Here is a 57671-nt window from a genome sequence, read left to right as displayed (position 1 = left end):
TGTTTACCCCTAATTTTCTAACCGTAATAGGTTGAATAATGCCTAATTCTTTTATAGAAGAAGCCAATTCACGTAACGATTCTTCGCTGAAATTAGTACGAGGTTGAAACGGATTAACCTCAATAAAATCTATATCTAACTCAACAATATTCCCAATAACTTTATCCGCATTTTTATCTTGTACCGATTGAATGTCGTTACTAGGGTCGTTTAATAATGCTGATAAACCTCTACCTAAAGCCTGTTTTTTAGTTGCCTTAGCCATAATTTAGGAGTTTTTATTGATAATTTCTTTTGCCAAACTTAAGTAATTGTTTGCACCTTTACTACTGGCGTCGTAATTAATTATGCTCTCGCCGTAACTAGGTGCTTCACTTAAACGTACATTACGTTGGATAATTGTTTGAAAAACCATATCGTTAAAGTGCTTTTGAACTTCTTCCACTACTTGGTTAGATAGTCGTAAACGCGAATCATACATGGTTAGTAATAAACCTTCAATATCTAACGCTGGATTGTGTATTTTTTGTACACTTTTAATTGTATTTAATAGTTTTCCTAAGCCTTCAAGGGCGAAATACTCACATTGAATAGGTATCATTACAGCATCAGCGGCAGTTAACGCATTTAAAGTTAAAAGCCCCAATGAAGGAGCGCAATCTATTAAAATATAATCGTAATCATTCTTAATTTCTTGCAGTGCCTTTTTTAGCATGTACTCCCGTTCATCTTTATCAACAAGCTCTATTTCAATAGCCACTAAATCAATATGAGCAGGAATAATATCCAAGTTAGGAGTTTCGGTGCTTATGATGGCTTCTCTTGCGGAATTAGAATGTTCCAAAAGTTGATAAGTTCCTATTTCTACAGATTCCACATCAATTCCAATTCCAGAAGTTGCATTTGCCTGAGGGTCAGCATCTATAAGTAACACTTTTTTTTCTAGAACACCCAACGAAGCAGCTAAATTTATGGAGGTTGTGGTTTTCCCAACACCGCCTTTTTGATTAGCAATTGCAATAATTTTACCCATTAATGATTTGGTTTAATAAGCGGTAAAAATACAATTATTTATGAGGAATAAAAATGCAACTTGTTAACAAATCGGTAAACGGAAAGCAATCAATCAAAGTAAAGTAAAATTGATACGATTATATTTAATTATTAGAATAAAGTTAACATTTTTTTCAATTTGAAGTTATATATTTAGCGTTCAGAAAAAAACTATATATAATGAAAAAAATCAAACAATTTCTTACAATTTTTTTAATCACAGTCACACTCGGTTTTACTGCTGAGGCGCAAATAAAACAAACGGCCCAAGTTGAAGGTATTACTGAGTATATGCTTGATAATGGATTAAAAGTGTTGTTGTTTCCAGATAATTCTGCGCAAACCATAACAGTAAACATTACCTATTTAGTAGGTTCCAGACATGAGGGTTATGGCGAAAAAGGAATGGCTCACTTATTAGAACACTTAGTGTTTAAGGGAACGCCAAACCACCCAGATATTCCAAAAGAATTAACTGAGCGTGGAGCAAGACCAAACGGAACTACCTGGTATGATAGAACCAATTATTTTGAAACGTTTAATGCTACAGATGACAATTTAGAATGGGCATTGGATTTAGAAGCCGATAGAATGGTTAACTCTTACATAGCTAAAAAAGATTTAGATTCTGAATTTTCAGTAGTTAGAAATGAATTTGAAAGCGGTGAGAATTCACCAACAGGAGTTTTAATGGAAAAAGTAATTAGTGCTGCGTATTTATGGCATAATTATGGAAAATCTACCATTGGTAATCGGTCGGATATCGAGCGAGTACCTATTGAAAACCTTAAAGCTTTTTACAAAAAATATTACAGACCAGACAATGCTGTACTAATGGTAACTGGAAAGTTTGATACTAATAAAACTTTAGAGTTAATTGTGAAGAAGTTTGGGGTTATAAAAAATCCAGACACACCATTACGTGATATACCAACTGTTGAGCCAGCACAAGATGGAGAGAAACGTGTTACCTTAAGTCGTGTTGGAGATTTACAACTTGTATCAGCTTTATACCATATACCTGCAGGTTCGCATGAAGATTTTGCTGCTATGTCTGTTGCTGAACAAATTTTAACAGATAACCCGTCAGGAAGACTTTATAAAGCTTTAGTTGACGGGAAAAAAGCATCAAGTATTTGGTCTTTTTCTCCATTTACCAAAGAGCCATCATTTATGTACATAAACGTTAATGTACCTTCAGATAAATCTCTAGCAGAAGCTGAAAGTACTATGTTAACCCTTTTAGATGATTTAAAAAATAACCCTGTTACTGAAGAAGAGGTAAATAGAGCTAAGGCTAATTTGTTAAAACGATTTGATCAAATTAGTAGAAATTCAGCTTTTTTAGGAACTTATATGAGTGAATTTATTGGTGCAGGCGATTGGAGATTATCTCTAATTCAAAGAGATAGAGTGGAAAGCATGACTCCTGAAAAAGTTAATGCAGCTATTCAACGCTATTTAATCAATACTAATAGAACAGTTGGAAACTTTATTCCAGCAGAAAAGCCTATTCGTGTTGAAATTGAATATACAGAAGGTTTAAACGAATTAGTGAATTCTTATAAAGGAAAAGAAGGGTTAAACGCAGGTGAAGCTTTTGATGTGTCTTATGAAAATATTCAAAACAGACTAGATTCTGGAGAACTTCAAAAAACACCAATTGAATATGGTTTTATTAAGAAAGATAATCGTGGTGAGACCGTGACGCTTACATTCACTATTAGAAATGGTAATGTAAACGATTTTATGAACAAAGGGCGTTTAGCTAGTTATACAGCTAGAATGTTGGATAAAGGCACTAAAAATAATTCAAGACAAGATATTGAAGATAAGCTAAGTGCGATCAAATCTTCCATCCGTTTTTCTGGTTCAAACGGTCGAGTAAGTGCCAATATAAATACGACCGAAGAACATCTTATGGAAGCTTTGGCATTAATGACGGATATGCTTAAAAATCCAAGTTTTGATAAAGAAGAATTGGAAAAACTTAAAACACAAGATTTAGCAAGTATAGAACAAAACAAAACGGAGCCTAATTATTTAGCGAGTAAACAATTAGGGATTTTAAATAATAAATTTGAAAAAGGGCATCCGTTACATGCTACTACTATTCAAGAAGATATTGAGGAAATAAATGCAGCTACTGTAGAAGCAATTCAAGCTTACTATAATGAGTTTTATGGTATTTCAGATAATGCAACTTTAGTAGCAATTGGTAATATAGATGAGCAAAAATTAAAAGATTATTTTGAAACTAATTTTGCTGATTTTAAATCGGATAAACCTTACCAGCCAATTGCTGATGGTTATGCTCCTAACAATGCGACAAACGAAAAAATAAAAACTCCAGACAAGAAAAATGCTATTAGTATAGGTATGATGTCTTTTGAAGGCAGTCAAGTAGATGACGACTATGCAGCGTTACAAGTAGCTAGTTCTATATTTGGTGGCGGTGTATTAAGCTCAAGAATTACAACCCGTTTAAGACAAAAAGATGGCGTTAGTTATGGTGCTGGAGGACAAGTAAGTGTTGACTCCAATCCAAAAGATAAAAAATCTTCTATTTTGGTATATGCCATTTATGCGCCTGAAAACGCAAGTAAAGTTCAAAAAGGATTTAGTGAAGAAATTGAGCGTTTTATTAAAGATGGTATTACTGAGGAAGAACTTAAAGTAGCTGTGAATAGTTGGGTGCAAGGTCAAAATGTGTCAAGAGCAAAAGATAATGAGCTAGCCAATACAATTAACAACAACTTATATTATGATAGAGATATGATGTTCTACAAAAATGTTGAAGATAAAGTAACGAGTTTAACCGTTGAGGATGTTAATAAAGTAATTAAAAAATACTTTAAAACATTTGATAATTGGACCGTTATTAATGCAGGAGATTTTGTTGAATATGAAATTAAAAATGAAGACAAGAAAGTAGATTAGACAAATAATTCTTAATAAAAAAAACCTGCTATTTTTAATGGCAGGTTTTTTTATACAATAGTATTTTTAAACCTAGCGACTTAGTTGATAGGCTTATTAGTAGATGTAACACACTCAATTTTCCATTCTCCGTTTTCTTTTCTGTAAATAGCAGTCCATGCGAAAAGCGTTTTTCCTTCTACAGAACTCCCACTACTATCTTTATAGGTTATAATAACTTCTTTTTCTACCACGGTATAAGCCATACTACTATCATTTGAAAATTTAATAATAGGTTCAGATAGGTCGTCCCATTTTATAAATTCGACAGAAGAGAAATAGCGATTATACCGAGCAAGTGTTTCGTCTTTTTTAGGAAAAGTAATTTCACCTTTATTAACTGAAATAAAATTATTTGAAAGTTGGTTTGCAAAAGCAATAGAGTCTTTATTAAAATGATAATCTCTTTGTAAATGATGAAGTTTTAGTATTTTATCTTTTTCATGGAGTTTTGATTCTTTTTTAACCTGATTACAAGCAAATAGAATTATCGCAAAAGCGAAATAAATGCCTAAGTTTTTATAAAACATTATTTAAAAGTTAATTTGTTAAATCAATCAATCAAAATCTCTAAAATTTTAATCGCTGCATCACTAATTTTTGTTCCCGGACCAAATACAGCCACAGCACCAGCATCAAATAAAAATTGATAATCTTGTTTGGGTATTACACCACCCACAATTACCACGATATCATCTCTACCGTATTTTTTTAACTCCTCAATTACCTGTGGTACTAAGGTTTTATGTCCAGCAGCAAGTGATGATACGCCTAAAATATGAACGTCGTTTTCCACCGCTTGTTTTGCGGCTTCTTGTGGTGTTTGAAATAAAGGACCAATATCTACATCAAAACCAACATCGGCATAACCAGTTGCAACAACTTTGGCACCTCGATCATGACCATCTTGCCCCATTTTAGCAATCATAATACGTGGTCTTCTACCATCTTGTTCCGCAAACTTATCGGCTAATTCTTGTGCCTTTTTAAAAGACACATCGTTTTTTATTTCTTTACTATACACACCAGAAAATGATTTTATTTGAGCCTTATAACGTCCGAATGCAACTTCTAAAGCATCACTTATTTCACCAAGCGTAGCACGCTCGCGAGCTGCATCAACAGCTAAAGCTAATAAATTTTCTTGTCCTGTTCGTGCTACTTCGGTTAATTTTGATAGTGTTTCTTTTACTTTTTCAGAATTTCTTGAAGCTTTTAATTGATTTAATCGTTCTATTTGAGAATTTCTAACCGTTTGATTATCGACTTCTAAAGTGGAGATAGGATCTTCCTCATCCAGTCTAAATTTATTTACACCTACAATAATATCTTGCCCAGAATCAATCCGTGCTTGTTTTTTTGCAGCAGCTTCTTCAATTCTAATTTTAGGAATACCGGCCTCAATAGCTTTAGTCATTCCACCCAAAGTTTCCACTTCTTCAATTAGTTCCCAAGCTTTTTGAGCAATATCGTGTGTTAGTTTTTCAACGTAATAACTGCCCGCCCAAGGGTCTACTGTTTTGGTGATTTTTGTTTCTTCTTGTAAATATATCTGGGTGTTACGTGCTATACGTGCTGAAAAATCGGTAGGTAAAGCAATAGCTTCGTCTAGTGCATTTGTATGTAAACTTTGTGTGCCGCCAAAGGCAGCCGCGGCCGCTTCAATAGTAGTTCTGGCTACATTGTTAAATGGGTCTTGCTCGGTTAAGCTCCAACCAGAGGTTTGACAATGGGTACGTAAAGCGAGTGATTTCTCATCTTTAGGGTTAAATTGTTTTACTAATTTTGCCCACAACATACGCGCGGCACGCATTTTAGCAATTTCCATAAAGTGGTTCATGCCAATAGCCCAGAAAAACGAAAGGCGAGGAGCAAAGGTGTCGATATTCATGCCAGCGTCTAATCCTTTTCTAATGTATTCTAAACCATCGGCAAGTGTGTAAGCTAGCTCAATATCGCAGGTAGCTCCAGCTTCTTGCATGTGGTAGCCAGAAATACTTATACTGTTGAATTTAGGCATATTTTTGCTGGTATATTCAAAAATATCAGAAATGATTTTCATGGATGGCGTAGGTGGATAGATGTATGTATTTCGCACCATAAATTCTTTGAGAATATCGTTTTGAATTGTGCCAGCTAAATGTTCGGGTTTTACACCTTGTTCTTCTGCAGCTACAATATAAAATGCCATAATTGGTAGAACAGCACCATTCATAGTCATGGAAACCGACATTTTATCTAAAGGAATCTGGTCAAAAAGTAGCTTCATATCCTCAACCGAATCAATCGCAACACCTGCTTTACCAACATCGCCGACCACACGTTCATGGTCTGAATCATACCCACGATGTGTAGCTAAATCAAATGCGACAGAGAGTCCTTTTTGACCTGCAGCTAAATTGCGCCTGTAAAAAGCATTGCTTTCTTCAGCTGTTGAAAATCCAGCATACTGCCTAATAGTCCAAGGCCTACGAACATACATTGTTGAATAAGGGCCTCGTAAATTTGGTGTAATTCCAGCAACAAAATTTAAATGCTCTAAATCTTTAATGTCGTTTTTTGAATAGACAGACTTAATCTCTATGCCTTCAGCTGTATTAAAGATTTTCTTTTCAGGCTTTAAACTTGAAGTTTCTGATTTAATACTAATATGTTGAATTTTTTTTCTCAAATCAATTTGAATTAGTATTTGATTTTTGTGGAATCACATTAAAATCTAGGGTAGGTTCGGGTTTATCAAAATCAATTTGCGAAATATCTATATCGAATAACTTTGCATAAAATAAATCGAGTGCTATATAAGTGGCTAAATATTTATCGTTAAGTGCATTTCTGTACTTTGGCATTAATGGCGAGCCAAATAATTTTGGAGACATGCTGTTTGTTGATATAAGCGCATTAAAAGTAGTTTTAAGCGCAGTATCTTGTATGTTATTTGAAACGCAGTTTAAGATTTTACTGTTGTAGTTTAAATGACTTTTTGTATTTCCTGCATCCCATAAATCAGCTTCATTTTTTAACGCTTCAAACACTTTAGCCGTATGTGATGATATGATATCTTGATAATTTAAGCTGCCATAAATAGCGGTTCTTATAAATTTATTGTAGGATTGAAGTAAAGATTCGTTTGGGTTAGTTTTTTTATAGAAGTTTAAAATATCATCTTCAAAAGCATAAAGAGCTTCCTTGTATAATTCTGAATCTATAGTTTCACAATTTAAAACATCTGGCTTATCTGCATATTTATAATCCGTAAAAGTATTTTCTTTTTTACAACCAAAAAAAGTGAATGCTAAGAAGAAGGTAAAAAGGGTAGTTTTTAAGTTTATTTTAAGTTTCATTTTTTAATCGTTTTTGTTCTAATTTCTCTGCTAATCGTTTATCTATTATAGGTTCAATTAATGTTTTTCTCTGGTTTGTTTTTACAAAAGGATAAATCTCTAAATCGTTTTTCATCCTGTCATTAGTATTAGGGTGTTTGTTTGTGCCTAATAAAACCTCGTCACCAGTATCAAACTGCTGCTGTTCTTTATTAGCACTTTCTTTTATCTTTCTTTGAATGGTGCCTTCTTTTAATTGCTTTAAAAACCCACCATTTGTTTCAATATTTTTAAATAAATCAAGAGTTTTTTCGGTAAGTTGATTGGTTAAACTTTCTATATAATAAGTTCCATCGGCAGGATTGTCAACTTGGTTAAAATAGCTTTCGTGTTTTAAAATTAACAACTGATTTCTAGCAATACGTTCGCCAAATTCATTCGTTTTATGATAAATAGCGTCATAGGCTAAATTGCAAATAGTATTGGCTCCTCCAAGAATAGCACTCATACATTCCGTAGTCGTGCGTAACATATTGGTATTGTAATCATAAATAGTTTTGTTGCGTTTTGTAGGAGTTGCTACAATATTGCAAAATGAGTTTATTCCATATTCTGAGGCTAAAGCACTCCAGAGTTTACGTAGCGCTCTTAATTTTGCGATTTCGAAAAAGTAATTACTACCTACTGAAACTTTAAAAATAATGGTGGACTTCTCGATACTCTTATCATCGAAAATCACTCGAAGTGACGGATTCTCATATATATAGTTTAAATACTCGTTGGCATGTGCCAAAGCATATGCAAGTTGTTGTACCATTGTTGCTCCTGCATTTTGGTATAACGAAACATCAATGGTGAAGGATTTGTTAGATTTTGCAATGGTTTCAAACTTTTTAAAATCGTCATTTAAATTGTTAAACCAATTACCAGATTTGGCTAGATGATTTATAATATCTGTATGGACTCTGATTCCTGCCTTTGAAGGTATATTTGCTATTTTTTTTACAAAAGTGTCTGATAAAAATTGCGGTTCAAAGTGAATGATGATATTATCTAAATCAATATTTTTAAGTAAATCTTCAATTGAGATATCCTCATTTGGAAGGGTGAATAGGATACTTTCCGCACCGCGTTCAATCGCGTCAATCGCGTTTAAGTTCGATTTTTCAACGTGTGCAACAAATATAGATTGACAAATTTTCCATTGCGATGCTTTAGTATTTGAAACAGGTGGTAATTCATTAAACTCATCGGCATGATAAAAAGGCTTTACAGCAATATCTTCATTGGTGTTCCATATAAGTGTTTCATTATAATCGGCTCCTTTTAAATCAAACTGTATTTTTTGTTTCCATTGTTTTGATGAAACTGGTTGAAAATCACTAAACAATTTTTTACCCATAATTATTTAGTTTTTAAGCTGTCTTCATATTCAATAATATAAATCTCCTCATTTTCTCGCTTCATATAATATTCTTCTCTGGCAAATTTTTCTAGTCCTTCTTCAGTACTTAATTCTTTTATCGCTTTATTATCCTTCTCAATCTCCTTTTTGTAATATTCTTTCTCGTTTTCCAAATCTTCGATTTCAGAATTTAATTCATGATGTATAAGCCATGAATTAGCATCAAAAAATAACATCCAAACGGCAAAAATTACTAAAATTAGTACGAACCAATTTTTGAAGGGTTTTAGGTATTTACTTTTACTAATAGCCATTATAATTTATCGTTAATGATGGTTTTTACAATATCGATTGCAACCGTATTATAGTGATTGTTTGGAATGATAATATCCGCATACTCTTTCATAGGTTCTATAAACTGATTGTGCATAGGTTTTAATGTTGTTTGGTATCTTGCAAGCACTTCATCTAAATCCCTTCCACGTTCTTGAATATCACGTTTTAAACGCCTGATTAAACGTTCGTCACTATCGGCATGCACAAATATTTTTATGTCGAACATCTCCCTAAGTTCAGGGTTAGTAAGTATCAAAATACCTTCAACAATTATTACTTTTCTCGGGTGCGTTAAAATGGTATCACCTGTTCTATTATGTTTAACGAAAGAATACACAGGTTGGTGTATAGGATTGCCTTTTTTTAATTCCTTTAGGTGTTCTTCTAATAAATCAAAATCAATAGACCTTGGATGATCAAAATTGATTTTAACACGTTCGTCATAAGACAAATGAGTGGTGTCTTTGTAATAAGAATCTTGTGAAATAATACCAACTTCGCCTTCAGGCAATTCATTTAATATTTGATTTACAACGGTTGTTTTACCACAACCAGTACCACCAGCTATTCCTATAATAAGCATGAAAAAAGTTTTATGAACTTCACAAAGTTAGTTAATTGTTCAACCTATTTAAAACGGAATTAGCTTTATTTTTTAATCTTCGAAACTTCTTCCTCCGTAATTATTTTATCTTCTTGATTACCCCAACTGTTTGTAATGTAATTCATCACATCAGCTACTTCATCATCGCTCAAACCCATGGGTGCCATAAAGCTATTGTAAGTTTTCCCATTGACTACAATTTCTCCTTTTTGACCATATTTAATTCCTAAAATACTCGCTTCGCGATTGTTTTTTAGATAATCGGACTGCGCTAAAGGAGGATATACATTTTTTACACCTTCCCCATTAGGCAAATGGCAAGTAACACAAAAATCTGTATAAATATCTTTACCACGTTCTATACTAGATTTTAATTCAGCTGTTTGCGAATTACAATTAAGTAGAATTGCACAAAACATGAACAAACTTAAAAAAGGAGATTTCATAATAATGGATTAATTCTTAGGAACGATTTTAAAAATACCTTTGCCTTCAACAGCTACATAAATGTAACCATCTGGTGCTTGAACCACATGTCTTACACGACCTATGCCTTCTAATAGTTTTTCGCGTTTTACAACCTTATTGTTTTTAAGAACCAATCGTTCCAAATATTCAAATTTTAACGAACCAACTAAGACGTTGCCTTTCCAATCAGGATATATATCCGAAGAAACAAAATCCATTCCGCTAGGAGCAATAGATGGCACCCAATAAAAAAGCGGTTGTTCCATACCTTCTTTTTCGGTAATATCAGTAAAGGTAGTTCCGCTATAATTTATACCATATGAGATTACTGGCCAACCGTAGTTTTTTCCTTTTTCAATCACGTTAATTTCATCACCACCTCGCGGACCATGCTCATTTACCCAAATGGCTCTGGTAAAAGGGTTTTTCGCCATACCTTGTGGGTTTCTATGTCCGTAACTAAAAATGGCAGTTTTGGCATTTTCGGTTTTTACAAAAGGATTGTCTTCAGGAATACTGCCATCATCATTCAAGCGGTAAATTTTGCCACAATCTCTAGTAATATCTTGTGGGTTTACATCACGATCGCCTCTATCTCCAATTGAGAAATATAAAAAGCCTTCATCATCAAATTCAATTCTAGATCCGAAATGTTGCCCTCTTTTTGAGTTAGGGCTAGCTTTGTACAATACTTTGTTTTCAACCAATGTATTGCCATTTAGTTTTGCTCTTAAAATAGCCGTATTTCCACCATCACCTTCACCTTCCGAAGAAGCAAATGAAAAGTAAATCCATCCATTGTCTTTGTAGTTAGGGTGCAGCTTTACATCCATAAAACCACCTTGGCCTCTAACATATACATCTGGAACACCTTCAATTAAATTTTTTTCACCGTTTTTAAAATGAATTAATTCCCCTGATTTTTCAGTTATTAAGATACTTCCGTCAGGTAAAAAAGCCATTCCCCATGGGATGTTTAAGTCTAGAACGACTAATTCTGAAGTATAATTTACATTTGTTGGAGATTCCGCTTTAACCTCTGAGTCTTTTTGTTGTGCGCAAGCGCTAAAAACGATAAAGGTTATTGCTAATAATGAATGAATTTGTTTCATGTTATTTTTTGGTTATAATTTACATTAAAAATTATAGTTTACGTTAATTCCAGTATAATAATTTATAGGATTACCTGGATAATAATAACGAGGAGCGCTTCCGCCAAATCCTGTAGCATTTATCAAAATTTGAGAAGCATAATGTTCATCAAAGATATTATTTAAGCCATAAAATGCATTTAACTTTAGCTTTTTATTAAGGTTTGCTTTATATCCAATTTTAAGGTTTGATAAATTGTAACTAGCGGAAAATAAATTGTTTTCATCCGTAATAGGCATGCTTCCAACGTATTGATAATTAATGTTTCCGTAAAGACCCATTGATAAATCAAAACTAACACCTAAGTTAAAAACATCGGATGGGACTCCTGTTAATTTATTCCCTGAATAATCATTAGAATCATCAACAAAAGTTTTAAAAATAAAATGGTTTAGAGTGTAGTTGGTAAACAATCTCATAGTCATTTTTTCATTTGTTAATAGCTTATAGTTTAAATCAACCTCTAAACCTTGATGCTGCGTACTGCCAGCATTAATACCAATAAATTGGTCTTGAGCTGTTTGCCTTGAAACAAGCAGATTTTCAATGTTTAGTTGATAAATGGATGTGTTAAAGTGTAAACGATTGTTGAGTAATGAACCACGAGTTCCAACTTCAAAATTCCAACCAGTTTCAGGCTTTAAGTTGGTATTTATTTGGCCATCAGGTAAAAGTGTTTCCTGTAGAGAAAGCGGAGAAAATCCATGACTTACGTTGGAGAAAACATTAATGCGTTCTGAAAAGGCATGAGATAATCCAAACTTAGGCGAAATAATACCTTTATACTTGAAACGTCCTGTTTGATCAGGATTTGAATCTGAAACAGGGAAGTTGTCGTGCAACTTATAAGTGGTTTCGTTTAAATTAAATCCAATAGAAAGTGTTGTTTTGTCTGAAATCTCATAATTGGTTTCGGCAAAAAGATTATAGTAAGTTCGATTTTCTTTAAAATCTGATAATTGATCTCCTTGAACACTGCCAGTACCTTCTGGAAAATTGTCGTATAAATTTTCAAAAGTTTCATAGTTATAAGTGTCTTTAAATAGCTCTCCACCAAACGTCCAATTCAAGTTTCTGTTAAAAAGCTTTAGTGTTCCTAGTAACCTGCTTCTTATGCCATAAGCCAAGGTGTTCTCTTTTAGGATATTGAAAGGACGTGGTTCATAAGCGTCTCTAAAAGAGGTGAAAATACTTGTAATCTGTTTTATATTATTTGAATAATAATGATTCCATGATAAGCCGAAAATACCACGTTTTGAATCTTCAAAACCTTTAGATTGTTTCCATGTGAATGCTGCAGACTTTGGATTGTTTAAAAACGCATCTTCATTAATAGAACTTGGTATAAAAGCGTTTAAATCGACGTAGCTTACCAAAAATGACAACTCATCTTTATTGCTTAAAAAATGATTGGAGGTTAAGGTATATGTTTGTCTATTATATTCATTGTTTTCACGATAGCCATCACTATGTGTGTTGCTGTAAACAGTTCTAAAACTATGTTTAGAATTACCATAATTCGCGTTCAAAATACTTTTAATCAATCCGAAGGACCCAATAGAAAATTCAGCATTCGATGATATTTGATTTAAATATCCATTTTGAGGTATTAAGTGAATAGTACCGCCTAAACCAGCACCATAAATGCTGGATGCAGAACCCTTTGTAATTTCAAGTTGAGCGATTGCAGCAAGTTCAAAATCTTCAATTGTAGTTTCCCCGCTTCCATTTGTTAATGGGATATCTTTAAAATATGCTCTGATTTTTGAGGTTCCAAAAAGATTTCTTGAACCAATACCTCTAATAGTTATTCTGTTTGTGTTTAGAGCACCATTTTGCATAAAAACACCTGTGGCTCTGTTTAAAATTGGAGCAAAATCTGTATTATTTGCAAGTTGAATGTCTTCTGAAGAAATTACGCTTATAGCAGTTGAAGATGTTTTAAGTTTTTTAGGAATTTGATTTGAATTTATTACAACTTCATTTAATTCAAAAGGATCAATATCAAGTTGAATGATATAATATCTATCATCTTTAAGCTCAATTATTTTTTTTATATAACCTTTTTTTTTAAAGGTATAGGTTCCAACTTTATTTAACTCAAATAAACCATTAACATCCGAAATTATTGAATCTTTGTTCGCTGTATTTGTTATATGTGTAAAAGCCAATGGGAAGCTATTGTTGTTATCAACAATTTTCCCCTTAATTTGTCCAAAACTAAAGTAGGTGGTGTATAAAAATATAAAAGAAAAAAAACTTTTTTTCACAACAGGCGTTGGGTTTATTCTAAAATTTATGATGCTAAATTATCACTTTTATACTTTAAATATTTTTTAATTTTTTTTAATTATGAAATGAATAAAAAAAGTATATTTGCATCCCGTTACAGATAACCAAAATCGGGGTGTAGCGTAGCCCGGTTATCGCGCCGCGTTTGGGACGCGGAGGTCGCAGGTTCGAATCCTGCCACCCCGACAAAATAAATCCACTTTTAATATTGTATTATGAGTGGATTTTTTATTTGTAAAATAAAGCTATCTCGATTTATAAAACCGTATCACTATAAGGAATAACAGTGTTATAACCCTTTTTAACGAAATAGTTAGTTGGGTTTCCTTGCGATGTAACTAATATAAAATCACCACCCCAAGCACCAAGACTTTTAATGCTTCCTTCATAATCTGAAAAAAGTAAATCTTTAGCAGTTGTTTGTTTCGTTATTTTGGAAATGATAGTTTCATGACTATTTATTAAGTTTTCAAAATCTCGTAAAGAATTAGAAGTTAGAATTTTGAGTGTGATGCCACTTATTTCCTTAATTGCAGATTCTAAGTTTTCACTGCTGTCGCGGTAATGTTTTATACCGTCACGACTATTTTGCTTTTTGTTTAAATGAACAAAATATAGGTGTTCTTTAAAATCAGGATTAAAGTCCACCGCTTTAGCTAACGGATTGTCATTTTGTAATTGATACGTAATTGGAGTATTATTTTGTGCACAAGCAATATCATAACCACTACCACCAAAACTGTTTTTTAAAAGTTGATAAGCATCAACATTTGCCCATTGCGCTATATTGTTTATTAATGTTGAGGAGGTTCCAAGTCCCCAATCTCTCGGGAAATCTAATTTAGTAGTAACTTTCACACCCTTTTCTGGGTTTAAAAAAATAGGATTTAATGTTTTGGCAATATTTAAAATTTCATTTAACCTTTTAGAAATGGTATTATTGTTAGTTGATTTTAATACCTCATTATTATTTAAGATAAATTCATCTTCAAACCAAATATTTCCTTCATCATTTAAACTTGTCCAACTAATTTTTGGTTCATCAATTTCTTCCACAATTAAAGATTGTCCGTATTTTGTTGGAATGGCTAACGAAAATGCCCCATCAAGTACAACATACTCACCAGTTAATAATAATTTACCGTTGCTGTAAAAAGTTTTCACTATTAATTTTTTATTCTTAATTCATTAATAGCCTCGGTTACTGCACTATGAGTTACAGTGTGGTTTTTAAAATATTCTGTCAAAGTTTCCTTTTCAAATTCGTTAGCCTCAAACTGATTTAAAATATTCATTAAATGCATTTTCATGTGCCCTTGTTGGATACCTGTAGTTGTTAAAGAGCGAAGCGCCGCAAAATTCTGTGCTAATCCTGCTACAGCCACAATTTGCATCAATTCTTTAGCTGAGGGTTTATGCAATAATTCTAACGATAATTTAACTAAAGGGTGCAAACCTGTAAGTCCACCAATAGTTCCTAAAGCTAAAGGAATTTCCATCCAAAAAGTAAAAATGCCATTTTCAACTTTTGCATGTGTTAAGCTACAGTATCTACCATGTCGTGAAGCATAAGCATGTACCCCAGCTTCAACCGCTCGAAAGTCATTTCCTGTTGCCAAAACCACAGCATCAATACCATTCATAATACCTTTATTATGTGTTACCGCACGGTATGGTTCAACTTCAGCAATATTTACTGCCTGAACAAATTTATTCGCAAATGCTTCGCCAGATATAGTATTATCTTGACTTAAATCTTCAATCTTACAACTTACTTCAGCACGTACTAAACAATTAGGGACATAATTAGATAGGATACTCATTACTATATCAATTTGCTTTTCTTCTTCAGAAAACAAATCGAAAGCTAATGCTTCATTTTTGAACGTTTTCGCAAACTGTTCTAAACATGAGTTGATAAAATTTGCTCCCATAGCATCCAGGGTTTCAAAGGATACATGGAGCTGGTAGTAATCTTTTATATCTTCAGTTTTATTACGCAATTCAATATCAATAATACCGCCACCACGTTTCTGCATATTTTTTGTGATAGATTCAGTATCTTGAATAAGTTTCGGTTTAACACTAGTAAAAAAGGCTTTTAATTTTTTAAAATCTCCTTTATATATAAAATGTACTTGACCAATCTTTGTCGTCGAAATCACAGTAGTTTTAAATCCACCTCTATCCAGCCAAAACTTAGCTGCTTTACTAGCAGCAGCTACAACAGAGCTTTCTTCAATTGCCATGGGGATAGTGTACAACTTATTATTTATTAAAAAATTTGGAGCAACACCCAGTGGCAAATAGTAGTTTGTTATGGTGTTTTCAATAAACTCGTCATGAAGCTGTTGTAATTTATCATTGGTACTCCAGTATTGTTTTAATACACGTTTGGCGTCTTCGGCATTAGAAAAATATGTGTTAACAATCCAATCAATTTTTTTAGATTTAGAGAGTTTTGAAAAACCAGAAATAGATTTACTCATAACAAGTTTATTTGCAGTGCAAAGATACTACTCTTGGTATGAATATTGAATAGTATCGTTTTAAACCTATTTATTTAAGTGTTAATATTAGAGGTTTTTTACATAATTTTTAGTAAACTTGACAACATTTTGTGAAATAACTATTTTTTTTAATAAAACATCCATTATTTTTGATTTATAAGAATAAGAATTTATTTTTTGGATGTTACATTTGGCGCAAATAAAACAATACAAATTATCAATGAAGCACCTGAAATTCTCCCTTTTCATTTCCCTTTTTATATCTACATTTTTAATAGCTCAAACAAAAGAAATCACACTCGAAGACATTTGGAGTGATAACACTTTTAGAGCCGAGCGTATGGATATACTGCATTCTATGGCTAATGGTCAGCAGTACTCTGTTTTAAATTTTGATAGATATTCTAGAAGTACGTCCATAGATATTTACGACTACAAAACTTTGGAAAAGGTAAAAACCTTAGTGAGTTCAGCAGATATTGATTTAGGACATTTTACTAATTATACTTTTAGTAAAGATGAAAGTAAAATTTTATTAGCCTTTGCTGAAGAATCTATTTTCAGACGCTCTACCCTAGGAAAATATGTTGTATTTAACATTAGTGAAAACTCTATACAAAATGTTGCTGACCATAAAATTCAAGAACCAACATTTTCTCCAGATGGGAAATATGTAGCCTATGGTTATATGAATAATTTGTACGTTAAGGATTTAGATTCAGATAAAACAACTCAAATTACCTTTGATGGTAAAAAGAATGAAATTATTAATGGTATTACCGATTGGGTTTATGAAGAAGAATTTGCTTTTGTAAGAGCGTTTGATTGGAGTGCCGATAGTAAGAAAATCGCTTTTATTCGTTTTGATGAAACCAATGTGCCAGAGTTTTCTATGGACGTTTATGGTAACGGACTTTATCAAACTCAACAAGTGTTTAAATATCCAAAAGCAGGAGAGGCTAACTCTATAGTTTCACTTCATATTTATGATTTAAATGTTAATGAAACGGAAGAAGTAAAGGTTAATAAAACTTATAATGATTTTTATATTCCACGAATAAAATGGACTAATAATCCTGATGTATTAAGCGCTCAATACATGAATAGGCATCAAAATGAGTTAGATTTGTGGTTGATAAATGCAAAGACAAATACATCTACTTTAGCATTAGCAGAAAAAGACAAAGCCTATATTGATATTACCGATAATTTAACTTTTTTAAAGGATAATAGTTTTATTTGGACGAGTGAAAAAGATGGTTATAACCACATATATCATTATGATAAAAATGGGAAGCTTATAAACCAAGTTACAAAAGGTAATTGGGAAGTAACAAACTATTACGGTTATGATGAAAACACCAATACTATTTTTTACCAGTCTGTTGAAAACGGTTCGATAAATCGCGATGTTTATTCTATTAAGCTAAATGGTCGTGATAAAACTAGATTGACCAAAAGCGAAGGTACAAACAGTGCCGCTTTTAGTGCTGATTTTTCATACTTTATCAATACATTTTCAAGTGCAACAACACCACCTGAATATACCTTAAATAGTACTACATCTGGTAATTTAATTAAAAGTATTAAAGATAACGATGTGTTATCGCAAAACCTATCAGATTACAAGACTTCAAAAAAGGAGTTTAGTACCATTCATGTAAACGGTAACGATTTAAATATGTGGATGATTAAACCAGCTGATTTTGATGAGAATAAACTATACCCATTATTAATGTATCAATATTCTGGTCCTGGGTCACAACAAGTTGCCAATAGATGGAATAGTGCCAACGATTATTGGTATCAGCACTTAGCGCAACAAGGCTATATTGTTGCTTGTGTTGATGGTAGAGGAACAGGGTTTAAAGGTGCTAGTTTTAAAAAAGTAACACAAAACGAGCTTGGGAAATATGAAGTTGAAGATCAAATTCAGGCTGCAAAACAATTAGGTGAATTACCATTTGTTGATGCTAGTAGAATAGGTATTTGGGGCTGGAGTTATGGAGGTTTTATGAGTAGCAACTGCTTGTTTAAAGGTAACGATGTGTTTAAAATGGCCATTGCGGTGGCGCCTGTAAGTAGTTGGCGTTTTTATGATACCATTTACACCGAGCGCTATATGTCTACCCCACAAGAAAACGCCAGTGGCTATGATGAAAACTCACCTATAAATCATGTGGATAAATTAAAAGGTGATTTTTTATTAGTACATGGTTCTGGTGATGATAATGTACATTTACAAAATACCATGCGACTTGCTGAAGCATTAATTCAAGCCGATAAGCAATTTGATTGGGCGGTATACCCTGATAAAAACCATGGTATTCATGGAGGCAACACAAGACTTCATTTGTATAAAAAAATGACACATTTTATCAATGAAACATTAGGTGATAAAATAGAAAAGCAGGAAGCTGAAAAGCAAAAAGAACAAGTAAAGATTAAAGGATAGAAAATATGGCAGAATCTAAAATTACTACTTCAAACGAACCTCAAATGTTTGGTCACCCAAAAGGCCTATTTTATTTATTCTTTGCCGAATTGTGGGAGCGATTTAGTTTCTATGGCATGCGAGCGTTATTAACGCTTTACATGGTTCAGGAAATCTTCAAAGCTATAGTCGAGCGTGATGCTGCAACAGCAGTTGTTTATGCGTCTTATGGTTCTTTGGTATATGCATCAACGGTAATAGGAGGGCAGATTTCTGATAAAATTTTAGGCATGCGTAGCTCTATTTTTTTAGGAGGTGTTTTAATGGCTTTAGGGCATTTTGTTCTTGCCATAGAAAATAACATTGCTTTCTTTTTGGCATTAGCTTTAATAGTTGTTGGGAATGGATTTTTTAAACCTAACATTTCAACATTTGTAGGGTCGTTATATGAAGATGGCGATGTAAGAAAAGATTCTGGGTTTACTATTTTTTATATGGGTATTAATATAGGCGGCTTTGTGGCACCACTTTTATGTGGATGGCTAGCAGCAGCTTATGGATGGCATTATGGGTTTGGATTAGCCGGAATAGGGATGTTAACTGGTTTAATTTTCTTCTGGAGTGGTATTAAAAAGGATGTGTTTGGTAATCGCGGATTGCCTCCAAGTGTTGAGGTTTATGAAAAAAAGGTTCTTGGTATTCCACAGAAGACATTAATTCCCATCTTAGCATTTTTAAGTGCGCCATTAATTGCTTATTTACTTTCGTGTTGGCAACAAAATTATGTGAGCTTCATTTTTAAGTTTATTGGTTTTGCTGTATTGGCGTATATCATTTACATCATGGTAAAATTAGATGTTGAGGCTCGAAAAAAACTGTTTATGGCAGTTTTAATTACGTTTTTTATGACCTTGTTTTGGGGTTTTCACGAATTATCAGGAAGTGTTATTACGTTATTCGCTTCAAGAAATGTCGATTTAACTGGTATAATGAATGCAAGTCAAACGAATGCACTAAACTCAATGTTTATTATCATACTAGCTATTCCAATTTCGTTATTATGGGCATATTTGGCTAAAAAGAATTTAAACCCGAGAACACCTTATAAGTTTGGTTTAGGTTTGGTTTTGGCAGGTTTAAGTTTTTATATTCTATCAATTAGTGGTGCTAGTGCCGATGAAAATGGTATGGTGCCTTTTGCCTATTTGTTTATCATGTATTTTATTATATCTATCGGAGAATTGTTTATGTCTCCCGTTGGGTTGTCTAAAATCACAGATTTATCACCAAAAAATGTTGTGGCATTTATGATGGGTGTTTGGTTTTTATCATCTGCCTATGCTTTTCAAATAGTAGGTTTTATATCAGAACAATTAGCGGTAGAAAGTACCGATGTTAATGTAGGCGGATTAGATACTTTATCTATTTATACCGATGGTTTCCTTTTAATAGCTAAGTATGCTTTAGGAGCAGGATTGGTTGTGCTTGCATTTTCACCATTAATGAAAAAGCTAATGGGTAAAGTACATTAATAGTAAATAAAATTTAAAAGACTAACTAAAACTAATATATTATGGTAGAAAACTCAACCGACCAATTTTTTAAAAGTACCGTATTAGGTCATCCTTCAGGGTTATTCGTATTATTTTTTACTGAAATGTGGGAACGTTTTTCGTACTACGGAATGCGTTCACTTTTAGTACTGTTTTTAACGGCTTCACTTTTCGATGAAGGTTGGGGTTGGCCGCGTGAACATGCCATGGCGTTGTTTGGCTCGTATGTCGGATTGGTATATCTGTCAACGATGATGGGTGGTTATTTTGCAGATAAGATTATAGGGTTTAGATATGCGGTTTTGGTTGGAGCGTTGTTAATGACTTTGGGTCACGCATCTATGGCTGTTGAAACTCAATGGTCAATTTACTTAGGTTTAGGTTTATTGGTTATAGGTAACGGTTTTTTCAAACCTAATATGACCTCTATTATTTCAGAAATGTATAAAGATCGACCAGAAAAAAAAGATGGTGCCTATACCATTTTTTATATGGGTGTAAATGCAGGAGCCTTTATCGGAATTATTTTATGTGGCTATTTAGGTGAACAAGTAGGCTGGAGTTTAGGCTTTGGATTGGCAGGTATTTTTATGCTTTTTGGCTTGATTCAATTTTGGTTGGCTCAAAATATTTTTGGAAATATAGGATTGAAACCTGTAAAAGGGGATGCTAATTCTATTGAAGCTTTAGATAACGATAAGCGCGTGCCATTTACCAACTGGCAATTAGGTTTAATTTTATTGATGGTAGCTTTAGGCATGTTATGGATTTTAAATGCACCTGCTACCACTATTTCAGAAGGAAAAATTAATCTGTTTTCTTTTTTAGGTGCAAACGGTAATAATATTGCCATTTTAACGGCGCTTGGACTGTTTCTGGTGCTATTAATTTATAGGTTTACTCAATATTCAAATATTACAAGAGATAAATTAATTGCCGTTTCATTTTTCGCGCTTTTGTCTGTTTTCTTCTGGGCAATTTTTGAGCAGTCTCCAGGTACTTTAACCATTTTTGCAAGAGATTATACAGATAGAACACTTGATGGTACAACAGCTACTATTTTCAGGGTTGGAAATTCTTGTATGGTACTTATTCCGTTGGCTATTATTACATGGGTTTTGTTTTTATTATTCAAACAAACCTTCGCACAATATAAATGGGCAAATATTGTTTTAAGTTTTAGTTTTATAATCGTTTGGGGTATTGCCATTTGGATGTTGGTGAATCAATTTAACGACGATAATTTAGAAATTCCAGCATCATGGTTTGCAAGTTTAAACTCGTTATATATTATCACCTTAGCACCTTTGTTTTCTAAATGGTGGGAAAGTAAATACAACCCTTCTGCAAACGGAAAGTATGGTATAGGAATGTTACTATTGGCATTGGGAATGGCTTGTGTTGCTTTTGGGGCTATGGGTATTGAACCTGGAGCAAAAACCGCTTCTGTTAGTATTATTTGGTTGATTTTAGTGTATTTATTCCATACTATGGGCGAACTTTGTATTTCACCTGTAGGCTTGTCTTATGTAAGTAAATTGGTGCCAGCAAGAATGATTGCATTTATGTTTGGTGTTTGGTATTTGGCAGTAGCTATAGGAATGAAAGGTGCAGGGGTATTTGGTGAGAATATCGATAAGGTTGCAGATGAAAACGGAATTAGTTATTTCTTCTGGATATTAACCATTGTTTCAGCTATTGTTGCAGTATTCGCATTTGTAATGAAACCAATCATTAAAAAGTTAATGCACGGGGTTCATTAATCGAAAAAATGTTCAAAAAGTACCTGATTTGAAGCATTTTTTGTAAGTTCGGTATAACTTTTGCCACAAATTAGACATGAAAAAGATATTTTTTACACTGTTTTTAGCTGTTTTTATTTCAGCTAATGGTACTGCTCAAGAAAAATTAACTTGGCATACCGATATGAATAAAGCCTTTGATATTGCTACTAAAGAGAATAAAACGCTCTTGCTATTTTTTACTGGTTCAGATTGGTGTGGATGGTGTATTAGATTGCAAAAGGAAGTTTTAAAAACTCCTGATTTTGAAAAATGGGCGAAGGATAAAGTGGTTTTAGTTGAGCTAGATTTTCCTAGAAGAACGCCACAAGATAACAATCTAAAAATTCAAAATTACCAAATGCAAAAAATGTTTAACGTTAATGGTTATCCAACAGTGTTTTTTGCTAAACCAGAAAAAACAGCTGAAGGGAAAAAGAATTTAAATACCTTAGGAAGAACAGGATATGTTCGTGGTGGACCTGAAAAATGGTTAGAAGTGGCAAATAATATTGTGGCAAACAATTAGTTTCAAATTAATAATTAATAATATAAGCTCCATTTTTACTAGTTTGGTGAAAAGGGAGTTTTCTTTTTTTACAGATGTTTTCCCAACGTTCAACGTATGATTTATAGTTGCTACCATCGGCAATTATATATTTGGGCTTTATAGAGTCAATTAAACGATTCAAATTTATTCTCGGCGATTGCCTAAGTAAAATATAATCGGGTTGAAACGTTTTAATATTGTAAACACCTAAACTATCAACAACCAATATGGTTTTATTGTTAAGTTGATACACGGGTTGAAGTTGCTTTTCTTCAATGGTTTTAATGTGATTTCCAACAGCATAATCTTTAACAATGTTATTGCTCTGTTTAGTTAAGCTATCAAAATCATGAGCTACCTCTATTTTATGACTAGAGGTATTTCCTAAAAGACTGAATCTACTTTTATGAAACACAACAAATTCATTTGTAGGTTTATTGTATTTAGTATAAATGAAAGCACCTTGAAAGATAAGTAGTGCAATTAAAAAGAGTTTTAAATTCAAATAATTTCGTTTAAACAAAAGCCTTACAAGTGAAATAATTAAAAGATAAGAAACAAACACATACAAAAGGCTAAAGGAAATGTCTTTAAATAAAAATGATTCCTGATGTGAAACCCAACCTACAAAGGCGTTCATATAGCCAATAATATGGCCATAAATATTCGCAATAAATTGTGGTAGTATATTTAAGGAAGCTAATAGAATTACCAGTATTCCAAACCCTAAAATGAATCCTAAAAAAGGAATAATAACCAAGTTAGAAACAAAAAATAAACTTGGAAATTGGTGAAAATAATATAAGCTAACAGGAATAATTCCAAATTGTGCAGATACGGTTATGGTAAATGTGTGCCAAAATTTATCTAAAATATAGTTTTTAGGTCGCCATACGTTATATAAAAAGGGATCGATAGCAACGATAGCAAAAACCGCTAAATAACTTAACTGAAAGCCAACATCAAACAAAAAGAGTGGTTTAGCTAATAATATGATAAACATGGAAATAGCCAGCGTGTTATAAATATTGGTAGGCCTTTTAAGATTAATAGCAATAGCAACAATGCTAAACATAGTAACTGCTCTGGTAACGGACGCTGATAAACCTGCTATTAAAGCAAAACTCCAAAGTATAGAAACGAGCAAAATAGTTTTAATAAGCTTACCGTGTTTAAAACGCTCCAAGGGTTTAAAAACGAGGCTTAAAATAATTAAAATAATACCAACATGTAATCCCGAAACAGCCAAAATATGTATAGCTCCAGCGTTGGTGTAACTGGTGTAAACTTCTTCACTTATGTCTTGTCGTTGTCCTAATAAAAGTGCGTTAATAATGGCTAATTCATCGGACTTAAAGTTATAAGGTTCTAGCTTTTTATTGATGAATGCACGAATGTTATTGGCAATCCCAAAAAGGGTATGGGTGTTAGAACTTACTTTTAAAAGCGATTCATTATTTATAAAAAGTTGGTGATAGATATATTTTTTATCTAAGTAGTTTTTATAATCAAATTGATGTGGGTTTAATGGGTGAATTAAGTCTTTAAAATCGGTTTTACTCACAAAAATAGCGTCCACTTTTAAAACTGGTTGAAGGGAGTCTTTTTCAATGTTTAAAAGCGATTTCCCTCTTACTTTATTGCCATCAACCCTTAAAAGATCAACAACATACTTGTCGTAATAATTTCCAGGTTTTAAAACCTCTCTAACCCTAAAAGTGATGGTTTTTATAGAATCTTTTTCTAATGAAATTTGATGTGTGTAATGGTTTTGGAAGTTTTTTTGGTTATGTATATTAGTTGTTAAAATACCTATGGAAACGGTTGTTATAAAACTTAAAATACCAAACCAAATGGTTTTAATGAATTGTTTATTTGCAATTAAGTAAGAAATCAATAAAAGTGAAAAAAGAAATAGGGTAGTATATAAAGAGGTGGCAAAAGGGATGTTTGCTAAATACCCTAAAACAATGCCAAAAATTAAGCAAATAGTTAATTTGATTATGGTAAAGTTTAGTAGCTGCATACCCTTGTAAGATATAAAATATCTTATAAAATTCTTCGGGCTTCAAAAAAAGCTTTTAACCAATAAGTTTCGTTCAATCCAGATATTATAACACCGTTGTTTGTAGTAGCATGAATGAATTTTATATCGTTATCTCTTATGTCAACAATTAATCCAACATGGTTTATGGTGTTTCGTCTGTTACCCGTTTTAAAAAATAATAAATCACCTCGCAATACATCTTTAAGTACAATTTTTTCACCTTTTTTTGCCATGTCTCGTGAAATTCTAGGAAGCGTAATATCATAAGCTCTAAAAGATTCATAAACCAATCCAGAGCAATCCATTCCTCTGTCTGTAGTTCCTCCCCATTTATAGCGCACACCTTCAAATTGTACAGCGTAGTCTATAATGTTTTCTGCGATTGATTTTGAAGTTTCTGAGTTATCAAGAGTTTCAGATTCAGCAACATGATTTTCTAAGGTGTTATCTGCATCATTTTGAACGTTTTCTTGCCTTGAAGTTGAAGTGTTTTTGTCTTTTACAACTTTAGAAGATTTACAACTGGTAAAACTTATTATAAAAATAATTATGAAAACTAGGTTCTTCATCAAAGAATTAAGATTTAATAGACTTGTAAATTAATTTGGCAGTTTTTTCACTAGCACCTTTACCACCTAAAGCTTTTTCTAATTCGTAATAATCTAAAAATATTCTTTTACGGGTTTCGGGGTCAAGAATTTTATCAAGTTCTTGTTTGAGTCTTTTTTTGTTAAAATCATTTTGAATGAGCTCAGTAACAACTTCTCTGTCCATTACCAAATTTACTAACGAAATAAATTTTAAAGTAATGATGCGTTTTGCTATTTGGTATGAAATATTACTCCCTTTATAACAAACTACTTGGGGGACTTTAAATAAGGCAGTTTCTAAAGTTGCCGTACCCGAAGTCACTAAAGCAGCTGTTGAAACACTTAATAAATCGTAGGTTTTATTAGAAATAAATTTAACATTACTCGATTTAATAAAAGTTTGATAAAAACTATAATCTTGACTTGGGGCCCCAGCTATTGCGAACTGATACTCTGGATAATCACTCACCAAACTAAGCATAACCGAAAGCATTTTTTTTATTTCTTGTTTTCTACTTCCAGGTAATAAAGCAATAATGGGCTTTTTGCCTAATTCATGTGCTTCTCTAAATTTAAACTCACCAACCTGCTCTCTACTGGAAATAGCATCAATTAAGGGATGCCCAACAAAAGTAACATTGTTATAATCATGTTTATTATAAAAAGGCTTAACAAAAGGCAAAATAACATACATAGCGTCAATATCGCGTTTTATAGCTTTAACTCTGCTCGCTCTTGACGCCCAAACCTGTGGTGATATATAATAATTGGTTTTAAAACCTTCTTGTTTTGCCCATTTGGCTATGCGTAGATTAAACCCCGAGTTATCAATAAAAACTATAACGTCAGGATTAAATTTTTTTATATCGTTTTTACAAAAAGCAATGTCTTTAAATATTTTATTGAGATTCATAATAACCTCAATAAAACCCATAAAGGCGCGTTCTTTATAATGTTTTACCAAATTACCGCCAACTTCTTGCATCAAATCACCACCCCAAAATCTAATTTCAGCACTTGCATCTATTTTTTGCAATGCTTTCATTAGGTTTGAACCGTGTAAATCACCCGATGCTTCACCAGCAATAATGTAATACTTCATTGTTTAAAAGAGTTTAAAAACAAAAGTAAATACAGCAATAAAAACAGTTATTAATAATACACCTCTTGCTCGGTAATCTTGTTTTTTTCTAATAAAGATAAAAAAGGCTATTAGGTTTAAAATAGCCCCCAAACTTATTAGCTTTCCTAAAAAACCTTCATTAGCAGCAGCTTTAATTACTGTTGTAAAATCATCACCTTTTCCTAACAGAGTTGCCGTTAAAAAGAGTCCAATGGTATTAGCTATTAAACCAACTAACATGCCTATAAAAATATCTTTTCTCATTTATGCTGAATTTGTTTCAATATCATTTAAATTCCAAGTGTTTAATTCTTTTAAGAAATAGTGCGCTGTTAAATCAAATTGAATAGGAACTAGGGAAACATAATTATTTTCAAGAGCCCATTCATCCGTGTCTTCACCACCATCTAAGTTAACAAATTTACCAGAAAGCCAGTAATAATCTTTGCCTTGAGGATTTTTGCGCTTGTCGAATTCTTCAACCCAATTAGCTTTAGCTTGCCTAGAAACTTTAATACCTTTTATATTTTCTTTCGAGACATTAGGTATATTAACATTTAACACAATACCTTCAGGCAGGCCTTCTTTTAATACTTTTTGGGCAATGGTTTTAACAAAAGGTTTTGATGCTTCAAAATTAGCATTCCAAGTATAGTCTAGAAGAGAGAAACCAATAGCAGGAATTCCTTCAATACCAGCTTCAACAGCAGCACTCATGGTGCCTGAATAAATAACATTTATGGATGAATTAGATCCGTGATTTATCCCCGAGACACATAGGTCGGGTGTTCTATCTAAAATTTCCCTAATAGCAATTTTCACGCAATCTGCGGGTGTGCCGGAGCAACTATATTCCTTTTGCGGACCATCATCAAAAAAAACTTGCTCTGCATAAAGCATTGAGTCTAAGGTTATGGCATGACCCATGCCACTTTGAGGACTGTCAGGAGCTACCACAACTACATCGCCAATTGTATTCATGACGCTAATTAAGGCTCTAATACCTGGCGCATTAATGCCATCATCATTAGTTACTAATATAAGCGGAGTTTTTGTCATATTTATTGTTAAAAACATCGCTAAAATACATAATTTCGATAGTAAATTGCTAAATTTTAAGGTTTAACAAAAAATTAGTAGCGAATGCCTTTATTGGCATGGTTTTTTCTTTATTTTAGTAAAATATATGTGGTGCTTTTTTGTGCTACTTATTTTTACAGATGTAATATTCATCAACAAAAGCTTTCAGTTTTATAGAAAATGATTGTTTGGATATAGCATCGAAGAGATTAAAAATAATAGTATTATCAGATGAAAAATATTATGAAAAGGAATTATAAAGTTTTATTGCTATTGTTGCTTTTAGCATTCGCTTCTTGTAGTTTCACAACTAAGAAGTTTACTAACCCCGATAAGGATAAATTACTAATTCAAATTATAACATTCGTGTTAGAGCAAGGGCATTTCGATCCCATTGCTATGGATGATAGGTTCTCTGAAGAATTATTTGAAGACTATTTAGGGATTATCGATCCTGTTAAAAGATATTTCTACGAGTCTGATTTTAAAGATTTTGAAAAATTCAAATTAACTATAGACGACCAACTTAAAGCTACCGATATTACGTTTTTTAATGTTGTGAACGATCGTATGTTAAAACGTATTGAGGAAGCCAAGGCAATATATAAGGAAGTGCTTTCAGAACCTTTTGATTATACGAAAGATGAGTATTTTGAGACGAATTATGAAAATAGTGAGTACGTAAAAAATAAGAGGGAAATGAAAGAACGTTGGAGACAGCAACTTAAGTTTTCAACTCTTTCCAATTATGATGATTTGAAAAAAGAAGAAAAACAAGCTAAAGAACTTGACCCTTCTTATGTGATGAAAACTGATGCTGAAATTGAGGCTGAAGCACGTGAAGCTACTTTAAAATCATTGAATATTTATTTTGATGATTTTATTGACGACCAAACTCGTGAAGATTGGTTTGCAATTTATGTGAATACTATTGTAGAAGAGTTTGACCCTCATACCTATTATTTAGCACCAAAAAATAAAGAAGATTTTGATCAGCGTATGTCTGGAAAATTAGAAGGCATTGGTGCGAGATTACAAAAGCGTATGGACTATATCAAAGTTGTTGAGCTTATTTCTGGAGGTCCAGCTTGGAGAAGCAATGAGCTAGAAGTTGAAGATATAATTCTAAAAGTAAAACAAGAAGATGAGGAGTTTCCTGTTGATATTGTAGGTATGCGTATTAACGATGCTATTAAATATATAAAAGGACCCAAAGGAACTAAGGTTACCTTGACTATTAAAAAGGTTGATGGTACAATTAAAGACATAACCATTACTAGGGACATTGTTGAGATTGTTGAAACTTATGCGAAAGCTTCCATAGTTAAAAAAGATGATAAAAAGTTTGGAGTTATAAATTTACCAGCGTTTTATGTAGATTTTCAAGATTATAAGAACGTGAATGCTGCTAAAGATGTTAAAAAGGAAATTGAAAATTTAAAAGCCGAAGGAATGGAGGGCTTAGTGCTAGATTTACGTAATAATGGCGGTGGTTCATTACCGGCAGTAGTAGATATGGCTGGGTTATTTATTAAAGACGGACCCATAGTACAAGTGCGTTCAACAGGCCAGGAAAAGGAAGTTTTAAAAGATAGAGATAAATCTATTGCATGGGATGGTCCACTGGTAATTTTAGTTAACGAAATTTCTGCATCAGCCTCTGAAATTATGGCTGCTGCAATGCAAGATTATAAACGTGCTATTATTATTGGTAGTAAACAAACCTACGGAAAAGGTACAGTTCAAAATGTTATCAATTTAAACAACATGCTGCGAAGCAGTACAAGTGGAGATTTGGGTGCCTTAGCGTTAACAACACAAAAATATTATAGAGTTAATGGTGGCTCGGTACAATTAGAAGGTGTTAAAAGTGATGTGAAAGTACCAGGACGTTTTAGTTATATTGATGTAGGCGAAAAAGATAAAGACAACCCATTGCCATGGGACGAAATTGATGCGGCTACTTACACACCTTGGGAGCATTATTTTGATTATGACGCTACCATTAAGAAAAGTGAGGAGCGCATGAGTAATAACGAGTATATGAAGCTTATTGAGGAAAATGCTAAATGGGTAAAAAGCAAGATTGATGATACGGTGTTTCCATTAAATTATGAAAAGTATAAAGCACAGTTAGAGAAAAACGAAGAAGAATCAAAACGATTTGATGCTATAGCAAATTATAAAACAAATTTAACTTTTGAGTCTACAAGCTTTGAAAAAGCACTTTTTGAAAGTGATACTACCGACTTAAGAGAAAAACGCGAACGTTGGCATAAAAGCTTAAGTCAGGATATTTACATTGAAGAAGCTCTTAATGTTTTAGAAGATTTAAAAACATCATATCCTATAAAAAAGGTAGCTTCTACAACTGTGAAAAATTAAATTGATGTATGAGTCATAAATCAAACTCATTAAAACAATTAGCGCTCCAAAAGTTTAAAAAAAACTTTTGGGGCGTTTTTAGTTTCTACTATATTGTTTTAGTTGGGTTGGTATCTGTATTTGCTTATGTTTTTGCACCTGATAATTCGCAACATGCCAATCAAATGCATTTATCTATTCACTCAAAAAAACCTGGTTTTAAAGTAACTATGTTAACCATTCCGTTACAATTAGAGACCAATCAAAGTTTTTTTGATAAATTATTTTTTGGAAAAAAAAGTACGGATACCGAAGTGCCTATTGCAAATTATAGCGTAGGCGAAGATGTTTTAAGCTATAAAGAATATACGTCTGATGGATTGGAAGGTGATCTCAAAACCATTCCATTAACAACATTTCCTGATAGTTCTGTGGAAGATTATATAAAAGAAAAAACCTTCCTTTTTGGAACAGATAAATACGGACGCGATTTACTAAGTAGGGTTTTGGTAGGTGCCAGAATTTCATTTTTTATTGGTTTTGTTGCGGTTTTTATTTCGTTGCTTATAGGTGTTTTTATGGGAAGCGTGGCAGGTTATTTTGGAGGGAAAGTAGACGCGTTAATAATGTGGATTATCAACGTTACATGGTCTATCCCAACACTACTACTTGTTATTGCTATAACCTTGGCTTTAGGTAAAGGCTTTTGGCAAGTCTTTATTGCCGTGGGTTTAACTATGTGGGTAGAAGTAGCAAGAGTGGTGCGCGGACAAATAATAAGCGCTAAAGAAATGCAATATGTTACGGCTGCTAGAGCCTTAGGTTTTGATGATTTTAGAATTATTACCAAACACATTTTACCCAATATTATGGCACCAGTCATCGTGATTTCGGCAGCTAATTTTGCAGCAGCTATTTTAATTGAAAGCGGACTTAGTTTTTTAGGTATAGGTGCGCAACCGCCTATGGCAAGTTGGGGAGCCATGATAAAGGACCACTATAATTATATCATACTAGGGAAACCCTATTTAGCCATTATACCGGGGCTTTGTATTATGAGTTTGGTTATGGCATTTATGCTTATTGGTAATGCATTACGAGATGCTTTGGATGTGAAGAGTTAGGATTTTTCGAAGGAAAATCGGAGTGATCAAAAGAGCACTAACCTTTTGATTTCGGATTAAACTTAAGCATTATTTTTATACAATTTTGGTAATAGCTTTTTATTAATTTTAATGATGTTAGTCATACTCAAATTGTCTTTGAGATTGGTTTAACACCAACTTATTGTTATTAGTTTTCTCTAAACCAACATACTTGCCTTTATTTAAATCTAAAGTAAAAATATTCTCGACTTTATTTACCAATATTGTTAATACCAAAGTAGTATTCTTTGTTTTACATTTAATATTTTTTTTATCATTAATAGAGACTACTAGAATGGTGTCTTCTTTTTTGATTTTCAGGAATATGTTAGTCAGACCTATCGACTTGTCACTTGTTAAAATTTCATTTTTAAATACTAGGCAATTATTAATTAAAAACGAGATTTTATCTTTTTCAAAGAAATCTTGAAAATCGATATTCAGATATAATTCTTCGTCACTAATTTTTTCATTTTGTGATTCAGTTGCTTGTTCCGATTTCAAAAACTTTTCATTCACATTTTCAGGTCTTTTCTTTTCATTTTCTTTTTGTCCACAAGCAGATAATGTCAAAAGGATTAAAAAAAGTTGAAAGTATTTCGTCATTTCTTAAATTATTGCCAACGACTTAATATGAAATCGTTTTAATACTGAAACAAGTTCAGTACAGGTGTTTTGTATATACTGTTAAACGAAGATAGCTGAAATTTGCATAAAGTCAAGTTGAAAGAAGGCTCAAAAAGAATTAATCAATCTTCATATTCTCATTCAATTCATCAATATAATTTAAAACATCGTCCTTTCCAATATCTTTTGATGATGAGGTTATAAAGTAATTGGGCATAGCTTCCCATGTTTCTAAAAGTACAGTTTTGTAGTCTTCAACATGTCTTGTAATAGCATTGGGTTTTAGCTTATCGGCTTTAGTAAATATGATAGAAAATGGGATGCCGTTTTCTCCTAGCCATTGCATAAACTCTAAATCTATAGGTTGCGGTTTGTGTCTTATGTCAACCAAAACAAATGCTGTAACGAGTTGCTCCCGTAAGCTAAAATACTGAGTGATGAATTTTTGAAATACTTTTTTCGAACTTTTCGAAACCTTAGCGTATCCGTATCCCGGTAAATCTACCAAATGCCAGTTTTTATTAATTAAAAAATGATTAATAAGCTGTGTTTTTCCTGGTCTGCCTGAAGTTTTTGCTAAACTTTTTCTACTGGTTAGCATATTAATGAGCGAGGATTTTCCAACATTACTTCTGCCAATAAAAGCATATTCAGGCAACCTGCTTTTTGGGCATTTTGCAACATCTGAGTTGCTCATAACAAATTCGGCAGATTTAATATGCATAATCGTTTAGAGTTTGGGATTTTCGTTTTTTTGAAAACTATTAAAACCCTCTTTTTTGAAACCAAGCATCTAAAATGCTGTTAAACTCATCGGGGTGTTCCATCATGGCAGCATGTCCACATTTATCAATCCAGAATAAATCCGAATCGGGTAACAATTCATTAAATTCTTCTGCGACTTCTGGAGGTGTTACCGTATCGTTTTTACCCCAAATAATACAAGTTGGCACCTGCATTTTAGGTAAGTCTTTAGCCATATTATGCCTAATGGCACTTTTAGCTATGGCTAATGTTTTTATAAGTTTATTTCGATCGTTTACAGTTTCGTAAACTTCATCAACAATCTCCTTAGTTGCAACTGCTGGGTCGTAAAAAACATCTTGCGCTTTTTTCTTTATAACTTCATAATCGCTACGCTTGGTGTAGCCACCACCCATAGCACTTTCATAAAGCCCTGAACTACCTGTAATTACTAAGGCCTTTATTTTTTCGGGGTATTGCTTGGTATGGTATAAACCTATATGACCACCTAATGAATTTCCTAGTAAAATAACTTCGTTATACCCTTTGAATTCAATAAACTCGTGTAGATACTTTGCAAAACTTTTTACATTGGTTTTAAGCAAAGACATCGTGTATATAGGTAATTCTGGAATAATTACTTTATACCCTTTTTCACTAAAATATTTTGTGACAGAATTAAAATTACTTAAGCCTCCCATTAAGCCATGTAGTACTATAATCGGAGTGCCTTCACCTGCTTCTATATAGCTGTAGTTCTTCTCTTTTTTTAAACGATGCGTCATTAATCGGTTAGTCGTTGCTTTAAAAACAAATATAGTTATTTCATTTATATAATAACTATTTAAATTATTCTGCAAACATAAAACATCTAGCTGAAGATATTAACATTTCCAGGGTTATTAAATAATTATTTGTAAAGATCTGTTGTTTAGAACTTACAAGACTTAATTAGGTTCAAAATGGCTTTATATGTGTAGTTAATCGAAAAATTATTAACAAAGTGGTAGAAAGTGGTAGAAAGTGGTAATTTTTTCAATATATTTGAAACTTAATCTAATAATTTCAGAAAACCCGGTTTGGATTTTATCACAGGAACATACGATTGTAAAGTAGATGCAAAAGGCAGATTAATGATGCCAGCAGCTATCAAAAAGCAACTGTCGTCCATGTTACAGGAGGGTTTTGTATTGCGTCGTTCGGTATTTCAAAAATGCTTAGAGCTTTATCCGATGAGTGAGTGGCAAACGCTTATGAAGAAAATGAATGCACTCAATAAGTTTAAAAAGAAGAACAACGATTTTATCAGACGATTTACAGCGGGTGCTAAAATGGTTGAGGTAGATGTAAACGGGCGATTGTTAATACCAAAAGATTTAACTGTGTTTGCTAATATTTCGAAAAATATTGTAGTGGCTTCAGCTATAAATATTATTGAGATTTGGGATAAGGATTTGTACGAACAGGCTATTGATGATGCAGCTGTTGATTTTGCAGATTTAGCTGAAGAGGTCATGGGGCAAGACGATGATCATGGAATATCATAACCCAGTACTCTTAAAAGAAACAGTAGATGGGTTGAATATTAACCCAGAGGGTGTTTATGTTGATGTAACTTTTGGTGGCGGTGGTCACAGTAAAGAAATATTAAAACGACTTGGGGATAACGGAAAGCTTTATGCTTTCGATCAAGATTCGGACGCTCTTGAAAATACAATTGATGATTCTAGGTTTACACTTATTCATGAAAATTTCAGGTATATAAAACGCTTTTTAAGGTTTTATGGAGTTAAACAAGTAGATGGCATTTTAGCCGATTTTGGAGTGTCATCGCATCAATTTGATGTGGCAGAACGCGGTTTTTCAACACGCTTTGAGGCGGATTTAGATATGCGGATGAATCAGCAAAATCAACTATCGGCTTTTCACGTAGTAAATGAATATGAGGAAGAGCAATTAAAGCAAGTGTTTTTGCAATATGGCGAGTTAAGAGCTGCTCCAGCAATGGCTAGATTAATTGTTGAGCATAGAAAAACAGAGCCAATAATAACGAGTGAACAGCTAAAAAGTGTTTTGAAAAAGTTTTTACCACCTCGTCATGAAAATAAAGTGTTAGCTCAAATATATCAGGCGATTAGAATAGAGGTGAATCAAGAAATTGAAGCTTTAAAAGAGTTTTTACAGCAAACACCAGAGCTTTTAAAAGCAGGAGGTAGACTAAGTTTTATATCCTACCATTCGTTAGAAGATAGATTGGTAAAACGTTTTATAAGAAATGGATTGTTTGAAGGTGAACCTGAGCGCGATATGTATGGAAATTTTGAAGTTCCATTAAAAAAAGTAAATGGATTAATAGTGCCATCAAAAGAAGAAATAAAAATAAATAGTAGAGCCAGAAGTGCAAAACTTAGAATAGCTGAAAAACTATAAATGAAGAAAAACATCTATAACATATTAAAAGGAACATTTTTAGTAAGTGATGACTCTTTTAAAAACTGGAGGTTTATTCTTTTTATATCTGGATTAGCTATAGTTATGATTGCAAGTTCGCACAGTGCTGATAAAAAAGTATATGAAATAGCGCGGTTAAAAAATGAAGTAAAGGAAATGCGTTCAGCATTCGTTGATGGGCGGTCAAAACTTATGAAGCTTAAAATGGAATCGCATGTAGTAAATGTAATGAAGGAAAAAGGTTTGGAGCCATCAGTAATTCCGCCAAAAAAAATAAAAGTAAAAACTCAAAAACAATAACCAACCTTGGCAGTAAACGAAAAAGGCATATTAAACAGATTGTATTTTATAGCAGGATGTATGTTCGTCTTTGGGCTTGCCGTAATTTTTAAGCTGCTAAGTATTCAATATTTACAAGGTGATAAATACCGCTCTATGGCAACCGAGCGTATAGTGAAAGATGTTATCATACCAGCAAACCGTGGGAATGTGTATTCTGTAAACGGGAATTTATTGGCAACTTCTATTCCCAAATATGATATTCGAATCGATGCGTTAGCACCTTCCAACAAAAATTTCGAAGCTTACTTAAAGCCTCTTTGTAATGAACTTTCAAAGTTTTCAGGAAAGCCTTCCAATGAACTTGAAAAACAAATAAGACAAGCGCGTGCTAATAAAAACAGATATTTTTTATTAGCTCGAAACATTGGGTATTCAGATTATATACGCATAAGAAATTTTCCTTTATTAAATCTTGGTGCTTTTAAAGGTGGACTCATTGTAGAACAAACAACAAAAAGAGAGCATCCAATGGGTGGCATTGCTCAAAGAACTATTGGTTATGAGCGTTGGGACGAACAAGGAAATGTTACCCGACCTGGTATTGATGGTGCATTTGGAGTGAAATATTTACGCGGTGTAGATGGGAAACGTAAGAAGCAGCAAATTGGAAAAGGTCAATGGAAACCTTTAAGCGATGCTAACGAAGTAGAGCCTAAAGATGGGTATGATGTTTACACAACTATTGATGTAAATATCCAAGACATAGCACATCATGCACTTCTAGAGCAGCTTGAAAAGTATAAAGCGGATCACGGTTGTGTAGTGGTAATGGAAACTAAAACCGGCGAAATTCGAGCGATTTCTAATTTAGGTAGAAACAAAAATGGACACTATTATGAGCGATTAAATTATGCGGTTGGGGAGAGTTTTGAACCAGGTTCCACATTTAAAGTTATGGCTTTAATGGCAGCGTTAGAAGATAAGGTGATTGATACATCTACAATTGTAGATACTCAGAATGGTAGAAAACGATTTTATGGTAGGTACATTAATGATTCTCATAGAGGTGGATATGGGAAAATTTCAGCGGCTCGGGTTTTAGAAGTTTCTTCGAATATTGGGATAGCTACAATAATTGACGAGCATTATTCTAAACAGCCGGAGAAATTTCTTAATAGAATTAAAGAGTGGAAATTAAACATGCCTTTAGGTATCTCAATTATAGGTGAAGGCAATCCGGATATACCTGAGCCGGGTAATAAGAATTGGAGTAAAAATGCATTACCATCTATGGCTTATGGGTATAATTTAGAGTTAACTCCGCTTCAAACATTAGCTTTTTATAATGCAATAGCAAATAATGGAGAGCTAGTAAAACCCAGGTTTTTAAGGGCTGTAAAGGAATTCGATGAAGAGATTGAAACCTTTGATAAGCAGGTGCTTGTGAAAAACATATGTTCAAATGAGACTTTAAATAAAATAAAAGAAATTCTTAAAAATATAGTTGTTAGAGGAACAGGGGAGAGATTGTATTCGGAAACTTTTTCAATGGCAGGAAAAACAGGAACTGTAAGGACAGAATATTGGATGAATGATTGGGAGGATAATCCTAGATACGTATCATCATTCTCTGGTTATTTTCCAGTTGATAATCCTAAATATTCCTGCATTGTGGTTATTCATAAACCTAGTACAGAAGTAGGTTATTATGGCGCTGATGTGTCCGGACCTGTATTTAAAAAAGTAGCTCAAAAAATATTTATTGATACGCCTATAGTTGATGAAATAGAAACGCTTAACATCAGCAAAACATCGGTTGATAATGAATATGAAAGCTTTTATAAAACAGCACAAACGTATAAAACCATCATGCCAAATTTAGTGGGTATTCCAGCGATGGATGCATTAGCACTTTTAGAAAATATGCAGGTGGATGTGAAGGTTAAAATAAATGGAAGAGGTATTATAAAAGCGCAATCGGTAAACAAAAACACAAAATTAAAAAATAACCAAACGGTGGTTTTAACGGCTTCATGATAGCACTAAAGGACATATTATACAAGGTAACCATAAATGCAGTTGTTGGTAGCACGGGTGTTGATGTTAGTAATGTTGATTTTGATTCTCGAAAAATTCGAAAAGGAGATTTGTTTGTTGCTATAAAAGGTACGGTTGCAGATGGTCATAAATTTATAGATGTTGCTATTAATAATGGTGCAACAAGTATTGTGTGTGAGGAAATACCAGAAAATTTAATGGATGGTATAACCTATGTAGAGGTAGATAATTCTAGTAAAGCTTTAGCTATAATAGCATCAAACTATTATGAAACACCTTCTGAAAACTTAAGACTTGTAGGCGTTACAGGTACTAATGGAAAAACTACGGTAGCCAGTTTATTATATCAATTATTAAAAAAAGCGGGCTATAAGGTGGGGTTATTATCAACAGTGAAAATCATGGTTGATAATACTGAGCATAAGGCTACCCATACAACACCAGATTCTTTAACTATAAACAGGTATTTGCATGAAATGAATGCTGTTGGAGTAGAATTTTGTTTTATGGAAGTTAGCTCTCATGGTATTCATCAATTTAGAACCGAAGGCTTACATTTTGAAGGAGCCATTTTTACAAATTTGTCACATGACCATTTAGATTATCATAAAACATTTGCTGAGTATCGAGATGTAAAAAAGAAGTTCTTTGATGAGCTATCTCCTAAGGCTTTTGCATTGGTTAATGTAGATGATAAAAACGGCTTGGTAATGCTTCAAAATACCAAAGCCAGAAAATACACTTATGCTTTAAAAGAGTACGCAGATTATAAATCTCAAATTTTAGAAAATCAATTTGGTGGTTTATTGCTTAAAATAAATGATAGTGAAGTTTGGACAAGACTTATAGGAAATTTTAATGCTTATAACGTCTTAGCTATCTACGCTACTGCTGAATTATTGGGACTAGAAAAGGTTGAAATCTTACGTTTAATAAGTGATTTAGAAAGTGTAAGCGGTCGCTTTCAATATGTAGTTACAAACGAAAAAATAACGGCTATTGTTGACTATGCTCATACCCCCGATGCCTTGAAAAATGTATTAGAAACTATAAATAGTATTCGTACTAAAAATGAAGAACTAATCACGGTTGTTGGTTGCGGTGGTGATAGGGATAAAACCAAACGTCCTAAAATGGGGCATATAGCTTCTGCATTAAGCACAAAAGTTATTTTCACTAGCGATAATCCACGAAGTGAAAATCCTGAATCAATTTTAAATGATATTGAAAAAGGTGTAGAACCACAAAATTATAAGAAAGTTTTAACCATTTCCGATAGGAGGCAAGCCATAAAAACGGCATGCCAAATGGCGCAACCAAACGATATAGTTTTAATAGCTGGAAAAGGCCACGAAACATATCAAGAAATAAAAGGAGAACGGTTTGATTTTGATGATTTTAAAATAGTACAAGAATTATTAAAACAATTACAAAAATAGTATGCTTTATTACCTATTTGAATATTTAGAAAAACAGTTTCAATTTCCTGGAGCCTCTCTTTTTGGGTTTATAACCTTTAGAGCAGCTTTCGCCATGATTTTATCACTGTTAATTTCTACTATTTATGGTAAACGAATCATTCGCTTTTTATTAAAAAAGCAAATGGGGGAAACCATTAGAGATTTAGGTTTAGAAGGGCAAAAAGAAAAAGCAGGAACACCAACAATGGGCGGTATCATTATTATTTTGGCTACGCTAATCCCTGTGTTTTTATTAGCAAAATTAGAAAACGTATATATCATTCTTTTAGTTGTTACAACACTATGGATGGGAACTATTGGCTTTATTGACGACTATTTAAAGAAATTTAAAAATGATAAAGATGGTTTAAAAGGTCGCTTTAAAGTATTAGGTCAAGTTGGTCTTGGTTTAATAGTTGGTTTAACCTTGTTTTTTCATCAAGACGTTACAATAAGAGAAAAACTTCCAGAAGAACAGCAGCAAGAAATATTAGCGCAAAACCCAAATATTCTCCCATCAAAATTGTTTAAAACAGAAGAGAAATCAACTAAAACTACCATTCCTTTTGTCAAAAATAATGAGTTTGATTATGCAAATCTTATAACTTGGATAAGCCCAGATTTAAAAAAATATGCGTGGGTTATTTTCATTTTAGTAGCCATTTTTATAATCACAGCGGTTTCTAATGGTGCCAATTTAACTGATGGAATTGATGGTTTAGCAGCCGGTACTTCGGCAATTATTGTATTAACACTTGGGATATTTACGTTCGTTTCAGGGCGTATTGATTTCTCTGATTATTTAAATATTATGTATATCCCAAATATTGGCGAAATCACCATTTACATCGCAGCATTTGTTGGTGCGTTAATTGGGTTTTTGTGGTACAATACCTATCCAGCTCAAGTTTTTATGGGCGATACAGGGAGTTTAACTATCGGAGGAATTATAGCAGTTATAGCGATTGCTGTTCGTAAAGAATGGTTAATTCCTGTGTTATGTGGTGTGTTTCTAGCAGAAAATTTATCGGTAATGATGCAGGTAAGCTGGTTTAAATATACCAAGAAGAAGTTTGGTGAAGGACGACGCATTTTCAAAATGTCTCCACTGCATCATCATTATCAAAAATTAGGATATCACGAAAGTAAAATAGTAACACGTTTTTGGATTGTAGGCATATTGCTGGCAATTCTTTCGATAGTTACTTTGAAAATTAGATAGATGAAAAGGCTAGTGATTCTTGGTGGAGGAGAAAGTGGAGTAGGAACTGCACTTCTAGGAAAGAAAGAAGGATACGATGTTTTTGTTTCCGATAAGGGAAAGATTAAAGAAAAATATAAAGAAGTTCTTATACATAATGAGATTGAATGGGAAGATGAAGCACATACAGAGGTCAAAATTCTGAATGCTGATTTAGTAATGAAAAGTCCAGGAATTCCAGATAAAGTAGAGTTGGTCAAGAAAATTCATAAAAAAGGAATTACAATAGTTTCAGAAATTGAGTTTGCTTCAAAATTTACAAAGGCTACTATTGTAGGAATCACTGGAAGTAATGGTAAAACAACAACAGCAACATTAACACACCACATTTTAAAACAGGAATTAAGTGTTGGGTTAGCTGGAAATATTGGCGACAGTTTTGCAAAGCAGATTTTGCAGCATGATTATGATAACTATGTGTTAGAAATTAGCAGTTTTCAGTTAGACGATATCATCGATTTTAAACCAAAAATAGCTGTCATTACTAACATTACACCCGATCATTTAGATAGATATGATTACAAATTTGAAAACTATATCGCATCTAAATTCAGAATCGCTATGAATCAAACCAATGATGATTATTTGGTTTATGATGCAGATGACGAAGTCATAACAAACCACTTAAAAAATCACCCAGTTCAATCAACATTATTGCCATTTTCATTAACAAAAACTATTGAAAATGGCGCGTATTTAGACAAAAAAAACATAAAAATAACGATACAAAACAATCAAATAATTATGCCAACTACAAATCTAGCATTAGAAGGGAATCACAACATTAAAAATGCTATGGCTGCTTCAACCGTAGCACACTTATTAAAAATCAGGAAGCAAACCATCAGAGAGAGTTTAGAAAATTTTCAAGGTGTAGAGCATCGTTTAGAGCAAGTGCTTAAAATAAATAAAGTTCAGTACATAAACGACTCTAAAGCAACCAATGTGAATGCGACCTACTATGCTTTAGAAAGTATGGATGCTCCAACTGTATGGATTGTTGGTGGTGTAGATAAAGGTAATAATTATGAGGAATTATTTCCGTTTGTAAATGAAAAGGTAAAAGCTATTATTTGTTTAGGTGTTGATAATGAAAAATTGATGAACACTTTTGGGAATATGGTTGATATCATTATTGAAACACAGTTTATGAGCGAAGCAGTAAAAATAGCTTATAAAATTTCTGAAGCTGGGGACAATGTATTGTTGTCTCCAGCTTGCGCAAGCTTCGATTTGTTCGAAAACTATGAAGATAGAGGGCGTCAATTTAAAAATGCAGTAAGAAACTTATAAAAAAGAAAAGTGCAACCACTATTTAAAAACATAAAAGGCGATAGGTTAATTTGGGCAATAGTAGCCCTATTGGCTATTCTATCGTTTTTGCCAGTGTATAGTGCTGCAAGTAATTTGGCTTACAAAGGAGGAGGTAGCAACACCTTTACATTTTTTGTAAAGCATTTTATGCATTTGTTTTTAGGGTTTGTAATTATGTATGGAGTACATAAAATACCATACAGATATTTTAGAGGTTTATCACTAGTTATGATACCTGTGGTTTTAGTTTTATTAGGGTTAACCATGTTGCAAGGAACCACTATTGAAGGGGCAAACGCGAGTAGGTGGATACAAATACCAATTGTGGGTATGTCGTTTCAAACCTCTACTTTGGCGTCGGTTGTGTTAATGGTTTATGTAGCTCGGTATATGTCTAAAATAAAAGACAAAACCATCACTTTCAAAGAATCTATTTTACCGCTTTGGGTACCTGTTTTTTTAATTTTAATACTTATACTTCCTGCTAATTTTTCTACTGCTGCCATTTTGTTTTTAATGGTGGTTATGTTGGTGTTTTTAGGAGGATATCCAATTAGATATTTAGCTGTAATAATTGGCTCGGGTATTTTGGTGTTAACATTATTTATACTAATTGCAAAAGCTTTTCCAGATGCTATGCCTAATAGGGTAGACACATGGATGGGAAGAATTGAAAGTTTTGCAAACCCTGAAGATACCGAAGCGGATTATCAAATTGAAAAAGCTAAAATAGCTATTGCAACTGGAGGTATAAAAGGAGTTGGTCCAGGAAAAAGTTTGCAGAAAAACTTTTTACCTCAGTCTTCATCAGATTTTATTTTTGCCATTATTATTGAAGAATACGGATTGTTTGGAGGATTTGTAATAATGATTCTTTACCTATGGCTGTTATTTAGAATAGTAATAGTTGCACAAAAATCAGATACTATTTTCGGAAAGCTTCTGGTGTTAGGTGTTGGTTTGCCAATCGTATTTCAGGCTTTAATAAATATGGCAGTTGCTGTAGAATTATTCCCGGTAACAGGGCAAACCTTACCGTTGATAAGTAGTGGAGGAACATCCATTTGGATGACTTGTTTAGCCATCGGGATAATATTAAGTGTAAGCGCTAAACGTGAAGAAATAAAAGAACAAGAAATAAATGAAGATAATCCATTAGAAATTTTATCAGAAACTATTTAAATGAGTAACTATAAAATCATATTATCTGGAGGTGGAACAGGAGGTCATATTTATCCTGCCATTGCCATTGCAAACGAGTTAAAATCTCGTTTTCCAGATGCTAAATTTTTATTTGTAGGCGCTAAAGATAGAATGGAAATGGAAAAAGTTCCACAAGCAGGATATGAAATTGAAGGACTTTGGATTTCTGGAATTCAGCGCAAACTCACATTAAAAAACTTAATGTTTCCTTTTAAAGTGATTAGTAGCCTATGGAAAGCTCGTAAAATTATAAAGTCGTTTAAACCCAATGTGGCTATTGGTACAGGTGGTTTTGCGAGCGGTCCATTATTGCATGTCGCTGCCTCTAATAAAATACAAACCTTAATACAAGAACAAAACTCGTATCCAGGTATTACTAATAAGTTATTGGCAAAAAAAGCGAACAAAATTTGTGTTGCCTATGATGGATTAGAACGGTTCTTCCCTAAAGATAAAATTATAAAAACGGGTAATCCGGTTCGTAAAGGCTTACTTGATATAGATTCAAAAACAGTAGAAGCTAAAAACTTTTTCAACTTAAAACACGGGAAATATACATTATTGGTTATTGGTGGTAGTTTAGGTGCTGGTCGAATAAATGAATTAATAGAAACAAAATTAGATTTTCTGGACACCCAAAATGTTCAAGTTATTTGGCAATGCGGAAAGCTTTATTACCAGCAATATAAAATTTATAATCATACTAAAAATATTCAGGTTTATGAGTTTTTAAACAATATGGATTTTGCATATGCGGCTGCAGATATTATTATTTCGAGAGCTGGTGCCAGTAGTGTTTCAGAGTTATGTATCGTAGGAAAACCAGTGATTTTTGTACCATCACCAAATGTGGCTGAAGATCATCAAACCAAAAACGCCATGTCTATTGTAAACAATAATGCGGCATTGATAATTAATGAAGAAGATTTGGATGCTGATTTTGAGAATAAGTTCTCTCAGCTTGTCGCATCCCCTGAAAAACAAAAAGAACTAGGTAACAATATAAAAAGCTTGGCATTGGTAAATGCTACTAAACAAATAGCAGATGAAGTTGAAAAACTTTTAAAAAATAAATGAATTTAAACAGCATACATAAAATCTATTTTATTGGCATTGGTGGCATTGGCATGAGTGCTTTGGCTAGATATTTTCATGCTAATAGTAAAAGGGTATCTGGCTATGACAAAACTAAAACAGATATAACTGATGCTTTAGTAGGTTTAGGTATTGAAATTCATTTTGATGATGATATTTCTAAAATTGATGCTACATATTTAAATCCAGACAAAACCTTAGTTGTTTATACACCTGCTGTTCCTAATAATCATAAAGAGTTAAGTTATTTCAAAAACAATAACTATCAGGTTTTAAAACGATCTCAAGTTTTAGGCTTAATAACCGAAAGCACTTTTTGTTTAGCTGTTGCAGGAACTCACGGTAAAACAACAACTACGAGTATTCTTGGGCATCTATTAAATGAATGCGACGTACCCTTAACAGCATTTTTAGGAGGTATTAGCGAAAACTATAACTCTAATTTAATATTAAATGGTACTGAAGTAACAGTGGTTGAAGCCGATGAATTTGATCGTTCGTTTTTAACCTTGTCACCAGATATAGCTTGTATTACATCAATGGATGCTGATCATTTAGATATATATGGTGATGCTTCTGAATTAGAAAAATCGTTTATAGAGTTTTCAAATAGAGTAAAATCTAACGGCAAGTTATTTGTTAAAAATGGCTTGTCAATACAAGGAATAACCTATGGGATTGAAGATAAGTCAGACTACTCAATTCAAAATATAAAAATAAAAAACGGCACTTATGTTTTTGATGTAAATACACCAAAAACAGTGCTAGAAAATTTACACTTTAACCTACCTGGTAGACACAATTTGTCGAATGCATTAATAGCCTTGGCGATGGCTGTAGAGTATGGTTGCCCTCACCAGCAGCTCGCCAAAGCTTTAGCATCTTACAGAGGTGTTAAACGAAGATTTACTTATCACATTAAAACAGAAAACTTGGTGTTTATTGATGATTATGCACATCATCCTGAAGAAATTAATGCAGTGCATCAAGCGGTGCGAGAAATGTATCCTAACAAAAAAGTGCTAGCCATTTTTCAACCGCATTTATATAGCAGAACAAGAGATTTTGCAGACGAGTTTGCTAAAAGTTTATCGCAATTTGATGAATTACTGTTATTAGATATTTATCCTGCAAGAGAATTGCCCATTGAAGGGATAACCTCTGAGTGGCTATTAAGCAAAATCACTAGTAAAAATAAAAGATTGGTAGCTAAAAAAGATTTGTTAGCTCAAATTCGTAAAAGTAATGTGCAAATTATATTAACTATTGGAGCTGGCGATATAGGTGAAGAGGTAAAACATATTAAAAAAGAATTAAGCATTGCGAGTTAATTGGAATTACATAAAAATGATTGTTTTGTTAGGCTTAGTGGTCTTTCTGTTTGCCTTTGCTTCATCAAGAAATTTAAAACGGGAGGTGTCAAAACCTAATGTGAAATTCGTTGGAGAAAACAATCTATTTATAACTAGCGAAACTGTTAGTAAATTGTTAATACAAAATTACGGGACCGTTAAAAATGTACCTAAAGAAACTTTAGATTTGAACTTACTAGAAAACGCCCTCAAATCTAATTCAATGATAAAAAATGCTGAAGTGTATGTTGCTGTAAATGGTACGCTTAACGCTGAAATTGAACAAAAAACACCTATCGCTAGAGTAAGTACAAATGCGTCTTATTACATTGATGACGAAGGTTTTTACATGCCATTGTCAAGCAATTATTCAGCTAGAGTGCCTTTGGTTACTGGTTATGTAGAAAAAAATAATTTAAAAAATGCTTTTAAAATAGCACAAAAAATAAAAGAAGATGAGTTCTTAAAAAAGTATGTTATCGAAATTCACCAAGATATAAATAGCAGACTTTATTTAAGACTTAGACAATGTGATTTTTTAGTTCAATTGGGAGATATAAGTTTTATAGACAAAAAGATAAATAACCTAAAGGCGTTTTATCAGAAGAGCCTGAAAGAACAAACTTTGAACAGTTATAGTAGAGTTAATTTACAGTTTGAAAACCAAGTAATATGTACCAAAATTTAAATCATGGAGCATAATTTAGCAGTCGGATTAGACATAGGAACCACAAAAATTGTGGCTATGATTGGTCGTAAAAACGAATACGGCAAATTAGAAATTTTAGGTATAGGTAAATCTAAAAGTTTAGGTGTGCATAGAGGTGTGGTAAATAATATTACACAAACTATTCAATCTATACAACAAGCTGTACAAGAGGCAGAAGTTGCAGCGGAATTAAAAATACAAGATGTTACAGTAGGAATTGCAGGTCAGCATATTCGTAGTTTACAGCATAGTGACTATATAACGCGCGCTAATTCTGAAACAGTAATTGATGAAGACGATATTGATAGACTTATTAACCAAGTACATAAGCTAGTGATGCTTCCTGGTGAGGAAATTATACATGTATTACCTCAGGAGTATAAGGTTGATGGGCAAGCTGAAATAAAAGAACCAATTGGCATGTATGGAGGACGATTAGAAGCAAATTTCCATGTGGTTGTTGGTCAGGTGTCATCTATAAGAAATATTGGAAGATGTGTGCAAAGTTCAGGTTTAAAATTGGAAGGTATCACGCTTGAGCCTTTAGCTTCAGCGAATGCTGTTTTAAGTCAAGAAGAAAAGGAAGCTGGTGTTGCATTAATTGATATAGGAGGTGGAACTACCGATTTAGCCATTTTTAGAGATGGTATAATTCGTCATACTGCCGTAATTCCATTTGGAGGAAATGTAATAACAGAAGATATAAAAGAAGGTTGTTCTATCATTGAAAAACAAGCCGAATTACTAAAAATAAAATTTGGTTCTGCATGGCCAGGGGAAAATAAGGATAACGAAATTGTATCTATTCCAGGATTAAGAGGTAGAGAACCAAAAGAAATTACTTTAAAAAATCTTTCAAAAATTATTCATGCTCGCGTTGTTGAAATTGTAGAGCAAGTATATGTTGAAATCAAGAACTATGGTCATGAAGAGCAAAAGAAAAAACTTATTGCTGGTATCGTATTAACAGGTGGTGGGAGTCAATTAAAACACTTAAAGCAATTAGTTGAATACATTACAGGTATGGATACCAGAATTGGGTACCCAAACGAGCATTTAGCGGGGGATAGTGATGACGATATAACAAGTCCTTTGTATGCAACAGCCGTTGGTTTAGTGCTAGATGGCTTAAAGCGTCAAGAAAGAAAAAAAGTTGAATTACAACAAGAAATTGAAAGCAATGATGAGGAATTAGTCGATGAGGATGTAAAAGAAAAGCCAGCGAAAGAGCGTCGTTCATTTCTTGATAAATTGACCGAGCGTGTTAAAGATTTTTTAGATAACGCCGAATAGTAAAATCCATTGAATTAAAAAATATTAAGTATAAAACCCCAGTAAAACAGAATTTATGAGCAGTAAAAAAGAATTCGAAAGCATTGCATTTGATTTACCTAAAAACCAGTCAAATGTTATTAAAGTTATTGGTGTTGGAGGTGGTGGTAGTAATGCCATTAATCACATGTTCCAACAAGGCATCAAAGGCGTAGATTTTTATGTCTGCAATACGGATGCACAAGCCTTACAAAATAGTGGTGTTCCAAACAAAATCCAGCTAGGTGTAAACCTAACAGAAGGATTAGGAGCAGGGGCAAATCCAGATATTGGAGAGCAATCAGCAGTTGAAAGTTTTGATTCTATTTCGCAAATGTTAGATAGCAATACTAAAATGGTATTCATAACTGCAGGAATGGGTGGAGGAACAGGTACAGGTGCAGCTCCAATTATTGCTAAAATGGCTAAAGATTTAGATATTTTAACAGTTGGAATTGTTACTATGCCTTTTCAATTTGAAGGTAGAATGCGTATTGAGCAATCTCAAAAGGGAATTGAAAAATTAAGGGATGTAGTTGATTCATTAATTGTAATTAATAACAACAAACTTCGTGAGGTTTATGGTAATCTTGGTTTCAAAGCAGGGTTTTCAAAAGCTGATGAAGTGCTATCTACTGCTGCTCGTGGTATAGCTGAAGTTATTACTCATCATTACACACAAAACATCGATTTACGCGATGCTAAAACGGTATTAAGTAATAGTGGAACTGCCATTATGGGTTCTGCATTGGCATCAGGTCAAAACCGTGCGCAAGATGCTATTCGTAAGGCGTTAGATTCTCCACTATTAAACGATAATAAAATTACTGGAGCTAAAAACGTGTTGTTACTAATTGTTTCTGGATCTCATGAGATTACCATTGACGAGATTGGTGAAATTAACGATCATATTCAAAACGAAGCTGGACATGGAGCTAATATTATTATGGGTGTTGGTGAAGACAGTGATTTAGAAGAGTCAATTGCCGTTACTATTATTGCTACGGGCTTTAATGTGGAGCAGCAGGATGAAATTTCTAATACAGAAACCAAAAAAGTTGTGCATTCGCTTAGTGAAGATTTAGAATTGGAGGGTAAAGAAAAAGAGCCTGTAATAATTGCACCAATTATTGAACTAGAGGAGAAAAAAGAAACACCTGTAGTTCGTCACACATTAGATATAGAGACCATAGAAAATGAGCCTTCTAAACCATCTGCAGACATAGATTTAATACCAACTTCTGAAATTATTAAAAATATAAATGTTGTTTATGAAGAAGTCTCTGCAAATATTGAAGAAGACGAAGATTTTATCATCAAACCTGTAACGAGAATGTTTACAGATGTTGATAATATAAATGACATTGAAGTAGTTTCAGATAATATAGAGGAAGAACAACAAATAACCTTAACGTTTGATTTACCACTATCTACAAATCAAAATGAAAAGGAAGAAGAAAACGATGTAATAGCTCATAAATTAACGGATGAAGACGTTAAGAAAATCCCTGTTAATGATTATATGGAATTCATTCCAGTAACAGAAACTAGTGAAAATGGAGATATTCGTTATGCACTTGACGATTATGTTGAAGTCGAATCTTCAATGAATAAAAAGCAAGTATCAAATGAAAGTCTTGAAGAAGTTGATCAAGAAGTCGTATTTGAAAAAAAGGTGGTAAACGAACCTATTGTTGATGAAGATGAAGAAGCAGGAGAAATCGACCCAATGAATACACCAATTTCTGAATTACTTAAGGAAAGAGCTGATGAACGCAGACGTAAAATGAAGGATTTTAATCATAAATTCAACAGTTCTAAAATTGATGATATTGAAAAAGTTCCGGCTTATAAGCGTCAAGGAATAAATTTAAATGAAGCAAAGCATTCATCTGAAACAGACATTTCTAGAACAAGTATAGGTTTAGACGACAACGATGATATACAATTAAGATCTAACAATTCATTTTTACATGATAATGTAGATTAAAGTATACTGACCTAACTTAGTTATGAACCCGAAAAGTCACCCTCAACTTTTCGGGTTTTTTCTTTAAAATAAAATATTTCTAGTTGATTTTAGCAAAAAACTGAGCGTTATATACTGCATACTTTTTTATATCTTCGCAGTTCATTAAAAATATCGAAAATGAGTTTACAGCAAGAAGTTATGGTCAAGTTAAAAGAAGCGATGAAGGCTAAGGACCAAACGGCTTTAACGGCATTAAGAGCGGTGAAATCTGCCATTTTGTTAGCTCAAACAGAAGAAGGAGCAAATGAGGATTTAACTGAGGAGCAAGAGCTTAAAATATTGCAAAAGCAAGTAAAGCAGCGTAGAGATAGTGCAGCTATTTATATTCAACAAGGTCGTGAAGATCTGGCAGCTCCAGAATTAGCCGAAGCTGAGATTATTGCACAGTTTTTGCCAGAGGCTTTAACTGATGAAGAAATAGAAAAAGTAGTGGTAGCAACTATTGAGCAAATAGGAGCTCAGGGAATGAAAGATATGGGAAAGGTCATGGGCATGGTTAGCAAAGAGCTTGCAGGACAAGCCGATGGAAAAACTATATCCAATATTGTCAAGCAAAAATTATCATAGCATAATGGCCCCGTGGCGCAACTGAATAGCGCATCAGATTTCGGCTCTGAGGGTTACAGGTTTGAATCCTGTCGGGGTCACAAAATACATTTAATGTCATTCAAGAAGCTTCAGTTTTAAAGACTGAGGCTTTTTTTTAATATTATTTGAAGCTATAATTTTATTAAATTTCATAAAAATTAATTCTTCTAAAAATGAAATTTAATTAAACATATTTTATTTAAAAGTCAATTTACTATATCTCAATTTGAGAAATTAATAATAATTGGGCAATTATGTGAAATTAACAAATACTACGTAATAAAAATAAGTATAAATACTTAAATTTGTTATTAAATACGTAGTTATGAAAAAAATCATTGTCGTAGGAAATGGAATGGTTGGATACAAATTTTGTGAAAAATTTGTAGCTCAAGCCGAAAGTAAAAATTTCAAATTGACTGTTTTTGGTGAAGAACCAAGACCAGCTTATGACCGTGTTCATTTAAGTGAGTATTTTGGAAATCAAGATGCTAAAGCCTTAGAAATGGCTCCAAGGGAATGGTATGAGAATCATAATATTGAGTTGATAACAAATGAACGAATTACGGCAATTCACCGATCTTCAAAAAAGGTTTCCACTATAAAAGACGAACATTACAAATATGATTATTTATTACTAGCCACAGGTTCTGCTCCTTTTGTTCCTAATATTACTGGTGTTGAAAAAAAAGGAATTTTTGTATATAGAACAATAGAAGATTTAGAGGCTATGCTTGAATATGCTGATAAATTGAAAACGACCAATTCAGACAAAGTTAGAGCTGCGGTACTTGGTGGTGGTTTGTTAGGTTTAGAAGCGGCTAAAGCGGTTATGGATATGGGTTTTGAGCCTCATGTAGTAGAATTTGCGCCTAAATTAATGCCTAGGCAATTAGATACACGTGCTAGTAAGGTTTTGCAGGAAAAGATCGAATCACTAGGAATTAATGTGCATTTATCTAAAGCAACCAATAAAATTCTTGGAGATGAAACCATTACAGGGATGGAATTTGGTGAATATGATAAAATTGATGTTGAAATGTTGGTTATTTCAGCAGGAATTAGACCTCGTGATGAGCTAGCAAAAACTTGCCATTTAGAAATGGGAACCCGGGGAGGGATTGTTGTTAATGATAGAATGCAAACCTCAGACCCTGAAATTTATGCAATTGGCGAAGTGGTATTATATAATCAAATGATTTACGGTTTAGTGGCTCCAGGATATGATATGGCTCATGTTGCGGTTAATCAAATAATAGGAAATTCTGATGTTTTAATGCAGCGTGATATTGATATGTCCACCAAGTTAAAATTAATTGGTGTAGATGTTGCTAGCTATGGTGAGCCTTTTATGCCTGTTGAAAAAGGATATTCTATAATTTATGAAAACAAAACCAAGAATTTATATAAACGTATTAATGTAAGTCATGATGGTAAAAGTCTTTTAGGTGGAATTTTAGTTGGTGATGCTTCAGAATACAATATGTTTCATCAAATTTACTTAAATGGATTACCAATACCTGAAGATGCGGAAGAGTTAATACTTGGAAGCAGAGGAGAAGGTGGGTCATCGTTTGGTAGTGTTATGGATATCCCAGATGTAGCACAAGTATGTTCTTGCGAAAGCGTTACAAAAGGGGATATTTGTTGTTCAATTACCGAGGGCGATTGTCAAAATTTAGGTGATGTGATCTCTAAAACAAAAGCAACTACAGGTTGTGGTGGTTGTAAACCTATGGTAGTAGATTTGGTCAATGAAACGCTTAAATCACTTGGTAAAGAAGTAAAGGAAACACTTTGCGAACATTTTAGTTTTAATAGGCAAGAACTTTACGATTTGGTAAAAATTAATAAGGTTTCGGATTATGAGGAGGCTCTTAATTTATTTGGTGAAGGTCATGGTTGCGAAATTTGTAAACCAGCACTAGCATCAATTTTTGCTACGATAACTATGGAAACACCAAACCGTCAAGTAGCAATTCAAGATACTAATGATAAATTTTTAGCCAATATTCAACGTAACGGAACCTATTCGGTAGTTCCTAGGGTTGCAGGCGGAGAAATTACTCCAGACCAATTAATTACTATAGGTGCAGTGGCTAAGAAATATGATTTATATACTAAGATAACAGGTGGTCAGCGCATTGATTTGTTTGGTGCTCAAATACACGAACTACCTCTTATTTGGAAAGAGTTAATAGATGCTGGTTTTGAAAGCGGTCATGCTTACGGAAAATCGCTACGTACTGTAAAAAGCTGTGTAGGATCCACTTGGTGTAGATATGGTATGCATGAAAGTGTAACGTTTGCAATAGAAATTGAAAATAGATATAAAGGTTTGCGTTCACCACATAAATTAAAAGGAGGGGTTTCAGGTTGTATTAGAGAATGTGCTGAAGCTAGAGGAAAAGATTTTGGTTTAATAGCCGTTGAAGGAGGTTGGAACTTATACGTTTGTGGAAATGGAGGAGCAACTCCTAAACATGCCATATTGTTTGCTGAACAGTTAGATGATAAAACAGCTATTAAATACTTAGACAGGTTTTTAATGTATTATATAAGAACAGCAGGTCCTTTAGTTAGAACAGCGCCTTGGTTAGATAAACTAGAGGGTGGAATAGAGTATTTGAAGCAGGTAATTATTGAAGACTCTTTAGGTATTGCTGATGAATTAGAAATAGAGATGCAAGGTTTGGTAAATAAATATGAATGCGAGTGGAAACAAGCTATTGAAAATCCAGAAATGATGAAGCGTTTTAAGCATTTTGTGAATTCTGATGATACTGATGACAATTTAGTTTTTGTGCCTATGCGAGAACAAAAAATGCCAAAAGCTTGGACATAGTAAATTAAAATTTTAACAATGCAAGATATACTAAAACAATACGAAACGGTCACTCAGGCAGATGTAAAAGAGTGGTTTTTTGTGGGGAATGTTTCAGATTTTCCAGAAAATAGTGGAGCATGTATTAAATATAAAACAAAGCAAATAGCAGTATATAATTTTACAAGAACGTCACAATGGTATGCTTGTCAAAATTTATGTCCTCATAAAATGGAAATGGTTTTATCACTAGGAATGATTGGTGATAAGGATGGCATTCCTAAAGTAGCATGCCCAATGCATAAAAAGAATTTTTCTTTAAAAGATGGTTCAAACTTAGGTGGTGAAGATTTGAAAATTGCCACATATCCTGTTAAAATTGAAAATGGAAATGTGTATATTGGCTTTTCAGACTAATACTTAAATTATGAAGCCTACTAGATTTGAAACCGCCATCGCATTAATTGATAAAAAGAATTCGGAAGACATAAATACCTATTCGGTTTGTGGAATTGATTACCCAAAAGAGTTATTGTACTCCCAACGTATGTCTAGAAAACTTTTACAATTTAAACCAAATTCATCCCAAGCATTACAAATTGCAGCCAGGGCGCAACATATTTGTCGATGGAAAATCCCTCGAGATGAGTATCCGATGGATAGAGTAGGTTATTTAAAATGGAGAGAAACTCTAAAGAAAATGCATGCCGATATAACCTCTGATATTTTAAAGCAAGTGGGTTATGATGATGAGTATATTGATAGAATTTCATTTTTAATTAATAAGAAATTAATAAAGAAGAATGAAGAAACTCAAATTTTAGAAGATACTATCTGTTTGGTGTTTCTTGATTATTATTTTGAGGAATTTGCTGAAAAGCATGAAGATGAAAAGGTTATTGATATTCTACAAAAAACTTGGGCAAAAATGTCTGACGAGGGGCATAAAGAAGCCCTAAAACTAAAGTTATCTGATAAGAGTTTATCACTTATAAAACAAGCTATTTCATAAAAACTCAATAGATGGTAAGAAACGGTAGTTCATTAGACCAACGTACGTTTGATAAACTAAGCCGTTTATATATAATTGCTTTAAGCACTATTGCTCTTTCAGTAATTATTAGTCAAATTTTAATTCGTAAGCATCTTAATAATCAACAGAGTGATTCTACAGTTATAAATGTTGCAGGAAGGCAACGTATGTTAAGCCAAAAATTAACAAAAGAAATTGTTTCACTCTCTACCGAAGATACTTTAGAGAACAGAATTCTTCTAAAAAACAAAATCAAAAAAACATTTGACCTCTGGGAAACATCACATAATGCGCTTCAAAAAGGTAGTGATAGCCTTGGATTGCCAAAGAAAAATAGTTTAGAGGTTAATGATAAATTTAAAACGTTAAATCCTGTTTTCGATACTATTAGTAAGGCTGTAAAATCTATAATTAATAAAATTGAAAACAAGCCACCTCTGCCTCTTGAAAGCTATACTTCTGAAATTAGTTTAGTAAAGGTAAATGAAGGTGATTTTTTAATGGTAATGGATGCTATAGTTAACCAATACGATTTAGAAGCGGATTTAAAAGTAAGACGTCTTCAAAGACTAGAAATTTGGTTAATGGTATTAACCTTACTAATTCTTTTAGGTGAGTTCCTGTTTATATTCTGGCCAACAGCAAAATCAGTTAGGTCGATTCTTTCGGAGTTACTAATTGCGGAAAAACGGGCAAAAAAAATGGCAATTGATGCAGATGAGTTGAGTGCATCCAAAGAAAAATCCATAAAAGAACTTCGTGCTCTTACTCACGCTATGGATGAGACTTTGCTGTTTGCAAGAATTTCATCAAATGGAAACATTGTGCATATGGGCAATAAGTTTTCACGACTTTTTAAATTCTCAAAATTTAGTAAAACACAAGTTTTTTGGGAAGTCATTTCAGTTTCAGAAAATGAGCGCATTATAATTGAGGATATAGTATCTAAGCATAAAAAAACAGGTTGGCAAGGAGAGGTTAAAGCAACCAATAAGGATAACGAGGATATTTGGTTGGAAATGGCTATAATTCCTTTTAGCTCTATTGAGGAAAAATCGGAATTATTAATAATTGCCTCAGAAATAACTGAACGTAAAAAGGCTCAATTAGAAATAGAAAGGCTTACCAAAAAGAGCTTTGAGGAAAAAATGAGTCAACAAAAAATTATTTCAAGTAAAATTATTGAAAACCAGGAGCGAGAGCAAAACCGAATAGCGAAAGACGTTCATGACGGAATAGGGCAGATGTTAACTGGGCTGAAGTACAATTTGGAAAGTATTAATATTGAAGATATAGATAAAACAGCTGCTAAAATTAATCATTTAAAGGAGCTTACATCAAATATTATTAAAGGTGTGCGAACCGCAACATTTAATTTAACACCACCTGAACTTTCAGACCATGGTATTGTTCCGGCAATTACCAAATTAACCCAAGAGTTGGCGAAGCTTACTGGAAAAAATATTGTATTTTTTAATAAAACAGATTTTAATAAAAGACTAGAGTCACTCACCGAAATAAATATTTATAGAATTACACAGGAAGCGATAAATAATGCAATAAAGTATGCAGACTCTACCCATATATTAGTATCACTATCTCATAGTGAAGATTTACTAAGTATTGTTATTGATGATAATGGTAAAGGGTTTGATACAAGTAAAGTAAAAAATATAAAAAATGGAGATGGTGGTATGGGTATGACCTTTATGAGAGAGCGCATTAACTACATTGAGGGGCGATTTTTTATCAATTCTGAAATAGGTAAAGGCACCCGAATTACCTTAAATATACCTATTTAAAAATTACGTAGTATTACGTAAATAATTATTATTTTTACACCATCATAATTAAAAGTAAAAAGGAATGGAAGTAATTAATGTAGTTTTAGCGGATGATCATGTTTTAGTGAGAGATGGAATAAAAGCACTCTTGGAAGACCAATCTGGAATTACAGTAATTAACGAAGCTTCTAATGGGAAAGAAGCTCTTGAAGTTATTAAAATTAGTAAGCCACATGTGCTAATTGTTGATATACGAATGCCTGAAATGAATGGTATTGAAGTGGTTAGAGAAATAGCAAAATCATATAAGGATATTAAAACTTTGGTGCTTTCAATGCACGATTCTGAGGAGTATGTTGTTCAAGCCATTCAAGCTGGAGCAGATGGTTATCTACTTAAAGGCGCAAGTAAAGATGAGTTTTTAAAAGCGTTGCATAAAGTGGCGTCTGGCGGGAAATACTTTACTGGCGATATCTCCGCCATTATAATGAATAACTTTGTAAACGGTAAAGTATCTAAAAAAGCAACCTCTTCAGAAGCGGTAGACGATCCATTTAATTTAACTAAGCGTGAAAAACAAATTCTAACCTTGGTTTTACAACTTAAAAATAATAAAGACATTTCTGAAGAACTTGAAATTAGTAAGCGGACTGTTGAAGTGCACCGTTTTAATCTGATGAAAAAATTAGAAGTTAAGAGTTTGATGGAACTTAACAATAAAGCTAAAGAATTCCAATTGATATAACTAAGTAGTCTTTTCTTCTTTTTGAGCTAATTTTAAGCGACAAGTTATTTGTTGTTTTATTCAAAGTTGAGCAATATCTTCAATACATTTTACCAAATCTTCAAAATCGATATTCCAAAATTATTAATCTAATATTTTTTTTCAATTACGTAGTTAATACGTATTATAATTAAGTAAAAATACTTAGTTTTGATATATGAAATTATGTAACATGGAAAATCTAACACAATCAAAAGCAACTAAATTAAGCTTATTTAATTTTAAAAGTATCTCAACGCGAACATTTTGGATTACATCAATAGCATTCTTTATGTGCTTTTTTTCCTGGTTTGGAATTGTACCATTTATGCCTGATGTAGTTAGAGATTTGGGTTTAACCCCAGAGCAAAAGTGGAATTCAATTATTCTAGCAGTGTCCGGTACTGTATTCGCTCGTTTACTTATCGGCAAATTATGTGATAAATATGGACCAAGGTTATGTTATACGTATTTGCTAATGTTAGGGGCTATACCTGTTATTCTTTGCGGCTTGGTACAAACACCACTTCAGTTTTTAATTTGTAGACTGTTTATTGGATTTATAGGAGCATCATTTGTAATCACACAAGTACATACATCCTTAATGTTTGCTCCCAACGTAGTTGGAACTGCAAATGCGACTTCTGCTGGATGGGGAAATCTTGGTGGTGGTGCAAATCGATTAGGAATGCCACTTATTGCAGCAGGAGTAGTTAGTTTTGGTATAGCTGAAGCTGAAGCATGGCGATATTCCATGGTTATTGCTGGAGTTGTTTGCTTTTTAATGGGTATTGTATATTTCTTTTTTACTAAAGATACACCGCAAGGAAATTTCAAAGAATTGAGAGCTTCAGGTGAGTTTATTTCCAACAAAAAGGATCAAGTAGGTTTTCTAACCGTTTTGAAAGATTATAGAATTTGGATTCTTTTCTTAGTATATGCTGCGAGTTTCGGCATAGAACTAACGGTATACGGAACCATGGATGACTATTTACAAAACACATTTCAATTAGAAAGGGTAACGGCTGGAAATATTGTATTATCATTTGCTTTAATGAATATTTTTGCTCGCACCTTAGGAGGATTTTTTGGTGACAAATTTGGAAAATTAAAAGGATTGAGAGGACGTGTTTTGTTCTTATCCTTTATTTTATTGGTACAAGGTGTAATGCTAATTACATTTTCAACGGCCATAAGTCTTGTTGTAGGTATTATTTTATTGATTCTATTTAGTTTATCTGTACAAATGGCAGAAGGCGCAACGTTTTCGGTGGTACCATTTATTAACAAAAAAGCGATTGGTTCTGTTTCAGGAATAGTAGGAGCCGGAGGGAATGTTGGTGCATTTCTAGCAGCCTTTTTATTAAAATCTAGATCTGCTGTCGCTGAAGAAGCTGCAATTATTGCTAATGAAGGATTAGGAGCAGATGTTATTAGTGCAGCACAAGCAACCGCATCGGCTTCGGCAGTTTCTCAAGGATATTTTATTATAGGTTTTGTTGTGGTTTTAACAGGAGTTTTGGCTTTGGCAATTCGTTTTTCTACTGAAGATGAAGTAGTTGAAAATATAGAAACGAAAAATGCTTCGGGTAAATTAGTGCCTAATTAAAGTGAATTTTCACTATTAAATTTTGTCAATTTAAGAAAAATAGAAGCCTTTTTTACGGTATTCAAAATAATAAAGTATGCGTTTGCATGGTGATAATAAAATGCCTTAATTAGTAATAAAACCTACTTAAAATGATTAAAAAAGAGGTAAAAACAACATGTTGTTATTGTGGTGTTGGATGTGGGATTATTGTAAAAAAGGACAACCATGATAAGGTTTTGGTTGAAGGCGATAAAAACCACCCTGTAAATAAAGGAATGCTTTGTTCTAAAGGTATGAATTTGCACTATGTTGCTAATGATACCTCTGATAGAATTCTATATCCAGAGATGCGATGGAGTCGTTCACACCCTCGTGAGCGTGTGAGTTGGGATGATGCTTTGGA

Annotated in this window: 49 protein-coding genes and 2 tRNA genes (2 of these 51 cut by a window edge); 30 read left to right on the top strand and 21 right to left on the bottom strand. The window is 33.0% G+C overall.

Features of this window, described 5'->3' with window-relative positions:
- Both L3X39_RS10410 and L3X39_RS10405 read right to left on the bottom strand, forming a co-directional pair.
- A protein-coding gene (locus tag L3X39_RS10410) for a ParB/RepB/Spo0J family partition protein (RefSeq protein ID WP_237231725.1) crosses the window boundary here: on the bottom strand, positions 1-265 show its 5' portion. The gene continues 647 nt to the left of window position 1, outside the view; only the first 265 of its 912 coding nucleotides appear in the window; its start codon is at positions 263-265; the stop codon falls past the left edge of the window.
- 3 nt (positions 266-268) lie between these two features.
- Complete coding sequence (locus L3X39_RS10405; RefSeq protein ID WP_237231724.1) at positions 269-1033, bottom strand: ParA family protein; 765 nt, start codon at positions 1031-1033, stop codon at positions 269-271.
- A 200-nt stretch (positions 1034-1233) separates the two neighbouring features.
- On the opposite strand from L3X39_RS10405, the gene L3X39_RS10400 reads away from it, so the two are divergent.
- The gene (locus L3X39_RS10400) at positions 1234-3993 is read left to right on the top strand and encodes a M16 family metallopeptidase (protein WP_237231723.1); all 2760 of its coding nucleotides are present in this window, start codon (positions 1234-1236) and stop codon (positions 3991-3993) included.
- 80 nt (positions 3994-4073) lie between these two features.
- Here the strand turns inward: L3X39_RS10400 and L3X39_RS10395 are convergent, their stop codons facing one another.
- The 9 genes from L3X39_RS10395 to L3X39_RS10355 all read right to left on the bottom strand — a co-directional run bounded on the left by L3X39_RS10395 (position 4074) and on the right by L3X39_RS10355 (position 13587).
- The gene (locus tag L3X39_RS10395) at positions 4074-4562 is read right to left on the bottom strand and encodes a nuclear transport factor 2 family protein (protein WP_237231722.1); all 489 of its coding nucleotides are present in this window, start codon (positions 4560-4562) and stop codon (positions 4074-4076) included.
- A 23-nt stretch (positions 4563-4585) separates the two neighbouring features.
- Positions 4586-6703, bottom strand: a complete 2118-nt coding sequence (gene scpA / locus L3X39_RS10390; protein ID WP_237231721.1) for a methylmalonyl-CoA mutase — start codon at positions 6701-6703, stop codon at positions 4586-4588.
- A 1-nt stretch (position 6704) separates the two neighbouring features.
- Positions 6705-7373, bottom strand: coding sequence for a hypothetical protein (locus L3X39_RS10385; protein ID WP_237231720.1), 669 nt, complete (start codon positions 7371-7373; stop codon positions 6705-6707).
- Positions 7363-8754, bottom strand: a complete 1392-nt coding sequence (locus L3X39_RS10380; protein WP_237231719.1) for a methylmalonyl-CoA mutase subunit beta — start codon at positions 8752-8754, stop codon at positions 7363-7365. The genes L3X39_RS10385 and L3X39_RS10380 overlap by 11 nt, the downstream gene beginning before the upstream one ends.
- A 2-nt stretch (positions 8755-8756) precedes the next feature.
- Positions 8757-9071, bottom strand: coding sequence for an FtsB family cell division protein (locus L3X39_RS10375; protein ID WP_237231718.1), 315 nt, complete (start codon positions 9069-9071; stop codon positions 8757-8759).
- Positions 9071-9676, bottom strand: a complete 606-nt coding sequence (udk, locus tag L3X39_RS10370; protein ID WP_237231717.1) for a uridine kinase — start codon at positions 9674-9676, stop codon at positions 9071-9073. The genes L3X39_RS10375 and udk overlap by 1 nt, the downstream gene beginning before the upstream one ends.
- A gap of 65 nt (positions 9677-9741) precedes the next feature.
- On the bottom strand, positions 9742-10143 hold the full coding sequence (locus L3X39_RS10365) for a c-type cytochrome (protein WP_237231716.1): 402 nt from the start codon (positions 10141-10143) through the stop codon (positions 9742-9744).
- A 9-nt stretch (positions 10144-10152) separates the two neighbouring features.
- Positions 10153-11277 (bottom strand): PQQ-dependent sugar dehydrogenase, encoded by a 1125-nt coding sequence (locus tag L3X39_RS10360; protein WP_237231715.1) that lies wholly within the window; start codon positions 11275-11277, stop codon positions 10153-10155.
- A 24-nt stretch (positions 11278-11301) separates the two neighbouring features.
- Entirely contained in the window at positions 11302-13587 is a 2286-nt protein-coding gene (locus L3X39_RS10355) for a TonB-dependent receptor family protein (RefSeq protein ID WP_237231714.1), read from the bottom strand.
- 133 nt (positions 13588-13720) lie between these two features.
- Here L3X39_RS10355 and L3X39_RS10350 point away from each other — a divergent pair.
- Positions 13721-13795, top strand: a tRNA-Pro gene (locus L3X39_RS10350).
- Positions 13796-13864: 69 nt separating this feature from the next.
- On the opposite strand, the gene L3X39_RS10345 is transcribed toward L3X39_RS10350, so the two are convergent.
- Both L3X39_RS10345 and L3X39_RS10340 read right to left on the bottom strand, forming a co-directional pair.
- Positions 13865-14773, bottom strand: coding sequence for a GYDIA family GHMP kinase (locus tag L3X39_RS10345; protein WP_237231713.1), 909 nt, complete (start codon positions 14771-14773; stop codon positions 13865-13867).
- A 2-nt stretch (positions 14774-14775) separates the two neighbouring features.
- Entirely contained in the window at positions 14776-16098 is a 1323-nt protein-coding gene (locus tag L3X39_RS10340; RefSeq protein ID WP_237231712.1) for a hydroxymethylglutaryl-CoA reductase, degradative, read from the bottom strand.
- Between the two features lie 241 nt (positions 16099-16339).
- On the opposite strand from L3X39_RS10340, the gene L3X39_RS10335 reads away from it, so the two are divergent.
- The 4 genes from L3X39_RS10335 to L3X39_RS10320 all read left to right on the top strand — a co-directional run bounded on the left by L3X39_RS10335 (position 16340) and on the right by L3X39_RS10320 (position 22416).
- Entirely contained in the window at positions 16340-18574 is a 2235-nt protein-coding gene (locus tag L3X39_RS10335) for a S9 family peptidase (RefSeq protein ID WP_237231711.1), read from the top strand.
- A gap of 5 nt (positions 18575-18579) precedes the next feature.
- Positions 18580-20085 (top strand): peptide MFS transporter, encoded by a 1506-nt coding sequence (locus L3X39_RS10330; protein WP_237231710.1) that lies wholly within the window; start codon positions 18580-18582, stop codon positions 20083-20085.
- Between the two features lie 41 nt (positions 20086-20126).
- Positions 20127-21869 carry a peptide MFS transporter gene (locus tag L3X39_RS10325; RefSeq protein ID WP_237231709.1) on the top strand — a complete coding sequence of 581 codons (1743 nt, stop codon included), beginning with the start codon at positions 20127-20129 and terminating at the stop codon, positions 21867-21869.
- A gap of 76 nt (positions 21870-21945) precedes the next feature.
- Positions 21946-22416, top strand: coding sequence for a thioredoxin family protein (locus L3X39_RS10320; protein ID WP_237231708.1), 471 nt, complete (start codon positions 21946-21948; stop codon positions 22414-22416).
- Between the two features lie 7 nt (positions 22417-22423).
- Here the strand turns inward: L3X39_RS10320 and L3X39_RS10315 are convergent, their stop codons facing one another.
- The 5 genes from L3X39_RS10315 to surE are packed head-to-tail and all read right to left on the bottom strand — an operon-like array spanning position 22424 to position 27256.
- Positions 22424-24463 carry a ComEC/Rec2 family competence protein gene (locus L3X39_RS10315; protein WP_237231707.1) on the bottom strand — a complete coding sequence of 680 codons (2040 nt, stop codon included), beginning with the start codon at positions 24461-24463 and terminating at the stop codon, positions 22424-22426.
- Positions 24464-24486: 23 nt separating this feature from the next.
- On the bottom strand, positions 24487-25053 hold the full coding sequence (locus tag L3X39_RS10310; protein ID WP_237231706.1) for a C40 family peptidase: 567 nt from the start codon (positions 25051-25053) through the stop codon (positions 24487-24489).
- A gap of 7 nt (positions 25054-25060) precedes the next feature.
- A complete protein-coding gene (gene lpxB, locus L3X39_RS10305) occupies positions 25061-26176 on the bottom strand; it encodes a lipid-A-disaccharide synthase (RefSeq protein ID WP_237231705.1) in 1116 nt (371 codons plus the stop codon).
- A gap of 3 nt (positions 26177-26179) precedes the next feature.
- Positions 26180-26461, bottom strand: a complete 282-nt coding sequence (locus L3X39_RS10300) for a hypothetical protein (protein ID WP_237231704.1) — start codon at positions 26459-26461, stop codon at positions 26180-26182.
- Positions 26462-27256 carry a 5'/3'-nucleotidase SurE gene (gene surE / locus L3X39_RS10295; protein ID WP_237231703.1) on the bottom strand — a complete coding sequence of 265 codons (795 nt, stop codon included), beginning with the start codon at positions 27254-27256 and terminating at the stop codon, positions 26462-26464. It lies immediately after the preceding gene.
- 264 nt (positions 27257-27520) lie between these two features.
- On the opposite strand from surE, the gene L3X39_RS10290 reads away from it, so the two are divergent.
- Positions 27521-29662 (top strand): carboxy terminal-processing peptidase, encoded by a 2142-nt coding sequence (locus L3X39_RS10290; RefSeq protein WP_237231702.1) that lies wholly within the window; start codon positions 27521-27523, stop codon positions 29660-29662.
- An 8-nt stretch (positions 29663-29670) separates the two neighbouring features.
- Positions 29671-30765: an ABC transporter permease gene (locus L3X39_RS10285; RefSeq protein ID WP_237231701.1), complete on the top strand. Its 1095-nt coding sequence runs from the start codon at positions 29671-29673 to the stop codon at positions 30763-30765.
- Positions 30766-30882: 117 nt separating this feature from the next.
- On the opposite strand, the gene L3X39_RS10280 is transcribed toward L3X39_RS10285, so the two are convergent.
- From L3X39_RS10280 to L3X39_RS10270, 3 genes are all read right to left on the bottom strand, one after another.
- Positions 30883-31392 (bottom strand): hypothetical protein, encoded by a 510-nt coding sequence (locus L3X39_RS10280; RefSeq protein WP_237231700.1) that lies wholly within the window; start codon positions 31390-31392, stop codon positions 30883-30885.
- A gap of 139 nt (positions 31393-31531) precedes the next feature.
- Positions 31532-32137, bottom strand: a complete 606-nt coding sequence (gene yihA / locus L3X39_RS10275) for a ribosome biogenesis GTP-binding protein YihA/YsxC (protein WP_237231699.1) — start codon at positions 32135-32137, stop codon at positions 31532-31534.
- 40 nt (positions 32138-32177) lie between these two features.
- The gene (locus L3X39_RS10270) at positions 32178-32942 is read right to left on the bottom strand and encodes an alpha/beta fold hydrolase (RefSeq protein WP_237231923.1); all 765 of its coding nucleotides are present in this window, start codon (positions 32940-32942) and stop codon (positions 32178-32180) included.
- Positions 32943-33236: 294 nt separating this feature from the next.
- Here L3X39_RS10270 and mraZ point away from each other — a divergent pair, with 294 nt between their 5' ends.
- From mraZ to L3X39_RS10160, 22 genes are all read left to right on the top strand, one after another.
- A complete protein-coding gene (gene mraZ / locus L3X39_RS10265; RefSeq protein ID WP_237231698.1) occupies positions 33237-33704 on the top strand; it encodes a division/cell wall cluster transcriptional repressor MraZ in 468 nt (155 codons plus the stop codon).
- Positions 33691-34587, top strand: a complete 897-nt coding sequence (gene rsmH, locus L3X39_RS10260; protein ID WP_237231697.1) for a 16S rRNA (cytosine(1402)-N(4))-methyltransferase RsmH — start codon at positions 33691-33693, stop codon at positions 34585-34587. Before mraZ ends, rsmH begins: the two co-directional genes overlap by 14 nt.
- Complete coding sequence (locus L3X39_RS10255) at positions 34588-34908, top strand: FtsL-like putative cell division protein (RefSeq protein ID WP_237231696.1); 321 nt, start codon at positions 34588-34590, stop codon at positions 34906-34908.
- A gap of 60 nt (positions 34909-34968) precedes the next feature.
- A complete protein-coding gene (locus L3X39_RS10250; protein WP_237231922.1) occupies positions 34969-36927 on the top strand; it encodes a PASTA domain-containing penicillin-binding protein in 1959 nt (652 codons plus the stop codon).
- A complete protein-coding gene (locus L3X39_RS10245) occupies positions 36924-38387 on the top strand; it encodes a UDP-N-acetylmuramoyl-L-alanyl-D-glutamate--2,6-diaminopimelate ligase (RefSeq protein ID WP_237231695.1) in 1464 nt (487 codons plus the stop codon). Before L3X39_RS10250 ends, L3X39_RS10245 begins: the two co-directional genes overlap by 4 nt.
- 1 nt (position 38388) lies before the next feature.
- Positions 38389-39630, top strand: coding sequence for a phospho-N-acetylmuramoyl-pentapeptide-transferase (gene mraY / locus L3X39_RS10240; RefSeq protein ID WP_237231694.1), 1242 nt, complete (start codon positions 38389-38391; stop codon positions 39628-39630).
- Entirely contained in the window at positions 39631-40962 is a 1332-nt protein-coding gene (gene murD / locus L3X39_RS10235) for a UDP-N-acetylmuramoyl-L-alanine--D-glutamate ligase (RefSeq protein WP_237231693.1), read from the top strand.
- 9 nt (positions 40963-40971) lie between these two features.
- Positions 40972-42165, top strand: coding sequence for an FtsW/RodA/SpoVE family cell cycle protein (locus L3X39_RS10230; RefSeq protein WP_237231692.1), 1194 nt, complete (start codon positions 40972-40974; stop codon positions 42163-42165).
- Positions 42166-43263: an undecaprenyldiphospho-muramoylpentapeptide beta-N-acetylglucosaminyltransferase gene (murG, locus tag L3X39_RS10225; RefSeq protein ID WP_237231691.1), complete on the top strand. Its 1098-nt coding sequence runs from the start codon at positions 42166-42168 to the stop codon at positions 43261-43263. It abuts the gene before it with no gap.
- Positions 43260-44612, top strand: coding sequence for a UDP-N-acetylmuramate--L-alanine ligase (gene murC, locus L3X39_RS10220; protein ID WP_237231690.1), 1353 nt, complete (start codon positions 43260-43262; stop codon positions 44610-44612). Before murG ends, murC begins: the two co-directional genes overlap by 4 nt.
- Before the next feature lie 16 nt (positions 44613-44628).
- The gene (locus L3X39_RS10215) at positions 44629-45321 is read left to right on the top strand and encodes a cell division protein FtsQ/DivIB (protein ID WP_369411642.1); all 693 of its coding nucleotides are present in this window, start codon (positions 44629-44631) and stop codon (positions 45319-45321) included.
- Between the two features lie 3 nt (positions 45322-45324).
- Entirely contained in the window at positions 45325-46635 is a 1311-nt protein-coding gene (ftsA, locus tag L3X39_RS10210) for a cell division protein FtsA (protein ID WP_237231688.1), read from the top strand.
- A gap of 55 nt (positions 46636-46690) precedes the next feature.
- A complete protein-coding gene (gene ftsZ / locus L3X39_RS10205) occupies positions 46691-48643 on the top strand; it encodes a cell division protein FtsZ (protein ID WP_237231687.1) in 1953 nt (650 codons plus the stop codon).
- A gap of 159 nt (positions 48644-48802) precedes the next feature.
- Positions 48803-49252, top strand: coding sequence for a GatB/YqeY domain-containing protein (locus L3X39_RS10200; RefSeq protein WP_237231686.1), 450 nt, complete (start codon positions 48803-48805; stop codon positions 49250-49252).
- A 6-nt stretch (positions 49253-49258) separates the two neighbouring features.
- Positions 49259-49332: transfer RNA gene (locus L3X39_RS10195), tRNA-Arg, on the top strand.
- A gap of 266 nt (positions 49333-49598) precedes the next feature.
- The gene (gene nirB, locus L3X39_RS10190; protein ID WP_237231685.1) at positions 49599-52118 is read left to right on the top strand and encodes a nitrite reductase large subunit NirB; all 2520 of its coding nucleotides are present in this window, start codon (positions 49599-49601) and stop codon (positions 52116-52118) included.
- Between the two features lie 18 nt (positions 52119-52136).
- The gene (gene nirD, locus L3X39_RS10185; RefSeq protein WP_237231684.1) at positions 52137-52514 is read left to right on the top strand and encodes a nitrite reductase small subunit NirD; all 378 of its coding nucleotides are present in this window, start codon (positions 52137-52139) and stop codon (positions 52512-52514) included.
- A gap of 10 nt (positions 52515-52524) precedes the next feature.
- Complete coding sequence (locus L3X39_RS10180; RefSeq protein ID WP_237231683.1) at positions 52525-53109, top strand: DUF4202 domain-containing protein; 585 nt, start codon at positions 52525-52527, stop codon at positions 53107-53109.
- Between the two features lie 11 nt (positions 53110-53120).
- Positions 53121-54932, top strand: a complete 1812-nt coding sequence (locus L3X39_RS10175; RefSeq protein ID WP_237231682.1) for a sensor histidine kinase — start codon at positions 53121-53123, stop codon at positions 54930-54932.
- Positions 54933-54996: 64 nt separating this feature from the next.
- Positions 54997-55659, top strand: a complete 663-nt coding sequence (locus L3X39_RS10170) for a response regulator transcription factor (protein WP_237231681.1) — start codon at positions 54997-54999, stop codon at positions 55657-55659.
- 211 nt (positions 55660-55870) lie between these two features.
- On the top strand, positions 55871-57286 hold the full coding sequence (locus tag L3X39_RS10165) for an MFS transporter (protein WP_237231680.1): 1416 nt from the start codon (positions 55871-55873) through the stop codon (positions 57284-57286).
- 131 nt (positions 57287-57417) lie between these two features.
- On the top strand, positions 57418-57671 hold the beginning of the coding sequence (locus tag L3X39_RS10160; RefSeq protein ID WP_237231679.1) for a nitrate reductase. The gene runs 3268 nt beyond the window's last position; only the first 254 of its 3522 coding nucleotides appear in the window; its start codon is at positions 57418-57420; its stop codon lies beyond the right edge, outside the window.

The organism is Flaviramulus multivorans (assembly GCF_021728415.1).
Lineage (GTDB): Bacteria > Bacteroidota > Bacteroidia > Flavobacteriales > Flavobacteriaceae > Sabulilitoribacter > Sabulilitoribacter multivorans.
This window is presented reverse-complemented; position numbering and strand designations above follow the sequence as displayed.

What these genes read in the sequence shown, in the direction of transcription:
- L3X39_RS10405 (WP_237231724.1), bottom strand. Translation starts at nt 1,033, where the DNA reads ATGGGTAAAATTATTGCAATTGCTAATCAAAAAGGCGGTGTTGGGAAA.
- L3X39_RS10400 (WP_237231723.1), top strand. Translation starts at nt 1,234, where the DNA reads ATGAAAAAAATCAAACAATTTCTTACAATTTTTTTAATCACAGTCACA.
- L3X39_RS10395 (WP_237231722.1), bottom strand. Translation starts at nt 4,562, where the DNA reads ATGTTTTATAAAAACTTAGGCATTTATTTCGCTTTTGCGATAATTCTA.
- L3X39_RS10385 (WP_237231720.1), bottom strand. Translation starts at nt 7,373, where the DNA reads ATGAAACTTAAAATAAACTTAAAAACTACCCTTTTTACCTTCTTCTTA.
- L3X39_RS10380 (WP_237231719.1), bottom strand. Translation starts at nt 8,754, where the DNA reads ATGGGTAAAAAATTGTTTAGTGATTTTCAACCAGTTTCATCAAAACAA.
- L3X39_RS10375 (WP_237231718.1), bottom strand. Translation starts at nt 9,071, where the DNA reads ATGGCTATTAGTAAAAGTAAATACCTAAAACCCTTCAAAAATTGGTTC.
- udk (WP_237231717.1), bottom strand. Translation starts at nt 9,676, where the DNA reads ATGCTTATTATAGGAATAGCTGGTGGTACTGGTTGTGGTAAAACAACC.
- L3X39_RS10365 (WP_237231716.1), bottom strand. Translation starts at nt 10,143, where the DNA reads ATGAAATCTCCTTTTTTAAGTTTGTTCATGTTTTGTGCAATTCTACTT.
- L3X39_RS10360 (WP_237231715.1), bottom strand. Translation starts at nt 11,277, where the DNA reads ATGAAACAAATTCATTCATTATTAGCAATAACCTTTATCGTTTTTAGC.
- L3X39_RS10340 (WP_237231712.1), bottom strand. Translation starts at nt 16,098, where the DNA reads ATGAGTAAATCTATTTCTGGTTTTTCAAAACTCTCTAAATCTAAAAAA.
- L3X39_RS10335 (WP_237231711.1), top strand. Translation starts at nt 16,340, where the DNA reads ATGAAGCACCTGAAATTCTCCCTTTTCATTTCCCTTTTTATATCTACA.
- L3X39_RS10330 (WP_237231710.1), top strand. Translation starts at nt 18,580, where the DNA reads ATGGCAGAATCTAAAATTACTACTTCAAACGAACCTCAAATGTTTGGT.
- L3X39_RS10325 (WP_237231709.1), top strand. Translation starts at nt 20,127, where the DNA reads ATGGTAGAAAACTCAACCGACCAATTTTTTAAAAGTACCGTATTAGGT.
- L3X39_RS10320 (WP_237231708.1), top strand. Translation starts at nt 21,946, where the DNA reads ATGAAAAAGATATTTTTTACACTGTTTTTAGCTGTTTTTATTTCAGCT.
- L3X39_RS10315 (WP_237231707.1), bottom strand. Translation starts at nt 24,463, where the DNA reads ATGCAGCTACTAAACTTTACCATAATCAAATTAACTATTTGCTTAATT.
- L3X39_RS10310 (WP_237231706.1), bottom strand. Translation starts at nt 25,053, where the DNA reads ATGAAGAACCTAGTTTTCATAATTATTTTTATAATAAGTTTTACCAGT.
- lpxB (WP_237231705.1), bottom strand. Translation starts at nt 26,176, where the DNA reads ATGAAGTATTACATTATTGCTGGTGAAGCATCGGGTGATTTACACGGT.
- L3X39_RS10300 (WP_237231704.1), bottom strand. Translation starts at nt 26,461, where the DNA reads ATGAGAAAAGATATTTTTATAGGCATGTTAGTTGGTTTAATAGCTAAT.
- surE (WP_237231703.1), bottom strand. Translation starts at nt 27,256, where the DNA reads ATGACAAAAACTCCGCTTATATTAGTAACTAATGATGATGGCATTAAT.
- L3X39_RS10290 (WP_237231702.1), top strand. Translation starts at nt 27,521, where the DNA reads ATGAAAAGGAATTATAAAGTTTTATTGCTATTGTTGCTTTTAGCATTC.
- L3X39_RS10285 (WP_237231701.1), top strand. Translation starts at nt 29,671, where the DNA reads ATGAGTCATAAATCAAACTCATTAAAACAATTAGCGCTCCAAAAGTTT.
- L3X39_RS10280 (WP_237231700.1), bottom strand. Translation starts at nt 31,392, where the DNA reads ATGACGAAATACTTTCAACTTTTTTTAATCCTTTTGACATTATCTGCT.
- yihA (WP_237231699.1), bottom strand. Translation starts at nt 32,137, where the DNA reads ATGCATATTAAATCTGCCGAATTTGTTATGAGCAACTCAGATGTTGCA.
- L3X39_RS10270 (WP_237231923.1), bottom strand. Translation starts at nt 32,942, where the DNA reads ATGACGCATCGTTTAAAAAAAGAGAAGAACTACAGCTATATAGAAGCA.
- rsmH (WP_237231697.1), top strand. Translation starts at nt 33,691, where the DNA reads ATGGAATATCATAACCCAGTACTCTTAAAAGAAACAGTAGATGGGTTG.
- L3X39_RS10255 (WP_237231696.1), top strand. Translation starts at nt 34,588, where the DNA reads ATGAAGAAAAACATCTATAACATATTAAAAGGAACATTTTTAGTAAGT.
- L3X39_RS10250 (WP_237231922.1), top strand. Translation starts at nt 34,969, where the DNA reads ATGTTCGTCTTTGGGCTTGCCGTAATTTTTAAGCTGCTAAGTATTCAA.
- L3X39_RS10245 (WP_237231695.1), top strand. Translation starts at nt 36,924, where the DNA reads ATGATAGCACTAAAGGACATATTATACAAGGTAACCATAAATGCAGTT.
- mraY (WP_237231694.1), top strand. Translation starts at nt 38,389, where the DNA reads ATGCTTTATTACCTATTTGAATATTTAGAAAAACAGTTTCAATTTCCT.
- murD (WP_237231693.1), top strand. Translation starts at nt 39,631, where the DNA reads ATGAAAAGGCTAGTGATTCTTGGTGGAGGAGAAAGTGGAGTAGGAACT.
- murG (WP_237231691.1), top strand. Translation starts at nt 42,166, where the DNA reads ATGAGTAACTATAAAATCATATTATCTGGAGGTGGAACAGGAGGTCAT.
- murC (WP_237231690.1), top strand. Translation starts at nt 43,260, where the DNA reads ATGAATTTAAACAGCATACATAAAATCTATTTTATTGGCATTGGTGGC.
- L3X39_RS10215 (WP_369411642.1), top strand. Translation starts at nt 44,629, where the DNA reads ATGATTGTTTTGTTAGGCTTAGTGGTCTTTCTGTTTGCCTTTGCTTCA.
- ftsA (WP_237231688.1), top strand. Translation starts at nt 45,325, where the DNA reads ATGGAGCATAATTTAGCAGTCGGATTAGACATAGGAACCACAAAAATT.
- ftsZ (WP_237231687.1), top strand. Translation starts at nt 46,691, where the DNA reads ATGAGCAGTAAAAAAGAATTCGAAAGCATTGCATTTGATTTACCTAAA.
- L3X39_RS10200 (WP_237231686.1), top strand. Translation starts at nt 48,803, where the DNA reads ATGAGTTTACAGCAAGAAGTTATGGTCAAGTTAAAAGAAGCGATGAAG.
- nirB (WP_237231685.1), top strand. Translation starts at nt 49,599, where the DNA reads ATGAAAAAAATCATTGTCGTAGGAAATGGAATGGTTGGATACAAATTT.
- nirD (WP_237231684.1), top strand. Translation starts at nt 52,137, where the DNA reads ATGCAAGATATACTAAAACAATACGAAACGGTCACTCAGGCAGATGTA.
- L3X39_RS10180 (WP_237231683.1), top strand. Translation starts at nt 52,525, where the DNA reads ATGAAGCCTACTAGATTTGAAACCGCCATCGCATTAATTGATAAAAAG.
- L3X39_RS10175 (WP_237231682.1), top strand. Translation starts at nt 53,121, where the DNA reads ATGGTAAGAAACGGTAGTTCATTAGACCAACGTACGTTTGATAAACTA.
- L3X39_RS10170 (WP_237231681.1), top strand. Translation starts at nt 54,997, where the DNA reads ATGGAAGTAATTAATGTAGTTTTAGCGGATGATCATGTTTTAGTGAGA.
- L3X39_RS10165 (WP_237231680.1), top strand. Translation starts at nt 55,871, where the DNA reads ATGGAAAATCTAACACAATCAAAAGCAACTAAATTAAGCTTATTTAAT.